The organism is Clostridium sp. AM27-31LB, from assembly GCF_003480745.1.
In the GTDB taxonomy this organism is placed as follows: domain Bacteria; phylum Bacillota; class Clostridia; order Lachnospirales; family Lachnospiraceae; genus Butyribacter; species Butyribacter intestini.
On the sequence record NZ_QUJS01000009.1, the window covers coordinates 629 to 58299 of the forward strand.

Consider the following 57671-nt stretch of genomic DNA (forward strand, 5'->3'; position numbering starts at 1 on the left):
ATTTATAATACAGCTTACATTAGCAAAAGCAAAAATAGAGTCAGGGATAACAAATGGACTTGCATTATCCTCTCTTTTTTTGTACTATTGTGTAGAATACACACTGACACCAAGAGTGTTTGGTGCAAATGATATTTTACCCCTTTACAACATTTAATGCGGATATTTACAATCTGCTCTGCTAGTACACTAGAGGAAATATCCAACCCGCTGCTTATTATGCTCTATGCAATAGCAATGTGGATTTACCTGATAATGTTAAATAAATATTTACTGGAGGATTTATATGCGACTTAGAAATGTCAAAGGTTCTCAGGAAAAAATTCTTGAAAACCCTTATACTATACAAACTGATGGAACAAACGGTGAAGATTACAAAGGTCTTTGGAACAAAAACATATTTAAAAACGATAATCCAATTCATATTGAAATAGGTATGGGTAAGGGACAGTTTATCATGGGACTTGCTGCTGAAAATCCTGATATAAATTATATTGGTATTGAAAAATATTCGAGCGTTCTTGTCCGTGCACTTGATAAGAGGGAATCACTAGAAACCGATAATCTTATGTTTTTACGCATGGATGCCGAGGATATTGCAGAATATTTTGCTCCGGGCGAAGTGTCCCGCATATATCTTAATTTTTCTGATCCGTGGCCGAAAGACCGCCATGCCAAACGGAGGCTTACATCTTCACAATTTCTTGCACGATACGATAAGATTTTGGCTAAAGACGGACATATCCAGTTTAAAACCGACAACCGCCCTCTTTTTGATTTTTCTCTTGAAGAAATAAATGATGCCGGCTGGACTATTGATATGTATGATTTTAATCTCCACAAAAATGGTCCTGCAAAGGATAATATTATGACCGAATACGAAGAAAAATTCTTCAATCAGGGTAAACCTATTTGCAAACTCATATGTCACAGATAAAAATCAAATACTAGTGTATCATTGATTTTCAGCTAAATAACGCAGGGTAAATTTTCATTCTGCAAGGCGGAGGAATGAGCCGTAGCGGGCTACGGCGATTGACAACAACACAGCAGATGGAAATTTATGCAAGTTATTTGGCGAAATGTCATTGATACAGTACACTAGGCATAAACTTAGCAAACTAATCTCTACTTCCGAGCAGTAAGCTGCCCGGAAGTAATACAATTTATTGAATCGACCCTTTATCTTCCACTTTTAATGCCTTTATCTCTTTACCACTGAGCCTGTATGATATAACTTTATTAAGCAAAAATGCAAATACTGCTACCATCGGAACTCCAATAAACATACCAACAACACCAAAATACGCTCCTCCGACAGTTATTCCGAATATTACCCATATCGGACTTAACCCTGTTGACTGGCCTAGAAGTCTTGGTCCTAATATAAGTCCGTCAAACTGCTGTAATATAAATATCATTATCACAAATATAAGTGCATCTTTAGGACTTGTGCAAAGATATATCAATACTCCCGGTACTGCCCCTATAAATGGTCCAAAATATGGTATCATGTTTGTTATTCCGACAATAACGCTTATAAGCACTGTGTATGGCAAATGAATTATATTCATTATGACACAACAAAGACAGCCTATTATGAGCGAGTCTATAGCTTTACTTATAAGAAATGCACTGAATATGTCATTACATTCTCCTAGTGTCTTACATATCGTATCACCTTTTGTTTCACTAAAGACCGAATAAACCAGTCTCTTTCCCTGATGTTTAAATGTTTCTCTCCCCACAATCATATAAACCGATATTATAAGTGCAAGTAATATATTTATCATGACTTTCACGATAGATACAGAAATAGAAAACACCATCGGTATTACATTTCCCACAATATTCGTTCCATATTTTATAAGATTTGGAACCATTTCATTAAGCTTTTCACTTACAAAATCCGTGTCAATTTCCGGATATTTCTCATGAAGATTTGCAAGCATATCTATAATATTATTATATACCACCGGTATGTTGTTTGTCAGCTCAGTAATACTTTCACCAATTTGAGGAATTACAAATACAAATGCTACTGTAACAAATCCTACCAGAAGTAAATATGATAACAATAATGATAACATTCTGACCGGTTTTGCAGTTTTCTTTCCTCTCACTGACTTTTCAAACAAACCATATATCTTTTCATATATAGGCGAAACAAAATATGCAATGATAACTGCTACAAAAAACGGTGACAACACTCCTAAAAAGTTCATGATAAATGCCTTTGTTGCACCCCAGTTTTGCATCATAATAAATATTATCGCTCCCCAGAATATAACAAACAATGCATATAGACAGACTTTAAGATACTTTTTATCAAAATTAAACCATCCGACTGTTTCCCTGACTTTTTTTCCAGTGAAAGTCAAAATCTTTTCTTCCTTAATAATATCTTTTTCTTCTATGATATTTTCACTATTTGCATCAACAGGTTTGCTCTGACCATCTGCATACCGTCCTTTTTTCATATCCTCACCATCTTTTTTCTGCCATGTTTTTTTGTTTTCCATAATATCCACCATTCCCGAATGTCTTTATTTATATTGTCATTGATTACAATAATCTATGATTACATATAATCTATGATTATATATAAATTATACCACTCTTTATTGTTTTTAAACTTTGTATTATAATAATAACAAATCATCACAATTTTAACAGTACCGATTTGCAATTTTAATCAAATTTTAAGAACGGTTCAGCTATAAAAGGATAATTTTCGATATAATAGACTTGTTTATTGTATTATTGCTTCTATTTTTATTGTAGAATTGTTACAAAATACAAGCAGTTTATTCGGATACTAATTTCATTGACAAATATAGTATAGTGCAAAATCACTGCTAATGCAGGATTTTAATCCACAAGCTTTGTGTCTGTGCACACCTGACACAGCTTAGTGTGATGTTAATGATATATTAATACAAAATAATTGATGTGTGCAGAAATGAGGTTTATTATGACAGATGCTCTTATTTTTTTGGCACCGGGATACGAAGAAGTAGAAATGCTTACAGTTGTTGATATGGTGCGCCGTGCCGGACTTGTGATAGATATGGTTTCTATCACTGACACACTCGAGGTTACAAGTTCACACAATGTTACTATCAAGGCAGACAAACTTTTTAAAGAAGCTGATTTTGACAGTGCTAAAATGATTATTCTTCCGGGCGGTATTCCGGGAACACCTAATCTTTTAGCTTATAAACCACTTACCGACAAAATCCTGGAGTTTAAAGAAAACGGTAAGCTGCTTTCCGCTGTTTGTGCCGCACCTACAGTTTATGGTCAGCTTGGCATTTTAAAAGACCATAAAGCTACCTGCTATCCGGGCCAGGAAGTTAATCTTAATTGTGCCGAATATCTCACCGAACCTGTTGTTATTGACGGACAGTTCACGACAAGCCGTGGCATGGGTACCTGCATTGAATTTGCAGGAGCTATTATCACACGCCTGAAAGATAAAGAAACTGCTGACGATGTAAAGGCAAAAATTATTTATAATATGTAAAAAGAGTATAAACAAAAAACGGAAGCGAATATTTAACAATATTCGTTTCCATAAAAGAGCAAAAACAGCGTTTTGCTCCTGGCATCACACTACTTTACAAACATTTTCCTATACAATAAAAAAGGACACGCACACTTTGGCACACCTCTGAAATCATATTTCCAGAACGGTGTTTTCATTGTGCAATGTCCTTTTTATTATATTCTTATAAAATCATGCTTCACTGCCCGTTTATAAGCACAGTCGCTCTATGCTCCGTCAACAGGAATTTTTGACTCAAGCCAACATCCTTACCCACCACTTATTGCCCTACACACTAAAAGCGTGGTGTAATAATCATCTGCCTTCAGGATTACTTAAATTTAACTGTCTTGTTCTGTTTTGCAAGTAATTTCTTGTTTGCTGCTGCAGCAGTTCCCTTTACTTTAACTGTCTTGCATCCCTTGAAAGAGTTCTTTGTTACTGAGCTGAGCTTAACACCGATTGTTAAAGTCTTAAGCTTTTTGCAATTTACAAATGTATCCTTTCCGATAGATTTTACTTTCTTTCCAAGCGTTACTGCCGTAACCTTTGATGCCCCTTTAAACGCACCTGCTTTGATGCTTGTAACAGCGTATGACTCTGTTCCGACTTTGATAGTGTCTGCAACTTTTAATGTTTTTGCTTTTTTGTCAAATCCTGTTACCTGAACTTTTCCTGTTGTTTTCTTGTCTGTTCCTTCTGTATATGTAGCTGCTGTTGTCACCTTATATGTAACACCGCTCTTTTTTATTGTCTTGCCTTTTGCAAGTCCTACTGTTTCTGCTTTGTAAGACTTATCAAAGTCAACACCCTTTACATCAAATGTGATTGAAAGGCTCTTTGAAGGTAATTTTGTAGAAAGATCTCCATTTACTTTGTCAGCTGGATTGTTGTATGTGCATACGCTCATCAGCATATAATAATCTTTCTGATCATATTTCTGCACTGCTTTATCCTGAGTTGCTACAACTTCACCGTCAACAGAATATTTTACATTTGTAAACTCTACACCTTTCATTGCTGCCGGAATGTCTGTTATAACATAAGCCATGTTTATACTTGTCTGCTTTGAAAAATCAAGATTATCTATAGTAACCGTATAAGTACCATCTTTGTCGATTTTTGCATTTGTCATACTTGCATCATGTTTACCCGTATTTGTTGCCATATACTGAGTGAGGCAGTCATAATCTTTACTTTTTATTCCCTGATCCTCATTCTCAACAAATTTTCTATATGCCCAATCCGGGTCTCCTGCTGACTCAAATCCAAGTATAGCATTGTATGTATGCTTTGCTTCTGTTGTTGTGTCTTCTGCTGAAGCTTTGTTTACACCTGCTGCTGAGCCAAGTGAAACTACCATAGCTGCAGAAAGAGCTGCCGCTAAAATACCTTTAATCTGTTTTCTCATAATAATTTCCTACCTTTCTATACTTATGCACTCTCGGTATCTTCTCAAAACGAGTCATTTCGGCTGGATTTCCGATATACTGTTTCCATTTTCTCGTCGTACACACCGTGTACGCACTGCGAAAATGTCATTGTATATCAATAATCCATCTCGAAATTCTTCGTTCAGAAGATTCCGAGAGTACATTACTTTTAGGCACTGTGCCTTTAGTTTCATTCATTATAACATTTATTTCTGTCAAAAAAACCACATTAAATTTAATTATTGTTGCACTAAAAATTCGATTGTTTGAATGACATAATTTTACTTCTGCTCCATCATTCTGCTCCACGCTCTCGCATCAAGCTTTTCCTCGTAAGCATCTGCTGCCGCATCATATTCTTCTTCGTCATCTATGTCTTCCATCTCAAAATCATCATTTCCGAGGTCTTTCAGTCTAAACACATAATATTCCGTGACATTTTCCACATCCCCTGGGATTGCGGCACAATATGTCTTTCCGTCAACTTCATAAATTTCATCTATATAAAAATCTCTGTCAACTCCATCTTCATCCGTAAGTGTCACCATCGTTTCCTCATAATCATAATTACTGTTTTTTGCCATAAAAATCCTCATTTCTGCACACATTTTTTGTATAACAAGTTTGTGCCAGGTGTACGCAGACACAAATCTTGTATGTGAAAAATTTTATTTTTCACACAATCTTCTTTAAAACTTAATAATTGTTTTCTTAATACCAAATACATATATATTATGTACCATTTTATTTTAACAAATATATATAATTTTAACAAACATACTATAAACTATTAAAGCGTATATTTGCAATCCGCTCTGTTGTCTGCTCATAATTGTTTTTTACATTATAACAGGTATATATTATGATGCAAAGGTTAAAATCGAACATTAACACATCAATATGTGAAAAACAGTAACAGTCCGGTCATAAAAATATAATCGTTAATATCTGAGCTTGCTCATTGTATTGCTGATTATATTTTTATGGTAAAATAGCCTTTCATTTATATATGAGGTAAACATAAGCTGCGTAGCAGCGACTGACAGTTTGCTGGCAGGTTTATGATTGTAATAAATGGAAGGCTGAACTGTTACGAAAAACATATTTACATAGCCTCCGATTACATATGCTCAGAACTAGGTTCGAATATTTTGAACTGTTACCTTTAATTTCTTTTATTGTTTTATTTTTCTTGAACTTTTTTTGAACCAGTGATATTATAATATTATGATATAAAGTTCAAAGTCAGACACCGGCTATAAGATAAAAAGTGTTTGCAGAAATGAGGTTTTTTATGAATAAAACAGAAAGCGTCGCGGCACGCCTTAAATATATTATGAATCAGCGTGGTTTAAAACAGGTTGATGTCCTCAACCTCGCCATACCATATTGTGAAAAATATAATGTCAAGCTTGCCAAAAATTATTTAAGCCAATATTGCAGCGGAAAAAATAAGCCCGGAAAAGATATATTAAATGTGTTAAGTCTTGCCCTTGATGTTAATCCGGCTTGGCTGCAGGGATTTGATGTTCCACAGGAGTTTTCAGGTGCAGAAAGCAGCATAAAAGAGGATATTTCAAAAAATCGCTACAATCGTACCGGAGATGATAACTTCGGCAAAAAAACAGATACCACTCAGGCATCTGCGACAGATTTTAAAAATAATAACTCAGCGGATATTTGTAAAAACAATAAAACATCAGATAATAATACAAATAACAACTCACGAAATAATTTTAACAGTGATAAACCGTCAGACAATTCTGAGAAAGGATATGCAAAAATGAAAACTTTAAAAAAATCTTCAAAACTTGATAATGTACTTTATGATGTAAGAGGTCCCGTTCTTGATGAGGCTAACCGAATGGAAGCCGAGGGTTCAAAAATCCTTAAACTTAATATCGGAAACCCTGCTCCTTTTGGATTTGAAGCCCCGGAAGAAGTTCTTATAGATATGCGTCACGAACTTGAATATTCACAGGGATATTCTGATTCAAAGGGTATTTATACGGCAAGAAAAGCAATCATGCAATATGCACAGCTTAAAAATATTCCTAATGTGACTATAAATGACATATATACCGGAAACGGTGTAAGCGAACTTATCAATCTCTGTATGCAGGCACTCCTCAACAACGGAGATGAAATTCTTATTCCGTCACCTGATTACCCCCTCTGGACAGCTACCGCAACACTTGCCGGTGGTAAAGCTGTTCACTATATATGTGATGAACAATCTGAATGGTATCCTGATATTGAAGATATGCGAAGCAAGATTACAGATAAGACAAAAGCTATCGTTATCATCAACCCTAACAATCCTACCGGTGCCCTCTACCCTAAGGAAATTCTTGAACAGATTGTTGAACTTGCAAGAGAACATCAGCTTATGATTTTCTCTGACGAAATCTATGACAGACTTGTCATGGACGGTGAAAAACACATTTCAATAGCATCACTTGCCCCTGACCTTTTCTGCATAACTTTCAGCGGTCTTTCAAAATCACATATGATTGCAGGCTTTAGAATAGGCTGGATGATATTAAGCGGTCGAAAAGATATTGCAAAAGACTATATCGAGGGATTGAATATGCTTTCTAATATGCGACTCTGCTCAAATGTTCCTGCACAGTCAATTGTTCAGACTGCACTTGGCGGATACCAGAGCGTTGAAACTTATATCCAGCCGGGCGGAAGAATTTTTGAACAGAGAGATTTTATCTACAAGGCTTTAAACGATATTCCGGGAGTATCTGCCGTAAAACCTAAAGCAGCATTTTATATTTTCCCTAAACTCGACATTAAAAAGTTCAATATTTTAAATGATGAGAAATTTGCTATTGATTTTCTCCGTGAAAAGAAAGTCCTTATCGTTCCCGGAAGCGGATTTAACTGGGAAAGTCCTGACCACTTCCGTGTTGTTTATCTTCCACAGCTTTCAGTTCTTGAAAAGTCTATGGAGGGACTCAAGGATTTTCTTTCTCATTACAGACAGTAAACCATACAAAATCAACATTAAAATAAAAATCGTAACCCACTCCGATACTGCTTATAACACGATTAATTGCTGCTGCAACATATCAGAAAAAGCTTATATCCCTAATAGCGTTTTACCCTGGCATCACGCTTCATTATGAGCATTTTCCTATACATCAAAAAAAGTCCCCGGCTTATTGCTATACGCAATAAGCCGGGGACTTCCTTGATATTTCATTAGATTTTAAACCTCTTAACATTTTCATTCAGTTTAACCGCTATCTCATCAAGCATATTTGCATTCTGTGATACATCTTCCATTATTGAACCTACCTCGCTTGCTGAAGCAGATGTTTCTTCTGCACTTGCTGCATTTTCTTCTGCTATTGCTGAAAGACTCTGCACAACGTCAACAACTCCGGCTCTTGCCTCATCAAGTTTTCTTGTCTTGTCTGTAATTTTTTCAACACTTTCTATAGACTCTGCAATTCCTTTTTCAACATTTTTAAACGCTTTCTCAGTCTGAGACACATTTTCACTCTGCTGATTCATTACCTCTTTTACTTCATCCATAGTCTGTACACTCTCTTGAGCATCATTTACAAGTTCACTGATAACTTCCGTAATCTGCGTTGTGGCATCTGCCGACTGCTCTGCAAGTTTTTGTATCTGATTTGCGACAACTGCAAATCCTCTGCCCTGCTCGCCTGCTCTTGCCGCCTCAATGCTTGCGTTAAGTGAGAGAAGTGTAGTTTCTTCTGCTATTTCCGAAATCATATCCGTCGCAACTTTAATCTTTGCAGCCGATTCATTTGTTTTCTGTGTCTGCTCCCCTATAATATGAATAGCTTCCATTGTCTTTTGATTGATTTTTTCAAGTTCAGCAAGAATACTCATTGCATTTTCGCTTGCCTTATGCATATCTGCCGCATTATCTCCAAGCTGCTCGACTTCAGTTGACGCCTGCTCTATCATTTTTCCCATAACAATAACATTTTCCGTAGCGGACTGGGTTTCCTGTGCCTGTGATGACGCTCCGTCTGCTATACCTGTGATAGCTGTCTCCACCTGTCCGGCAGCCGTTGATGACTCATTTGCACTATTCTTCAATGCCTCGGCAGCCTCACCTAAACTTTCACTATATGCACGGATTTCCGCCATAACTTTTACTATAATATTCTTCAATTCGGTAATCGACCTCAACATTACACCGACTTCATCTTTTCTGTTAAGCATCTTTTTATCCGAAGAAACATCTTCACTGAAATCGAGGTTTCCAAGTTTCTCAACAGTGTCCGTTGCACTTATAATCGGTGCAACTATCTTTCTCGTGACAAATATTGCAGCTATAAGGCACAAAACCATTGCAAAAATACTTCCTTTTACAGTCGATGTTACAATAGAAGTTGTCCCTGATAATGCCTGTTTTTTATTTGCATTTACAACAAGAATAAAGTCCTTGCTTTTACCTACATAAATTCCTGCATATTTTGTTTCACCATTAAAATTATATTGAACCACTTCCGGCTGCGGTCTGTTTTCTGACTTTAATTTTGAAATAACCCCTTTTACAACTGAATTTTCAACAGGTTTTCCTATTTTGTCGGCAGTAGGATGATACAGCATAGTTCCGTCACCATCTACAATATATGTATAACTGTCTTTTACACCTTTTATTTCTACATTTCCGACAATCCTTGAAAGATTTCCACCCGACATAACCGAATCATAAGATGACATTCTTATCTGATTGTCAATACCCTCACCTGCAACCATCGCTACATCTAGCATATAGTTTGATGTAAGTTCTGATATGTTTGATGATGATTTAGGTATAACCGTCCATAGATTAAGTACCACGGTAAGCACTACCGCTGCCGCTACAAGCAGCAATATCTTTGCTTTTAAAGAGTGCAAAAAGCCTATCCTTTCTATATCTGCCGTTTCACTTTTATTTTTCACATTCCTTTCAATATCCATATTTTTCCTCCATTTTCTCCGTTTTTATTTTATAAAATTCATGCCACCTATCGTATAAGCAATCTTATATAGACCAAAATGTTAATTATATAGTAATTTTATCCTAAAACATACTAAATTTTGACTAACACTTCTGCCTGCTATATAAGCTTGACACTTTCCTCAATATCACCCGACATCATTTGCAAACTCTGGCTCTGTGCAGAAATTTCTTCTGTTGTTGCTGCTATAGCCGCTACTTTCTCGTTTATACTTTCAATGTCATTTACGAGATTTTTAATAAGTTCAATACAAAGCTGCATCTTCGGCAATGTCTCATCTGCCTTATTATTATTTTGAATGATAAGTGTTTTAGTCTCATCTGCAAGTTTGCCAATCTGCCCCGCAACAACCGCAAATCCTCTGCCCGATTCGCCTGCCCTCGCCGCTTCTATCGAAGCATTTAACGATAACATATTTGTCTGACCGGCTATTCCCGTAATATTCTCAGATGTAGACTTAAACACATCGATAAATTCGGATATTACACCGAGTGAATCAGTAAGTTCGTTACATCTTTCAGATATTTCAGAAACCATCTTTGAAATATCTGTCGCTTCACCCGCAGATGTATCGTTTGCCTTTGATAATTCAGCAATCCCACTGCCTATACTTTCAAATTGCTTTACGATTTCTGCTATCATTTCATCCTTTTTTATCTGATTTTCTTTTTCCATTTCACGAAGCTTTGAAATCTCATCCCTCTCATTCTCTACGACACTCTTTATGTAATAAATACAATTTTCTTTTCGATTGATGCCATTGTAAATAGCCTTAACCATCTCTTTACAACTGTCATAACCGTAGCATCCGCAGTCAATACATTGCTGCTCACTCGTAATTTTATTCATATCTCTAAAGATTTCATTCTGCTGTGTTGCCGACGGTGTATTAATATCTATCTTTCTGTCTGTATAATTTCTGACAAAGTCATTGAGGTTAAGATTTTCAAACTGCCTGCATAATGCCTTGTATCTTTCCTGCGGGCTCGCATTTTCAGTCCATGACGATATTTTTTGAACTTTAAATCTAGTTTTTTTCGCCTCAGTCTTTGCAATTTTTCTCTGTCTTGACATTTCAGCATACACTTTCTGCCCGTCAACCCCTGACTGCGTACCCGTTCCAAACAGACATCCGTTTCCGCAGTTGAGTATATCTATCATTATCGGACTATCCGATGACGGTTTATACTCATCCAAAAATCTATATGCTTCATGTTCACCTTCAACCTGTCTGACAGACACATCCTCACCGAGGAACCATTTTACATTTTCCTTTAAGCCGCCAGGCATAGGATACATACTTCCAAGACCATATGCAAGTTCGTCATTGTATTCCCTCGCTGTTTTGTATGCATCACCTATATAATCCATAAAATTGTTAAATGTCACATTGTATGAAATGAGCTGCTCACAATTTTTATCGTTTATCTCTGATTTTTTAGCAATACAAGGTGATAAAAATGCTATCTTTTCCGTGATGTGTTCATATTTTTTCAGATACTTTGCCATGCACATGACCGGACTGTAAACAGGCATCATATATTCTATAAGTTCTTTTCTATACTTCTCTATATAATCTACAACTGCTGGACATGGACTTGAAATCATGCCTTTCTTTCCTGTTTTTTCAAAATATTTGAGATACCCCCATGTGCAAATGTCAGCACCAAAACTTACACTGTAAATGTGTGACACACCGAGTTCCTTTAGATAACCGAGTATCCTTTTATACTGTGTCGGATAATTGGCTATAAATGCAGGAGCAATAACAACGGTTATCTTTTGACCGTTTTTAACAGCATCAAAAAATTCTTTTGTATCATCCGTATATTCCCTTGCATTATGAGTACATACATCTATGCACTCTCCACAGTCTATGCAGGCATCTAAAACAACATTTACCTTATTATTCTCTACCGCACTGTTTGACGGAAAAACCGGGCAATTTCTAATACATTTGTTGCACCCTGTACATAATTCATTTGTATTTATAAAGCTCACACCTATCCACCTTCTTTGCTTAAATCTTATATATGTATTTTACCCTATTTTTTTTCTCATATCAATAAAATATGACAATTTTTACAGTAAATAATAACAGTTCAGCCAAAAAAAGATAAGTCAATAATACACGAGCTTGCTCGATGTATTATTGGCTTGTTTTTTTGGGCTGAACTGTTACCTTAATTTTATATTTTTAATTAAACAGAGTTTTTACCTATATGATATACGCATATTATAATATTTTACACATTTTTGTATATGCCAAGCATTTCACTTCATAAAACCCGACATCATACAGACACCTTTTGCCCCGGCAGCTATACAGCCGCTCATATTTTCCTCAGATATTCCACCTATGGCATAGACATCTATGTCAACGCTTTCGCATACTTCCTTAAGAAATCCAAGTCCTCTCGGTGCAAGCCCTTTCTTGCAGTCCGTGACAAATACATGACCTGCTGTTATGTAGGATGCTCCAAGTTCCTCAGCCATCTTTGCCTGTTCTACTGAATGTGTCGAGACACCTATCACTTCAAAACAGTTTTTCTCTCTTTCTGTCATTTTCTCAAGAATATGAAGCGGAAGATGTATCTTTTTCACTCCGAGTTCGATTGCTTCCTTATAAAAATAATGAAGCACACATGACACTCCTGCATTTTCGCATATCTCAAGGACTTTAACGGCAAGTTCCCTGTATGTAACGGGTGGAAGATCCTTTTCACGAAGTATGATAAAGGCAGGCTGCTTTTTTGCAGCCTCCTCTATCTTTTCAAGAAACGGAGTAAATGAGGACATTTCTTCCCTTTTTTTTGTGAAGTTCATCTTGTCTGTGGTTTCTGCATATGCTTTTGCAAATTTTGTATTTGTGTCTGATTCGCCTGCGGTTTCTGCATATGCTTTCACGAGCCTGCGGTTTGTCACACAAACAACGTTTGTGTTATAAACAATGTTTGTGTTATAAACAACGTTTGTGTTATAAACAATGTTCTTTCTATCCAACATACACATAATCATTGAGGACTGGCTGCAATCCCTCATCCTCCATATCTCCATACATCTCATCAAAACTTCTTGCATCAGAAATTTCAAACTGCTCATCGCCTGCATCTGCATCGTCCTCGCCTGCATATTTGCTCTCATGGTCGCCTATGCCGGTTGATACTCCCGCCGAAACCTTTGTTGCGGCAATTTTTACGATTCCGTCCCTAAAATGTTTCTGCTCTCTTGATGAAACCGTTATTCCGATATACGGCAGGAATATCCTGTATGCACAAAGCACCTGACAAAGCTCTTTTTCGTGCACATCAAGTGGATTTATTTTATCATTATTGATGATAGGGCGAAGTCTCGGACATGAAAGTGAATACTCAACATGAGGATATTTTCTCTGAAGATAGTAAACATGAAGTGCACTTGCAAGTGCATCCTTTCTAAAATCTGAAAGACCTAAAAGTGCTGAGAAACCTACACCTCTCATGCCTCCCATGATGGCACGCTCCTGTGCTTCAAACCTGTAAGGAAATACTCTTTTATGTCCCATAAGATGAAGTGTCTCGTATTTGTCTGAATTGTATGTCTCCTGGAAAACCGTTATATAATCGGCACCGCACTCGTGAAGATACTTGTACTCATCACTGTTTACCGGGTAAATCTCAAGACCTACATTTCTAAAATACTTTGCGGCAAGTTTACACGCTTCACCTATGTATTTAACATCACTTGCACTTCTGCTCTCACCCGTGAGCATAAGTATTTCCTCGATGCCTGAGTCGGCGATGACTTTCATCTCATGCTCTATCTCATCAGCATTGAGTTTCTTTCTGTTAATGTCATTGTAGCAGTTAAAACCACAGTAAACACAATAATTCTCACAATAATTAGCAATATAGAGCGGTGTAAACAAATACACCGTATTTCCAAAATGTTTACTCGTCTCAATCTTTGCCCTCTGTGTCATCTCTTCAAGAAACGGAGCGGCGGCAGGTGACAAAAGAGCCTTGAAATCCTCAACATTGCAAGTCTCACTGTTAAGTGCCCTACGCACATCAACAGCAGTATATTTATCATAATCATATGAATTCATCTGAGAGAGAACCTTATCCATAACATCAGAATTTATCTGCTCCATTCCCTCCATATACTCCATATGATTAGTACGGCAAGATGGGTCAGTCTCTAACTTGTGCTTATGCTCTAAAGCCTTTTCTGACAATTTATCAGAATCTACAAAAAATTGATTTTCAGCCATTTTTCTTCCTCTTTTCCTATATGATGTACTCTCATATTCAATCTAAATTGAAAAAACTATCTTAACTATATTTTACTATGCCGTAACATATAATATAAGCCAATTAAATCCGTAAAGCGGATTGCTCATGAATGCAGTCGTTTTGCGATCTGCGTTCAATATCTTACAAGATTTCATTCGATCAATCCCTCAAAAATCCCGTAAGCGGATCAGAGGCCTGTGCACCTCTCTCAAGCACTCGTCCAAGTCCCGCGAGATATGCACTTCTTCCTGCTTCGATAGCTGACTTAAATGCACCTGCCATTGCCGGAATATCACCAGCCGTCGCAATAGCCGTGTTTGCCATGATAGCGGCGGCTCCCATCTCCATAGCTTCACAAGCCTGTGAAGGTTTTCCGATACCTGCATCAACGATTACCGGAAGATCCGACTCGTCAATTATTATCTGGATAAATTCTTTTGTCGCAAGACCTTTGTTTGAACCTATTGGTGATGCAAGCGGCATGATAGCGGCGGCTCCCGCATTTGCAAGATCTCTCGCTGTATAAAGGTCAGGGTACATATAAGGAAGTACCGTAAATCCCTCTTTTGCAAGAATTTCCGTAGCCTTTACCGTCTCGGCATTGTCAGGAAGAAGATATTTGCTGTCTTTCATTATCTCAATCTTTACGAAATCACCGCAGCCGAGTTCTCTTGACATTCTTGCTATTCTGACTGCTTCTTTTGCATCCCTTGCACCTGATGTATTAGGAAGAAGTGTTACACCCTCCGGAATATAGTCGAGAATATTTTCACTTTTCTTTGTATTTGTTCTTCTTACCGCAAGTGTGATTATCTGTGCACCTGCATTTTCAACAGCCGCTTTGATAAGCTCCATTGAATATTTTCCTGAACCTAAAATAAATCTTGATGAAAATTCTTTTCCACCTAATGTAAATGTATCTTTTGACATACCACTGCCACCTCCAACAAAACTTACTATTTCTACAACATCATTATCTTTTAAAATATAATTTGAATAGTCACTTTTATCAATTATCTTTTCGTTACACTCAACCGCAATATGCGTAACCTTATAATCATTGTCATCAAGGTATTTCTGAATAGTCATACCTGCCGCATTTTCGTCTTTTCCATTAATATGTACCATATATCGCTCTCCTTTAAAATTAGTATTGTCTGAGGACAAGTTATCTTGCTTTACGCATCTGTGCACATCCGCGGAGCTTTTTTTATTATATATGACTTTGTCATATATAATAAAAAAAGCCACACAAAGAAATACACCCGCGGTGGTGTACCCCTTCATGTGACTTAAATATAATGCCATCCACACAAATGTGAATTGCAACTTAAATCTCACTCTGCCGTATATATTAACCCATTTCTAGTGTGAATGTCAAGTGTAGATTTGATTCTTATCTGACTTTTAGTAACAGTTCAACCCTAAAAATATAATCGGTAATATTTAGGCTTGCTCATTGTATTGCTGATTATATTTTTAATTTTCTTTATGGATAAGTGACACAAGCGTTTTTATAAGCTTCTTTATATCTATCGGCTTTGTCAAATGTGCATTCATGCCAGCCTGCATTGTTCTTTTCATGTCCTCATCAAATGCATCTGCTGTCATCGCTATTATAGGGATGCTTTTTGCTCTATCATGCGATGAATTTCTGATTATCTTTGTCGCCTGCATACCATCAATTTTAGGCATTCTGACATCCATAAGTATAGCATCATATCTGCCCTCAGCTGATTTTAAATACATATCTACTACTTCCTGACCGTCTTTTGCACGCTCTACATTCATTCCATGTGCTTTCAATATTTCCATTGCAACGGCAGCATTTATATCATTATCCTCTGCCAATAATACATTTTTATCCTTTAAAATACTTTCGTCCGGCTTTACTGCTGAATTTCTTTTTGCTTCATCAATACTATGAACTTCCCTGTCAAAGTCTATCGTAAATGTTGTGCCTTTCATGGGTTCACTCTCACATTCTATAGTTCCACCCATTATCTCAACAAGATTTTTTACAATCGTAAGTCCAAGTCCGGTTCCCTCAACTTTATTTGTAAATTCATTATATTCCTGTTCAAACGGCATAAACATCTTTTTCTGAAATTCTTTGCTCATCCCACAACCATAATCTCTTATTACACAATGAATATGAACAAGTTTTTCATCTATGTCCTCTACCTCCATTATCCAATCGACATAGGAACCGCTGTTTGAAAACTTCAACGCATTATTTATGATATTTACATATATCTGCTTTGTCCTAAGCGGATCTATCTTGATAAGAAAAGATCTGTACTTGCTGAAATCTGCCCTAAGTTCAACATTGTATTTTTTTGCATTTGCCTCTAACATTTTCTTTATTGAACCAACAAAATCCATGCTCTCGACATATTCTTCTTTTAATTCAATCTTATTCTGCTCAATCTTGTTCATATCCAGAATGTCGTTTATTATCTGCAGCAGAAAATTGCCGGAATCAATTATCTGGTCTATGCACTCATCTTTTTTCTTTATCTCCGTGCTCGACCGTCCTATAGCCGCCATGCCGAGTATAGCATTCATAGGTGTTCTTATCTCATGACTCATTCTCGATAAAAAGTCAGTTTTTGCACGGCTTGCTTTTATTGCCTCATCACTCTTTTGCTGTATCTGCTCAATAAATTTCTTTTTGCTGTTTATGTAGATTAATATTCCGATAACTGCAAATACAAGTATAAGTGAAACAAATGAAAGTACATCTATATAGGAGTACAGCTTATCATACCAAGAAAGGTCAGACCATTTATATGCTGTATTTTTATCTATAATATTTTTTCTTTCTTCTGATGTTATGTACTGTATTCCTTTGTTTAAAGCTGATTCTAATATGGAATTGTTGTTTATCGCAAGACCAAACGGCACTGATATATTATTAAATTCTCTTATATCAAGCTGCCTGTATCTAGGACTTTGAATGATATACTTTGCTTTGTATGTACTGGTCGCAAATGCATCCACCTCACCGTCATTTACCCCGTTACAGGCATCTTCTATCGTGTCATACTCAACAATATTGTATTGTGTTTTGTTTTTCAGACAATCTGATATATATTTATATTTTTTTACCACCGCAATTCTCGCATTGTCATTAAGCGTCCCATAACTGCTCTTTGTTATATAATTTATATCTGAGTCAAACAGACTTTTTGTTATAAAATACTTTTTATAATACATCAGGTCATCAACATAGACCGGCAGTACAATATCAGTTTTCGTACTATTGAACATATCATAGGGATCCTTCGTATTTATCGCAAAATACTTAAACCTTATTCCGAGCTTTTCGCCCAGCTTATCCATAAGATCTACTGCTATCCCTTTATATTTATGACTCTTTTTGTCATAATAACTTATAGGCTTATAGTCATCATATACTGCAACATTTAATATATTGTTTTTTCTGATATAATTTTCTTCGTGCTTTCCAAGAGGTGTGTTTATTCTGTCCGGATAATATTTTACATTAAGATCATTCTCAAATGTCGGCTCGGCAAGCTTAAGCTCCGTAAGTGCTTTATTGACATCTTTATAATATGGATTAGTGTTTTTCATAACAATATAATTATGAGATACACTGAATTTATTTAAAATCTTCATATCGTCAGTAAGATCCATAACATTGCTTATGACACCGTCCACTTTCTCATCGTCTAAAGCCTGTTTACATTCATTGTAATCATCATAATATACTAAATTTTTATATACATTTATGGATTTTAAGTATGACTTCATCCCAACATAATCAAGGAGCTGTTTTGTTATTGCAATCTTCATCCTGCCTATGCTGTTATAGTCATCATAATACAGGTCACCACGATTTTTCTTCGTCATTATGGCATGGTAAGTGGTCATTATATCTTCAGTAGTAAAACTCAGTTCACTTGAAGCCTTAACCGACTCCGATACCGGCATAATAATATCAATGCTGTCACTTTTAAGAAGCCCCGGCAATTCTTCCCACGATTTTACTTTTATATAACTATAGTCAAAATGAATACTTGAAAATCTGGATATTTCGTTCAGATAATCTACACCATATCCATATTCATCTCCATTTGAATCGTACTCAAAAAATCCGTCAAGCTGGCAAAAACCTACTTTAAGTTTTACTGTCGACAATTTGTCTGCTGACGCAGTATCAAAATCAAAAATGCAGACTGCTGACAGCAATAAGCATATTATAGATATATATTTTAATTTAGCCCACATATCCCGCATTTTTAATCAGACCTTTCCCATCAAACTTAAGCTGTAAGTATTTTATTATTTTTTTAATATTTCAATTATCTTTTTCTCAACAATTTCAGCCGTTTTTCTATGAGTCTTAACCGTAGGATGCCAGTTTATGCTGAGTCCGTCAGCTTCATCCTGAAACGGAAGTTCAAGATAATATACATTATCCGTATTATTCTTACTGTTAAAAAGTTCAACCGCTCTTTCTACTGAACCACACAGTCTTTTATCCATCGTACCGAGCATACATAAAATCGGTATTTCAGGATTTTTACTCCTTATCGTACCGAGGAATTTTGTATAACCGTTTACAAATTCTTCGTTTCGTGCTGCATCATTATCCGTGTAACTTGCATCATTTGTTCCAAGATACACCGTGATAATGTCCGGAATAAAATTACTGTTATCCCACTTTTCCCATTTGTCCTCAGGTGTGTGAAGATAATCCCTCTCGCAGCCTGCGTCCGTATATTCGTAAAGCATCGGCACAAGCCAGTCCGCATCTTTAACCTTTGGTGCATCTTCTCCTATGTATGCCGTAATCACACCTTTACCGTTCCATGCAACAACATTTACATCCGCATCAAGATGTGTTGCCGTAAGAAGTGAATATGCTCCCATCGGATTTTCTTTTGAAGTATCATGCTGTGTCTCTTCAACTCCACCCTCATTGCCATATCCGCAGGTAATCGAATCACCTACCATTTCTATCTTAAGCTTTTTAGCCGCAGGAGGTGTCAAAATCTCCTCACTGTCCGTCTCTATCCATTTGATGCCGCAAGCTGCATACTCTGCTTCTGAATATTTTATAAGAGTGACTGTTACCGTTTTTTCTTCATCTGACTCATAAAGTACATACTCAGCTTCGTCTTTGTCAAGACAAAATCTTTTATATGGCTCCTCATCGGCAGCCGCACCATACGATATTTCATTATCCTTTTCTTCCTTAACAAACACGGCAACCCATGCGTAATCTCTCTTTTCATGGGTTGAGGCATCCGATACCAATTCCACCTTTGCTGTCTTTCCCTTAAATCTGAACGATACACTTGAACCGGTATAACCGAGATAACGCACTCCGTCCCTGTATATGGTTCGTCCCGTTATCTTAGTATTGTTCTCATCTGCTGCAAATCTCATAAATTCTCCTCGATTCTATTATCCTCATTTTCAGGCGGATATTCATAATCCGCTCTGCTGCTTTCTTTTAATACTATTATCTGCTTCTGATATTTAATATCATTTATCTATCCTGCCGGAGTTGCTGTCGGTGCAGTCTCAACACTTTTATTTATATCAAGCCAGCAAGCCTGCCTTAAGGCTATTTCGCTGTTTGATACATCCTCTCCTTTTATATTTCCGTCAGGCTGTACGCATAATATCTCATTTGATTTTTCGCCTGCTTCTTTAAGCCAGTATGCCATATCTGCCTGTGGAATCACATTCTTATATTTTTCAAAATCATCCTTTGAAAGTTCAAAGAAGTATTCAGGAAATTCACTGTCGTCAGCCGATTTCACATAATTTTGAACCACGACAAGTCCAAGTTCGTTGTCAGAATATTTTTTCAACTGCTTTGTGTTGAGCCAGCGGCGGGCTTTTGACTCATACCAGTCGTTACTTTCCGTTTCCTCCATCGAAAATCTCTTTTTCTTTCCTGCTTTCTCTTTCATCATAAGCACTTTGCCGTCAGATGTTTTTTCAAGAATGACCCAGTTTGCAGTTCCAAATATAACCACATCACCGACATTCGCTGCCTGTATAAATTTCTTTTCAAGTTTTGCAGCTCTCTCCTGTGCGTCAAACTTTTTCTCAGCCTTTTTGAAATTTATCAAAGCCGATTTGTCATTTCCTTTTTTCTCCTTTTTCAATCCTATATAATAATAGCACTTTTTCATATTGCCATTTGCAACCAAAAAGCCATTTGCTTCTTTATAGTTGGCTATGGCAAGTTTGTATTTTTTTTGTGACTGGTGATATATCCCCTTGCACATCGGATACACCGGAGTTTGCCAAAGGAATACTATCAGTGCAGCAAAAACAGCCAGCACAATTCCTCTTCTTTTATATGCTGCCTTAGTTTCAAGTTTTAATATTCCTTTCTGACATTCTTCTATATGCCTGTCACATTCTTCGACCTTGTACTTGAACTTTTTACATCTTTCAAAATTCTCTATGGCATCTACAAAATCGCTTTTAGTCTTTGACTTTTTCTGTCTTTGGCACGATAAATCAAACACCTCAGCAGTTCCGTTCTTTACCGCTTTATCAGCAATCTCAAGACACTTTGCCCTTCTCTCATCGGAATCAAGATATCCTGGGATTTTTCCAAACTTAGCGGCAGCATTGTTCATAGAAATATAAACTCTTTCAAATCTCTCAACGCAGTCTGCAGCTTCCATCACTGAAACCGCTGAATTGTATATTTTTTCTTCTGCAGACAGAACTCTTACTTCTTTTCCTGCCGCTTTTTTTGCCGCATCCCTTGCAGCCTTTATAGCCGCCCTTTTTTCAGCTTTTAGAGTTGCTTTATCTTTTTTATTTTCAAAAGTATCAGCCATTTGCATTTTCCACCTTATTTTTTTTCCTATCAAAGATTTTTCCAACATAGTCCACGGTAGGTCCCATCATTATGACCATACATACAGTCATAATACCAACTTCCCCACCTGCCGCAAATCCTATACATGTTGCCACCAGGTCATAGATAATCCTTACAACCCTGAATGTATTTTTTCCCGTATATTTTTCTATCTTATCACTTATAAGAAATGATACTGCATCATAAGGAGCTGTACCGTGTCCACTCTGCATATATACTGCTGCCGCAACAACAAATATTATAAGTCCCGGTATCAGAAAGCCGACTCGCATACCAAGTGAAAGATGTGCCGGTACATGAAAAATATCCTTAAACACCCATGAGAAAAAATCTGCTGAATATCCGACAAGTATCATATTTCCCAGAGTTCCTGTTCCTATAAGTTTTCTCTCAAATATGACAACAAGTACCAGAAGTACCAAATTTGATATAAGCTGATAGTTTCCAAATGTCATGCCGAGTCTGGCTGAAATGCCATAATTCATAGCGGAATACGGGTCCGTCCCCATATCACTTAAAACAAGCATTGCCACGCACATTCCCATAAGGATAACAGCTATTATCATCATAAAAAAACTTTTTGTCCACTCTTTAGTAAATTTAAAATTCATAATTCTTTCCTATCCCATTTATTTTTACTCTCAGAAAACATAATATCACAGCAACCACTCATTGTCACGCTATTTCTTTGTGTTACCTCTTTTTATAGTAACAGTTCATCCTTGCTTTTTATATCTTATATTGGTCTGCCCAAATACATACTGTTTTGAACTCACCTGTTTTTGTGCCTTGCTATACTTAAAATCACGCTTTTCTCTCTCTGCTATAAGTGTCCTCTTTGCCCTCAACTCCTCTTTCTCCATTTGTACCTTTTCAAAATCTTTATTTTGTATCTCATAAACAAACCTTGAAACATCTGCATCTTTGTTAAATCTCTCTTTAACATAATATATATGAAGATGTTTTTTCGCCCTTGTCATAGCCACATAAAACATTCTTCTCTCTTCTTCCATGTCGGCATCAAGAACTGCTTTTGAGTGCGGTGTCACCCCCTCGTTTGCATCAGGTATAAATACACATTCATATTCAAGTCCCTTTACTCCATGCATTGTCATAAGAAGTACGGCATCCGACTGTTCCTGCCCGTTAGAAAGCATCCTGCTCTTGACTGCCTGTTCTTTAAGTTCTTCCGAGTATGACCTTATATACTCAAACCACTCTTCAAAGTTATCATAGCCTTTTGCCTCCTCCTGAAGCTCATCTAAAAAATCCATCATCTCATCAGCTCTGACACCTTTGTACTCCGCATAGTCTTTTATATAATCGTCATATCCTATCCCGTTTCTTATAAAATTTATCGCCGGATACGGTTTCAGATTTGATAGCATTTTAAGATCATACTGAAACTGCTCAAAACGCTCAATCATCCACTCCTTATCTTCATAATATTTTTTGAGTTCCTCTATATCGACAATACTTTCAGTAAATGCTGACCGGTGCACATATCTTTTTGGTCTGTTTATAATACGGAGGAAATCAGCCCTCTCCCTGCTTCCCTGTGCAATTTTTATATATGTAATAATATCTCTGGCTATCCAGTGATCATACATATTGGGTATTCGTTCTTTCATAACAAACGGTATATTAAATTCCATCAGTTTTGAGCTCATAGTCCTTGCCTGTGTATTTGTTCTAAAAAGCACCGCCATCTGACTGTACGGTATCCCGCTGTCTTTATATTCAAGTATCTTTGCCCTGATATTTTCACATTCTTCAGATATTTTGTTAAATTCTTTTATCTCTATTTCTTCCCCATACTCATTTTCAGCCGTAAGTTTTTTGGATAGTCTGTTTTCATTCTTTTCAATAAGTTTTGCGGCCCGTTCTACAATAGCACCGCTGCACCTGTAATTTATACCGAGTACATATCTTTTTGAATCTTTATAGTCCTTTAAAAACTGTTTCATTATGTCAGGCTTTGCACCTCTGAAACCATAAATTGACTGGTCATCATCACCTACGATAAAAAGATTGTTTTCAGGTGCGGCAAGCATTTTTACTATATCATATTGAACCTTATTTATGTCCTGAAACTCATCTATGAGAATATAAGGATACTGTTTATGCCACATCTGCCTTATGTCCTCTCTCGCCTTAAGAAGTTCATAACAATAGACCAGCATATCGTCAAAATCTATAAGTTTCCTGCCCTGTAAAGCTTTCTGATAGCCTGTAAATATTCTTCTGAAAGACTCTCCCGGACAGTTTGGCGAATAATAGTGTTGTAATTCTATCATCTCGCCCTTGACTCTGCTTATCTCCCCCTCAATATCATTTAAAAAGTCATTTTCATCCTGTATCTCTATATCTTCTTTATTTATAAGTTCTTTTAATATCTGTCTTTTAGTATCATCACGGATAATATTATCTGCAGTATAATGATACGCATATTTTAATATTGTAAAAAATATAGCATGAAATGTTCCAAAATATACTCTTTTAGAAGCATCACCCATCATGCTCTCATATCTTTTTTTCATCTGGACTGCCGCCGCTTTTGTGAATGTGATAACAAGTATGTTGGTATTTTTTACTCCTTTTTCCTCAACAAGATACCTGACTCGTTCTGTTATAACCCTCGTCTTTCCTGAGCCCGGTGTCCCTATAACAAGACATGGTCCCTTAAAATGTTCTATTGCTTTTTTCTGCTGTTCATTCAAATTCAAAACTGCTACTCCTAACTAACTAATTTAGGCAGGATTCCAAAACATACGAAACCCTGCCTTTTTATTTTGCTTTTCCATATCTTTTCCATAAACCTGTGTCAGACAGATATTCCTAATCCGCCTGATAATGTTAAACTCATCTGTGTCTAAAAATCCATAACCTGTGCAAACATATCCCTTAGATTTCCATATGCCCTGTAGTCTGCACGATCATCACCAACTTTTTCAATGTCATTTAAAAGAAGAAGCTTATCCCCCTGATAATACTTCACCATATAACGACAGAGTGTTGAGTTTATCCCTGCACCTAATACTAATAGTATATCCGCATTCTCAACTATGGTACTCGCCTTACTTATTTTTCCATTGTCAAGCATCTCTCCAACAAGTGTAAATCCCGGTCTGAGTGGGATACCGCACTTTTCACATACCGGTATGCCTTTTGCGTGCTTTATATAATGTGAATCATATAATCTTTTACACCTTGGACATACATTCTCATCTACAGAACCGTGAAGCTTTATGACATTGCTGCATCCTACTTTATCATATATAGAATAAACCGAACGCGTAACCACTGCACTGAGCTTACTGCACTGCTGCAATTTATATATACCATAATGGATGGGCGAAGGCTGCGGATCATCAATATTTAAAATAACCTCCTTATAATACTTGTAAAACAGAGGCGCACGTCTCGTGTAAAATGATGAAGATACTATCTCATCGTTTGGGTAACCATATTTTTGCTCAACATCATATGCGAGATGCTCAGCATTTACACCGTTAAGTCCCATATCATATGTAATGTTCATACCCGCAAGCACTACAATATTTCCGCCCTCGCGTATAATGTCTCTCATTTTTTCAAGAACCTGCTCCATAGAACCCTCATTTCTGCACACATTTTTGTGCATAGTGTGAAATACAAAATCTGTGTCAAGTGTGCACAGACACAAATCTTCGGTGCGAAAAACCTATCTTCACACTTTCTCCTTTAATGATACCTAAAATCACTCTCCAAGATATGTGCATATACACTTTACAGCGTTATCAATGCCTGAAAGATCACTTCTGACAACAAGGTCATAGTTGTTTAAATCTGTCCACTTTTCACCTACATGATAATTGTAATAATTGCCTCTTCTCTTATCATTTTTCAAGATGACATCTGCCGCCTTATTTTCCTCTATGTTATACTCACTCACGGCACGCTCAATTCTAAATGACATTGCTGCCTTTATGAAAAGATTTACTACATCCTCCCTCTCTTTTAATACATAATCAGCACATCTTCCCACTATAATGCACGGTCCCTCCTCCGCAACTTTTCTGATAACATCAGACTGTGCAAGGAAAATCCTGTCATCAAGCGACAAACCACTGAAACCAAAATCCTGGTTTCCATAGACATTTATACCCATAGCAAGTGAATAAAGCAAACTGTTTGTAGCCTTATCCTCAGCTCTTGCAAATGTTTCCTCAGCAAATCCGCTCTCCTTTGCCGCTCTCGTAATGATTTCATTATCATAAAAAGGAATATCGTAATGTTTAGCAAGCTTTTGTCCTATTTCGCGTCCGCCGCTTCCATACTGTCTGCTTATCGTAATAATCTTATTCATAGGTCATACCCCCCTGTTCTGATTTCCAATATAATTGGCTATTTTCCATAAATTATTATATATTCATTATACACTTTTTTTGCTATTTGCACAATGATTTTATTCTCTTTTTATGGCTGAACTGCTTGTGACCTAACATCTAAGCATCCATGAATTTTCAGGTTTTCTTTTTATTTCCTGTTTATTTTCATACATTGCCGCATCTGCTTTCTTGAAAACATCGTCATAACAACTATGTTTTTTACTGTCATAATGCACGATTCCCATAGCCACTGAAGCAAAATAATAATCAGGGTACATTTCATTTATCTGTTCAAACTGCTGTTCAAGATTTCTGCGGCAGTTGTTTAGCTGTTCCACGTCTGCATTTTCTATTATTGCAACAAACTCATCACCGCCTATCCTGAATACCGGGCTATGCTTAAATGCGCGGCATATACATCTGCATGAATCTATAATAAGTATGTTTCCTTTTTCATGACCATAATTGTCATTTACATATTTCAGACCGTTTATATCAAAAATCGCAACCGCAAAATCAACCTCACTGTTTTTTATAACATCATCAATAATCTCTATGTATTCTTTATATGCAGTAACATTTTTAACTCCCGTAAGCCCATCAACATAAGCTTTTTGATTTGCATAGTTTAATGCATCCTGAAGTTCTAATATCTGCTGTTTTTCGTTTGAGATGTCCTGAACAGCAAATATAACATGCTTTAGCTTTCCATTTTCATCCCTGTCAACTTCTATAAATCTTGCACGACACCAGCCTACCTTTTTCCCCTTATACTCGGTAGATATATATTCATTTTTTCCCATTCGCTCATCAAGAGTTGATAAGTCGGTAAATTCAAGCATCATGTTTATATGCTTTTGCACGGCACGCTCTGAATATATTTTTCTCAATGCAGTTGAGGCACACTTTATGTCTCCAACAGCTTGATTAGCCAATGTATAATCTTTTATTCTCTCATAACTGTCATCATCCATATGAATGTAATACATGAATATGTAAATATTTGCCAACGAACTGACGGTATTGTACTGGCGTTTTTCATGCTCAAGAGCTATCTTTAATTCTGCCTGGGAATATTCAAGCTCGATATTTTTCATAATGACTTCCTGTGCCACCTCATCAACACTAAGATTGCAATATGCACTTATAACACCTATACAGATACCTATCACAAGCATATTTGTCTGAGGCTCCATATTTTGAATAAATGCTCCTAGTATAACAGGCACAGTAAATGATATTAGCACAACATATCTTTTGCCTCTGCCGGACTTTTTTTCAAGATATGCATCTTTTAACAATGCTGCTGTCGAAATCGTAATATAAACCGCAGGTATTATAAAAAGAAATTCATAATATTTTCCTCTCAAAAATTTACCCGCATCATTTATACTGTAAAATCCATCAACAAAGCAGGCGATGATTATAATAATCATATTTATGACAGCCGGTATCGCACAATGCAGACAGCTCATCCGATTTGATATGATTGATGACTCCCGAAATATCCCTGAGTATATAAACCACAAAAATATCGTATAATTAAATGCTATAAAGGCACAAGCCCAAGTCAGACTTCTTAGTCCTCTGCACATATTGATTATTCCAGAATCTGCAAGATAACCTGCCGCAAATGCAACAACCATGCAAAAACTTGAAAATGTAATCCAGAAATATAATTTCATGAAAATATCTTTTTTCTTCCAGCCATATAATCTTGTAATAATCAGCAACAATGTTGCCGCACATATAATATCTGTTTTTGTATATGTAAACATTCCTTTTAATATTGCATGCACTCCATCAACCTCCCAAAAACACAAAGTATAATCTGATCTGAATAACGGTTTCACATATATTTTTTAACAGATACTTATCTATTCATGTACTATGCGGGCAGCAAATAATAAATATTATTCTGCACTATCAAGACTTGGAATCTGCACCTGTATATCACAGTCCATTCCATAGTCAACACCGTCTATCTTAAATCCAAAAATCTCATAAAATTCTTTCCAATATTCGTCTATATCTGCAACTTCCGTAAGATTTTCAGGAGTTATCTCGTTCCAGATTTTCTCAACTTCCTGCTGAACCTCAGATTCCATCTCATAATCATCCATACGGATAAGTCTCTTATCATCAACCGGAACACCTGAAGGATTGCAAAGTCTGTCATGCACAAGTCTATACATCTGCTGAATGCATTCTTCATGCACATTTTTTTCTTTCATTACTTTTAATAGTATTGATAAATATAATGGTACGATAGGAATAGCTGCACTCGACTGTGTTACAACAGCCTTGTTTACTGAAACATACGCACTTACTCCGTCAACCTGCTCGTCTATCTCATCGGCAGTCTTATATAAATCTGCTTTCGCCCTTCCGATAGAACCATCAAAATAGATAGGATGTGTAAGTACAGGTCCAATATATGAATATGCAACCGTCACTGCATTGTCTGAGAGCACATCCGCTTCTTTCATGGCATCTATCCATAAACGCCAGTCCTCACCGCCCATTACCTTAACGGTAGCGTTTATTTCGTCCTCTGTCGCAGGCTCGATAGTTACCTCTGAAATCTCATTTGTAGAAAGGTCTATCGTCTTGTTCGTGTATGCTCCGTCAGTTGTCTTTAACACTGAACGGTATGTCACTCCGTCAGGAGCTTTTCTTCTAGGTGCAGCCACACTGTAGATAACCATATCAACTTTGCCAAAATCTTTTTTTATAAGGTCTATTGTCTCTTTCTTTATATCATCTGAGAACGCATCACCGTTTATCGTCTTTGCATAATGACCGTCTTTTGTGGCAAACTCCTCAAATGCAACGGTATTGTACCATCCGGCTGTTCCCGTTCTTTTCTCTTTTCCTGCTTTGTCAAATATGACACCGATAGTATCTGCATCACATGAATATGTAAGTGCTATTCTGCTCGCAAGTCCATACCCCATTGAAGCACCGATGACAAGAACTTTCTTTGGTCCGTCAGTCTTTGGCATACTGTTTATATAATCAATCTGCTCCCTAACTGCAGCCTTACATCCCTCAGGGTGTGCAGTTGTGCACATAAATCCTCTTACTTTTGGTTCTACTATCATTTTCTTTTTCCTCCATAAAACAATGCATTTAGTTCTCTATAAAACTTTTAACTTATATTTTCTATTCAATATAATATCCTATAAAACCATATAAAATCAAAAAGATGCCGCCAATGCGACACCTTTTGATTTACCGAAAGCGGTTATATACCATTTCGGCGCCCCTGCCAAGGATTGTTTACGCTCGTTTTTTAATCCTTGTGCATTTCTACTTTACTATATTTAAAGTATTATGTCAATCAGCCATTATATCTGCATGACAACTTTTGCCATGCAGATATATGCTTATGAAAAATTAGTCGTCTAATTCAGTTGTTGTTGAGAATACAAGCTCTCCATCTTCAGACTTTACTGTGTCGTCTGCCGGAGTCTCCTGCTCTGCTGCTGAATTTTCAGCTTCTTTTTCTGCTGATTTGCCATTCTTTTCTTTTGCTTTTTCCTTAGCTTCTTTCTCTGCTGCTTCTATCTTAGCTCTTCTGCGCTCCTCAATCATCTTTTCTGCTGCCTCGTCACAGTCAAGCTTAACTTCACGGTAGCACTTCATACCTGTACCTGCCGGTATAAGTTTACCGAGGATAACATTTTCCTTAAGACCAACGAGTGGGTCAATCTTGCCCTTGATAGCTGCATCAGTAAGAACTTTTGTTGTCTCCTGGAATGATGCTGCTGAAAGGAATGAGTTCGTTGCAAGTGAAGCCTTTGTGATACCGAGCATACACTGCTGTCCTGTAGGAGCTTCTTTTCCTTCCTCTGTAAGTCTCTCGACTTCATCTTCAAATTCAAGTGCATCAACCATTACACCAGGTAAGAATTCTGAATCTCCTGCTGTCTCGATGCGGATTTTCTTAAGCATCTGACGAACAATGACTTCGATATGCTTATCGTTTATCTCAACACCCTGTAAACGGTAAACTCTCTGAACTTCACGGATCATGTAATCCTGAACGGCACGAACACCCTTGATTGCAAGAATGTCATGTGGATTTACACTACCTTCTGTAAGCTCGTCACCTGCTTCGAGGACTTCGCCCTCTGTTACTTTTATACGCGAACCATAAGGGATAAGATATGCTCTCTCATCTTTAAGTTCGTCATTTGTTATAACAACTTCACGCTTCTTCTTTGTATCACGGATAGAAACTCTACCACCAATCTCTGCGATAATTGCAAGTCCTTTTGGCTTACGAGCCTCAAAAAGCTCCTCGACACGAGGAAGACCCTGTGTAATATCATCTCCGGCAACACCACCACTATGGAATGTACGCATAGTAAGCTGTGTACCAGGCTCACCGATAGACTGTGCTGCTATGATACCAACTGCTTCACCGACCTGAACCGGCTCACCTGTTGCAAGGTTGGCACCGTAACACTTAGCACAAACACCGACATGGGATTTACATGTAAGTATTGTACGAATCTTAACCTTTGCTTTTGCTCTGTTTTCAGCAATCTCTTTACGCTGGCATACAAGTGCGGCACGCTTTGGCGTAATCATGTGGTTTGCTTTTACGATAAGCTCTCCATCATCACTGTATATATCTTCGCAGGCAAAACGTCCTGTAATTCTCTCCTGAAGTTCCTCGATTACATCCTTTCCGTCAGTAACCGCTGAAATCTCCATACCTGAAATCTCTTTTCTGTTTGCACAGCAGTCAATCTCACGAATGATAAGATCCTGTGATACATCGACAAGACGACGCGTAAGGTATCCTGAATCGGCTGTACGGAGAGCTGTATCTGACATACCCTTTCTGGCACCATGTGCAGAAATGAAGTATTCCAATACATCAAGTCCCTCACGGAAGTTTGACTTGATAGGAAGCTCGATAGTACGTCCTGATGTATCTGCCATAAGTCCACGCATACCGGCAAGCTGTTTAATCTGTTTGTCAGAACCACGGGCTCCGGAATCCGCCATCATGAAGATGTTGTTGTATGCATCAAGTCCTGTAAGAAGTGCAGTTGTGATTTCATCATCCGCCTGCTGCCAAACCTTGATAACACCCTTGTATCTCTCCTCTTCTGTAAGGAATCCACGGCGATACTTTCTTGCTATCTGCTCTACAGTCTTTTCAGCTTCTGCAAGAATTGTCTTTTTCTCTGCCGGCACTGTCATGTCGGAAATAGAAACCGTCATGGCTGCACGGGTTGAATATTTATAACCGATTGCCTTAATGGCATCCATTGTCTCTGCTGTACCTGTTGCACCATGTGCATTGATACATTTTTCAAGAATCTGCTTAAGCTGTTTCTTTCCTACATGGAAATCAACCTCAAGTTTAAGGAAATTGTCAGGGTTTGTTCTGTCTACAAATCCCATATCCTGTGGAAGAATTTCATTGAAGATAAATCTTCCGAGTGTTGAGCAAATAATCCTTGACTCTGTCTCGCCATCGGCATTGATGCCTGTTCTGCGGACATTTATTCTCTCATGGAGGCATATCTCATGGTTTTCATACGCCGTGATAGCTTCCTCCATTGATTTGTAAAATCTATAATATCTCTCCGGATGCTTATCTGCATCAGGGTCATCAATATAGTCAGGCTTTGTTCTTGAAAGCTCCGGACGCTCCTGTGTGAGATAGTAAATACCAAGTACCATATCCTGTGAAGGAACAGCAACCACTCCACCGTCTGACGGCTTCAGCAGGTTGTTTGGTGATAACAAAAGGAAACGGCACTCTGCCTGTGCTTCAACGGAAAGCGGAAGATGGACAGCCATCTGGTCACCATCGAAATCGGCATTGAACGCTGTACATACAAGTGGATGAAGCTTGATAGCCTTACCTTCTACAAGGATAGGCTCGAATGCCTGAATACCAAGTCTATGAAGCGTAGGGGCACGGTTAAGCATAACCGGATGCTCGCGGATAACTTCTTCAAGTACATCCCAAACCTCTGTCTGAAGTTTTTCTACCATCTTCTTAGCCTGTTTGATGTTGTGTGCTGTCTCATTGGCAACAAGTTCTTTCATAACGAACGGTTTGAAAAGCTCGATAGCCATTTCTTTTGGAAGACCACACTGGTAAATCTTAAGTTCAGGTCCTACTACGATAACTGAACGTCCTGAATAGTCAACACGCTTACCGAGAAGGTTCTGACGGAAACGACCCTGCTTACCTTTAAGCATATCTGAAAGTGATTTGAGAGGTCTGTTTCCCGGACCTGTAACAGGACGGCCACGACGACCGTTGTCAATAAGAGCATCTACTGCTTCCTGAAGCATTCTCTTTTCGTTTCTGACGATAATGTCAGGTGCTCCAAGTTCAAGAAGTCTCTTAAGACGGTTGTTTCTATTTATAATACGACGATATAAGTCGTTCATATCTGATGTTGCAAAACGTCCACCGTCAAGCTGCACCATAGGACGAAGATCAGGAGGGATTACAGGGATAACTGTAAGTATCATCCATTCAGGCTTATTTCCTGACTCCCTAAATGACTCTATAACTTCGAGTCTTTTAATAATTCGTGCACGCTTCTGACCTGATGCATTTTCAAGTTCAGTTTTGAGTGTCACGGATTCTTCCTCAAGATCGATGTTCATAAGAAGTTCCATGATAGACTCAGCACCCATTCCTGCACGGAATGAATTGCCATATTTTGCCTTTGCTTCCTGATACTCAGCTTCAGATAAAATCTGTTTCTGCTGGATTCCTATATCAGGTGTTGTCTCTAATACGATGTAAGAAGCAAAGTATAATACTCTCTCAAGGTTCTTAGGCGATACATCAAGGATAAGTCCCATACGGCTTGGAATACCCTTGAAATACCAGATATGTGATACCGGTGCTGCAAGTTCAATGTGTCCCATACGCTCACGACGAACGCTTGACTTTGTAACTTCTACACCACACTTATCACAAACGACACCCTTATAACGGATCTTCTTGTACTTACCACAATGACACTCCCAGTCCTTGCTTGGTCCGAAGATCTTTTCACAGAAAAGACCATCTTTTTCCGGTTTTAAGGTTCTATAATTTATTGTCTCAGGCTTCTTAACCTCGCCCCTAGACCATTCTCTGATCTTTTCCGGCGAAGCAAGACCAATCTTAATAGCATCATAAGTGATGTGCTTTTCTGCTTTATTAGTCTCTGACATAGTAACCTCCTTAGTCATCAAATACTGATTCTGTATCAATCATAGTTGCACCAAATGCATCTTCAAGCTCATCAGGTGTTCCCTCGATATAGCCTGCTGATGCATATGACTCACCGTTGTCAAATGCGTCATATGTCTCATCATCATCAGTAAGTGATTTGATTGAATCGTTTTCAGATTCGTCAACATCCTCACCAAGTTTTACTTCATTGCCATTCTCATCAAGAACAGTAACATCAAGTGCAAGTGCCTGTAATTCTTTAAGAAGAACCTTAAATGACTCAGGAATACCAGGCTCTGAAATATTGTCACCCTTGATAATAGCTTCGTAAGTCTTAACACGACCGATAACATCATCGGATTTAACGGTAAGAATTTCCTGAAGTGTGTGTGCAGCACCATATGCCTCAAGTGCCCAAACCTCCATCTCACCGAAACGCTGTCCACCGAACTGAGCCTTACCACCGAGTGGCTGCTGTGTTACTAATGAGTAAGGACCTGTTGAACGTGCATGGATCTTATCATCAACAAGATGATGGAGTTTGAGGTAGTGCATGAAACCGATTGTAACAGCACCGTCAAAATACTCACCCGTACGACCATCACGAAGACGAACTTTTCCGTCTCTGTTAATTGGAACGCCTTTCCACTGAGCACGATAAGCTTCATTTTCAACAAGATATTCCATAACATCAGGTGCAAGAATATCTTTATATTTATCTTCAAAAGGAACAACTTCCTTTAAGCGTGCGATTTCCTGCTCGTCACCATCTTCCTCTGCCTTTGCAAGCTGCTCGGCGAGTTCTTCCTGATTGAGCGGTGTATTTGCATAATCATTTGCAAGTTCAAGAGTATCCATAATATCTTTCTCGTTCGCGCCGTCAAATACAGGGGTTGATACATTAAAGCCAAGAACTTTCGCTGCAAGACTTAAATGAATTTCAAGGACCTGACCGATATTCATTCGAGAAGGCACACCCAACGGGTTAAGCACGATGTCAAGCGGACGACCGTTTGGAAGGAATGGCATATCTTCAACAGGGAGAACTCTTGAAACGACACCCTTGTTACCATGACGACCGGCCATCTTATCTCCGACCTGAATCTTACGCTTCTGTGCAATATATATACGAACTGACTGATTTACTCCCGGTGGAAGCTCATCGCCGTTTTCTCTTGTAAATACTTTGGCATCAACGATAATACCAAACTCTCCATGAGGAACTTTAAGAGATGTATCTCTTACCTCACGTGCTTTTTCTCCGAAGATTGCACGAAGAAGTCTTTCCTCGGCTGTAAGCTCTGTCTCTCCCTTAGGAGTAACTTTACCTACAAGGATATCTCCGGCACGAACCTCAGCACCGATACGGATGATTCCACGCTCATCAAGATTCTTAAGGGCATCATCACCTACGCCCGGTACATCACGTGTGATTTCCTCAGCACCAAGTTTTGTATCTCTTGCCTCTGCCTCATACTCATTTATATGAACTGATGTATAAACATCTTCTTTTACAAGTCTTTCACTAAGAAGAACGGCGTCCTCGTAGTTGTAACCTTCCCATGTCATGAAACCGATAAGCGGGTTCTTACCAAGTGCAATCTCACCGCCGCAGGTAGAAGGTCCGTCTGCGATAACCTGTCCTTTCTTAATTTCATCGCCTTTTCTTACGATAGGCTTCTGATTCATACTTGTTCCCTGGTTGCTTCGCTGGAACTTAGAAAGCTTATATCTGTGAACATTTCCTGTTGCAGGCTTAATGATAATCTCATTTGATGCTGAACGCTCGACAATACCGTCTTCCTCTGCAACTACACAGTTTCCTGAATCGACTGCGGCTTTCATCTCCATACCCGTACCAACAGCAGGTGCCTCAGTAATAAGAAGCGGAACTGCCTGACGCTGCATATTTGAACCCATCAATGCTCTGTTGGCATCATCGTTCTGGAGGAACGGAATCATTGCCGTAGCTACTGAGAATACCATCTTAGGCGATACATCCATGAGGTCTATCTTGCTCTTTGCAAACTCTGATGTCTCTTCACGGAAACGACCTGAAACATTGTTTCTCACGAAATGTCCGTCAGTATCAAGCTCCTCGTTAGCCTGTGCAACGATATATTTATCTTCTTCGTCTGCTGAGAGATATACAACCTCGTCAGTAACGACAGGATTTGCCGGGTCAGTTTTATCAAGTTTACGATAAGGTGCCTCGATAAATCCATACTCATTTATTCTCGCATAAGATGCAAGCGAGTTGATAAGACCGATGTTTGGTCCTTCAGGTGTTTCTACAGGACACATACGGCCATAATGTGTATAATGAACATCTCGAACCTCGAATCCGGCTCTGTCTCGTGAAAGACCACCAGGTCCTAATGCCGATAATCTTCTCTTGTGAGTAAGCTCACTAAGAGGATTGTTCTGATCCATGAACTGTGACAACTGTGAACTTCCGAAGAACTCCTTAACTGCCGCAGTTACAGGTTTGATATTTATAAGTGACTGTGCAGTGATGCTGTTGATGTCCTGTGTAGACATTCTCTCACGCACAACTCTCTCCATTCTTGAAAGTCCAATACGATACTGGTTCTGTAAAAGCTCTCCGACCGCACGGATACGACGATTTCCTAAGTGGTCAATATCATCATCCGTTCCAACACCATATTCAAGATGCATATTGTAGTTGATAGATGCAAAAATATCTTCCTTCGTGATATGCTTAGGAACAAGTTCAGAAATATTATATCTGATAAGTTCCTTAATCTCTTCAATATCGTCATTCTCGTCAAGAATCTGCTTTAAGAGAGGATAATAAACACTCTCATGTACCTCAACCTCAGCCGGGTCAACATCAGGCAGATATGCCTTAAGGTCAACCATAAGGTTAGAAAGTACCTTTGTAACTTTTTCTTCTTTTTCAACCATTACATAAGGAACTGCTGCGTTCTGAAGCTCAGTTGCAAGTTCTTCAGTAATAGTTGTTCCTGCTTCATATACTTCACCAGTTGCAGGGCTCACAGCATCCTCTGCAAGCTTGCAGCCTGTAATACGGTTTTTGAAATGAAGTTTCTTATTAAACTTATATCTTCCGACCTTTGCAAGATCATATCTCTTAGGATCAAAGAACATACCGTTTAATAAATTTTCAGCACTGTCTACTGACAATGGCTCGCCCGGACGAAGTTTCTTGTATAATTCAAGAAGACCGTCCTGATAATTCTCGGTAGTATCTTTCTCAATACTTGCAAGAATCTTTGGCTCATCACCGAAAAGGTCCTTAATCTGTTCATTGCTTCCAAGACCCATAGCTCTAAGGAATACAGTAATAGGAACCTTTCTGTTTCTATCTACACGAACATAAAATACATCATTGGAGTCAGTCTCGTATTCCAGCCATGCACCACGATTTGGAATTACAGTTGATGAATAAAGTTCCTTACCGAATTTATCATGTCCGATTGCATAATAAATACCAGGTGAACGAACTAACTGGCTAACTATAACTCGTTCAGCACCATTGATTACAAAGGTACCTGTCGCAGTCATCAAAGGAAGATCTCCCATAAAGATCTCATGCTCTTTAATTTCTTCTGTTTCCTTATTGTGTAACCTTACTTTCACCTTTAAAGGTGCTGCGTATGTTGCATCCCTTTCCTTACACTGATCGATATCATACTTTGTCTCATCCCTGCATAAAACAAAATCTACAAATTCGAGACTGAGATGACCACCAAAATCAGAGATAGGCGAAATATCTCGGAAAACTTCTTTTAGTCCTTCGTCCAAGAACCACTGATAAGAATTAGTCTGCAGCTCAATGAGATTTGGCATCTCCAGCACTTCCTGCTGTTTGGCATAACTCATTCTAACACCGTTACCTACTTTTACTGGGCGTATCCTGTTTTTCTCCATCGATGTTCACTCCTTAATTTTTTAGAGTATTTTGCAGTCTGACTATTTTTTCATTAAGGACTTTTCTTTTTTAACGAACTGTGATATAATAATTAAGAAAAGCATAAAAGTATAGTCAGCCACAATAGTGCATTTTTCATGTTAGCATTAAAAGGCTGACTTGTCAAGAATTATTTTGAATTTTTGTTAAAATATGTATTTTATCAGATGTATTGTCATTTGACAACACTTTTTTTATCTCTTTTTATGGCAGATATACATCATTTATATATCTTCGATGCAATATTCTTAAGCTTCACGGGTCCAAATTCACGGCTGTCACTGCTTTTTACTCTGTTATCTCCCATAACAAAGTATTCATCTTTGCCCAATTTAACCGGTTTTGAAGCGACTCCTGCATATCCCATCTTGTCTTTACGATAGTTTTCCTTTAATATATCTCCGTTTATATAGATGTCCTCGCCTTTCACCTGAATGGTTTCGCCCGGCAGCCCTATTATCCTCTTGATATAATACTCATCTTTTTTTCCCTCCGCCGCAGCTTTCGCCACATCGTCCTCTCCATTATCCTTTTTTACCATCTCTGATAACTGTGTCGCAAGTCTCTGTGTAAACTCAACAATATCTTCCTTATGTTTGTGTCCATACGGATATATCGTGACAACATCAAAACGCTTTGGCTTCTGAAATTTATAAATTATCTTGTTTGCAATAACATTCTCTCCATCATAAAAATTATCATCCATGGAATGACCGTCTACCACCGTACGCTCAGCAGCATATGTATTTACAACATATGAACCTGTGATAGATATTGCAATAAGGAATATAAATGATATAACAATCTTCATTGTTGTTTTTAAAAGTTTCTTCATTGTTCGTCCCACCTTTTTTATTTGTTGTGATGATGATATAATAACATTCATCAAATATAAAGTAAAGGGATATCAGATGGCAGGCAGTCTCGTTATAAGACTGCCTGTTGATTATTTATATAGTTTTCTGTGTTTCGTCAGCCCGACAAACCGGAATTTACCGTTTGCAATATTTGTCCCATTCTTCCATAAGAAAGTCAAAGATATCATTCAATCTCTCGATTATATTTTCATTTACTGGAATTGTTTTATCAAGAAATTGCATACCTCTTTCCCCCATGAAATCCACACAATAAATCAAGCAGTAGAATATAAACGCTTTGTACTCTATCGTGTTTGGACGAATCTCGTCTAATAGATAATCAATATATTTAGTATCCAAATCCATATTGAGTAATGAAACCCTTGTCAATGCAACAAAGGTAAGCATATCACCAAATCCCATCCAATCAATATCTATTATCCCAGATACATTACCCTCATAAATCAATAAGTTTTTTGTACTGATATCATCCAAATACGGTGCTATCGGAACCTTATCCAAATATTCCTGTATTTCTTGTTGTAATTTCTTTATGATATATATTTTGTTAAAGTCAAAATAGTTCTTTCTTTTTATTCTCTTTTCAGCACGATTCAGCATTTTGTCAACAAAGCAGTTCCATGTCCATTCCATATCCGCATGGATATCAAGCCTTGAAACCTTTCGCTGTATCTTAACTACTTCCTTGGCAATTTGCTTTTTCTCGCTATCATTCAATTTACAATAGACATTACCAATATCATCTCCACGGATATAAGAGAGAATCAGATAGGAATAGTCTTTGTATTTTCCCTCTGACAAGACAATCGGTATCGGTATTTCACATACAGACAACCTATTAAGCCAATAAACAGTATCTTTATAGGCATTTTCATCTTTACTGCATCTGAGAACAAACTTTTCGTTTGCAGTGGAGACAATAAAAACATAGTTCGCAATACCAACACTGCAGCGTTCTATTTGAACAACACTTCTTTTTGTGTTGTTTTCAAATATTGCGATCGCATCTTTGTAATCCATTGAGCATTTTTTCTCCCCTCTATAGACTGACGAAAAAATTCCGATTTGTTAAACTCCATGTATTTATTATACCTTGTATAAGCAAATTCTCGTATCCATTTTATGTCATATTTTTGCAATATTCTTTTGGCAGAATATTATTATCACCATTTTTATCAACCATAACATTTCACATTCTCCAAATCTCATACCCCTGTATTCTTGCCGAGTCATACACCGGATGCAATTTTTCCTCCAAAACCTTAATAAACGCTTCTCTGTCATTTTCGGCAATGTATAATTCTTCCATCGACCACGGCATCACAAGATTATCTCTCTGACATTTCTTAAATTTGTCCATTATCTTTTCGCTGCTTTTTGCACTTTCATACATCATATATTGATTTTTTGCAAACAGTTCAAAATATTTCCACTGTGGCAGATTATTACTCTTGCTTGAATTAAGCGATCTATCCATAGGAAGTAAATTCCACAGTTCATCATTTGCCACAAACGACCACGGCACAAAATGATCTATATCAAAATCATTTAATCCAAGCAATTTTTCAGAATATATATCATATACGGGTTTTGTCTCGATTATAGTATTCCACAAATTCCTTACATATCTTAATTTTCTCTGTTTATTATTTTCAGGAACAAGTTTATAGATTATCCCCGGTACACCAGGATTTCTCCCTTGCAAATACCGTACTTTTTTCACTTCTATCCAGCCTGAAATCGTGACAAAATTGTCCATGAAAAAATCCTGCCATTCCTCATTGATAACGACACGCTTTTTCAAGCCTGCTCCATTCGTTATCTGATATGGAATACATTCTTTCTTATTTAACTGCTCAATATAAGCTATCAATCTCTTTTTTTGATCCCATATCCTGTCATTTCCTTTAACTTCGTGCATAAACGGAGACAGCATACGATAAGGCACATTCTTCGTCAACTGGTCTTTTTCCCCATGCAGCTCCCTGTCATTTTCTTTAACAGCCAATATAATCGTATCTCTGTCTGCATCATTTGGAATATTTGTCAACTGCGACAATTTGATAACCGCTCTTTCCAAACTATTCATTATTTTTCCCGAAGCATTTTTAGGACCGAGATGCAGATGATATTCAACAACAGAATACCACGCATCTGCTATCATCTGATTTATAAGGTCATCAAAGACAATTTCTGTCTTTCCAAGCGAAAATAATTTTAACAATGCATCAAGCCAATAGAATTTATAACATTCTGTCGTATCGTCAAGCATATGTATGAAGCTGTCTATATTCAAGTCATTTTTATATTTTAAATGCTGTATATCCAAATTTTACCACCTCAAATATTAAAATTGGACAATATTTATCTATATGCTATTATAGCATCATACTTATATGATTACAATTTATACCTATTATCTATTTTTCTTTTTAAAACAATCTAACCGTAAAAAATATATGGCAATATCCAAGTCTGCTCACTATTTTATTATATATTTTTATGTCAGAATATCCTTTTTATCTCTCTTCCTGATTTTTCAACCAAACAGCATCCATCGCTTCCACTCTGTTCTTATCCTCTCCGCACCAACACATTCAGCCACTTTTCCTCTCCTCTGCCTACTCTCACATCCGATGTTATCCACTGTTCTTCAAGAGCTGCTCCATCTGTTTTTTTTATCAATTCTTTGAATGTTTCTTCGGTCATATCGGTAAAATATCTGCCGTTACGCTCCCCCGAAAAATTTCCATACTTAAATGACGCATATATAATCCCGTTCGGTTTCAATGCTGTCGTCATTTTATTCATAACATTTTCAAGTTCATCCTTTGTCAGATGAAGTATCGACGAGCACGCCCATATACCGTCATATTTTTCTTTTACATTAAGTTCAGTAAACATCATATTTTTGACGGAAATCCCCGTGTATTCACTCGCCCGCCTGCACATCTCTTTTGAACCGTCAACCGCATCCACCTTATAGCCGTTATCGAGAAAATATTTTGTGTCTCTGCCTGAACCGCATCCAAAATCAAGAATAAACGCCCCTTTATCCAGTTTCTCAATAAATTTTTTCTGAGTTTCCTCAAAATCCACCTGTAATGTACTTGCGACAAATTTATCCGCATTTAAGTTGTAATAATCAAGTGTATTATGCACATTATTTTTTTCTTTTACACAATCAAAATGGAAACTTTCGAGAATTTCATTTGAAGCTGTCCTATCAATTATCTGCTTTACCAGAGTTTCAAGTTTAGATTTTTTAGTATAATCCGCCGGAACAAAATATTTTATCCTGCTTTCTTCGAGCATATTAAAAACTTTTGTCTTGTCTTTCGTTTTTGAATCATAGACACCTATTGAATGTCCGCCGTTTATATTTACGAGCTTCATGCATGGAATATCCGTCTCGCTGTCGCCGATATAGACCATATTGCGGAACGGAACTCTGTATTCATTTGGCTTAAAGTAATCATTCACCCTTGAATCGTTTACATCAAGTATTCCCTTTTCTATCCTGAACAAAAACTGCGTTTTATTGGTGTAATTTACCACCTGTGCAGGCCACACGGCGACCCCGCTCTCATCAAAATAAAACGAACTCGCATAAATCTTTTTAAATTTGTCTGCAACTTCCGTGCCTTCTATCATCTCTTTTAATCCCGATGAAATAATATAGTGTTCAACCTTTACGCCCTTTTTTTCACCGTAATCATTTATCCTGTCAAACCATGTTGCCACACCCGGATAAAGTTTAACTTTTGCCCCGTCATTATGTAAAGTTTCTTTTGTAAAAAGAACTTTCCCCCTCGATTTCTCTGCCATCAGATACATATAAGCAAGATTTCTGTCCATCTCATTTTTTTCTGAAAGTTCGTTTGACTCTCTCCAAAAATCGTCAACCTCATAATCAATCGACTGGATATAGCCCTGTGCCTGCATATCATCAGGCGACAGTGTCTTGTCAAAATCATAGCATATCGCCAAAACCGGATTATCTGTTTCATTTTCTTTTATCATAAGCAACTCTCCTCCATCCTTCGCCCAAAACAATATTACTGGTTTTATTATATGATGCAAGGGTCAAAATACCTTTTGACCCCAATATCATTATATAATAATGCCTTTCACTTTACAACCACGCCCCTTACACACGCTAAATACAACTCTCATGTACCATAAAGTCTGCTGCCAATCTGAACACCTGCTCCGCCGTAAGTTCCATATTTTTTACGGCATTTTCCGTTCGCATTGCTTTTTCCAATGTTGTCGCTCCACGCACTATCGGGAAAAATGCATCTATTCCGTTTGCATTGCACAAAACCGCATCGTCAGATACACTCCCCGCAAACGCTATCACTTTTTTATTGTATTTCTTTGCCAGCCCTGCCACACCTATCGGTGCTTTCCCCATCACGGTCTGGCTGTCGAGCCGTCCCTCTCCCGTCACTACAATATCAGCCATTTTTATCTTTTCTTCCATATCGGTTGCCTGCATAATAAGTTCAACTCCCGGTTTAAGTTCCGCATTTAGATATGAAAGAAATGCAAAACCAAGACCGCCAGCCGCACCTGCTCCCGCAATATCTTCACATGATACACCAAGTTTTTCCGCTGTTTTTTCTGCAAAATGTTTCATTGCCCTATCAATAACAGGCTTCATCTCATCGGTCACACCTTTTTGCGTACCAAATATATAGGTCGCACCGTTTTCACCGCACAGCGGATTATCAACATCACACGCAACCTGAAATTTAACTTTTGAAATCAGAGGATTCACTTTATCATCAACAATCTTTTCTACTTTTCCAAGTGATGATGCACCAAGTCCCACATCTTTCCCGTTTTTATCAAGAAATTCATATCCAAGTGCCTTAAGCATACCAATACCGCCATCATTTGTCGCACTACCGCCTATTCCGATAATGATATTTTCTGCACCTCTTTTAATCGCATCAAAAATCATTTCACCGACACCAAAAGTCGTGGCGGCTAACGGATTTTTTTCATGCACAAGTGTAATTCCTGCTGCCGAAGCCATCTCCATAACTGCCTTTTTGCTCCCGTCAAGCCATCCATAATAGCAATCTGTTTTTTCACCAAGAGGACCGGTCACCGTAAGGCTTATCTTTTCGCCATCCATCCCATCGGTCAGTGCGTCTGTTGTCCCCTCTCCACCATCAGCAAGAGGACATACCAACACATCCGCATCAGGAACAGCCTTTAAAATCCCTTTTTTCGCTGCTTCGCCTGCCTGCATTGAAGTCATACTTCCCTTAAAAGAATCTATTGAAATCAGTATGTTCATTTTTTTCCTATCTAAATCATTATCTGCAAAATCAATTTTATAATTTACTCAGCTGTTTTCTTTCAACAATATTATTATAACACCACTTTACAACTTTATAAATTATACCCATGCTTCATAAATGCTTATTTTATAGCATTTATCACGGATATTGATTTTATTTACTCTACCTGAATCTAATACTCTTTTTCTTAAACCTCCTCCCAGCATCATCTCGCATAAAACTAAACTTTTAATTACCCTCTATAATCACACCATCTTCAATTTTTATTACTCTGCTGCATTGCTCTGCAACCGTTAAATCATGAGTAACTATAATAATTGTTTTTCCTTGTTTATTCAAATCAATAAATACTTTCATAATTTCTCTGGTTGTCTCCGTATCCAAAGCTCCTGTCGGCTCATCAGCCAAAATCAGCAAAGGTTCGTTTACGATTGCTCTGGCAATCGCTACACGCTGCTTTTGTCCACCCGAAAGACTATTAACAGGTTTGTCAGCAAAATTCTTCATCTGTACCATTTCAAGCATTTTTATAGCAATTTCCTTTCTCTCTTTTTTCCCTTTTTTCTTACCTCTTGCCGCAAAGTCCAGTGGAATCATCACATTATCCAATGCAGTAAATTCTTCTACCAGTGCAAAGTCCTGCATCACCATACCGATTTTCTCGTTGCGAATAGCCGCCATCTTTCCCTCTGAAAGCTTACCTATTACCATATCATCAATACAGTATTCTCCCGAATCGTAGCCATCAATACAGGCAAGAATATGTAATAAGGTAGATTTTCCGGCTCCGGATGTTCCAACAATCGCAACCATCTCCCCACTTTCTACTGTTAATGATATACCATGAAGTGCCTCAAAAGCATTGTTTTTGCCCTTATTATATGTTTTTATTATTTTATCTAATTTAAGCATTTTATTCCTCATTTCTGAGCGATTTTGTTACAAAGATACGATGAGAAATCCGCACATGCGATTTCTCATCTGCAATCATGGCTATTTGTTTTCGCTCAGAAGCAAATAACCATGTGAAAAATAAACACATCAGTGTTATTTTTCACACTATTCTACCTCACTTAAAATGTCTTTTGCTGATTTCTTTCCAATCAACAAAAAAGACAGCACGATACTAAATACAATAAAAAACACTATCATCACTAAACAACCTAATAACTGCCAGCCTCCCATAGCAAAAACAGTTCTGTCCAGTGCACCCAACTTTTTACAAATACCAATGCAAAATATCGTAAACACAAATATTCCCATCTGCATCATAATTACACTTAATACATGAATAGACACACATTTTCTCCATGTCAACCCCAACATATAATAGATAGAATAATTATGCATATTTTGTCGTATCATAATTACCGTACTGCTAATAATAGACATCATTGTAAGAATAATCATAGCAATTAGAATAGGAATTAATATATTCATCTGATTCATAATATATTCCATACTATTTTCTCTCATTTCTACCGATGTATGACGAAATACATACCTGCCATTAACCGCAAGATATTTTGAATTATACTCTTTTTCCTTCTTTGAAATCCCCTTATCATATTGTATAAAACATGGCCCTGATATGATATACGGCCATATGCATTTTTCACCCTTTATCAAATTCTTTTGTTCAGTTGCAGCATTAATTCGATTGTTATGTTCTATATCCCTCTTTGATACAAATACGACTGCCCTTTCCTCCTCGTCCCTATTAAACGGATAATAATAATCCCTAAAATCAGAATATTCTCCATAATGTTTTGTACGCATAATTGTGCTCGCTCCATCTGCAAGAATTCCTACAACCTTAGCCTTAACCTGTTTTGACAGCTTGTACTTCCTCGAATCTTTTATTACATCAGATGTTGTAAGCGTTATAATATCTCCTACTTTATGACTATTCTCTTTCTGTGCCAGCACAATCTCAATCATATCAGTATCTGCATCCTCTATCCTAAGCCAGCGTCCTGTTTCCATCTCAGGAGTATATGCAGAGAGTAATTCATCATCATATCCAACGACAGGTGACCATGTGCCAAGCTCATTCTTTTTATTATCAATATCAAATGTCATCTGTATAGAATATGAACTAACCATATGCGCTTTCTTTAAATATTTTTCCACATCAGATGACTCCGTAAAAGGAAGATATCTCTGCCCATTTCTCCCCAACAAATCAGTCATATGCATATTCAGACCATCTCCACGAAAAAAACTTTCCAAAGGCTTGTATTTTTCATATCTGGAAAAAATTGCTGAAATAATGCTGACAATCATAATTAAAACAATCATAGTCTGAATAAAAAACAGTATAGTCATAAGCTTATTTTTCTTTTGCTCATAAAGTGCATATTTTAGTTTCATCGAACTCCTCCCTTTACATTCAACTTCATGTCTGTTTTCAAAGCATATATAATCATTAAAGTCAATACCAGCAAGGAAATCAAAAAATATACAGCAAACAATACAAAATAAATATAACTGCTGTAGCTACTGCTCATATATTCATAATACCCCGAAATTTTTTTCAATATTACATTTTCAAATAGCAAAACGCCAATAAAGTAAGCCGTAATAGTCAAAGCTGTACATTCTCCCAAGTACAATAATACAACTCTGCAAAAACTCAACCCACAAATCCTGTAAACCATGAGTGCCTGCTTTCTGCTGGAAAGAATATAACGATACAAAACAGCAAAATTTATTGCAGAAACAAGTGTAATAAAAATAGTAACCATTATAATTGTGTTATACAGATATACCGCATCATCATCTGGAAGATTTGCCGCTGCTACAACAGCTTTATCACCAAAAATTTTCTCAGTTTTTTCCACCACAATATCGTACTGCTCTTGTCTAATCGGTTTCTTAAAATTAAATACTATTTCTCCGGTAAAAGGCGTCGTATCCTCCAAAGATGTAATTGGTATAACCGGTCTGTCAATATCAATGATTCCATAAGCAATAATTTTATAATCTTTTCCTTGAATATGTAGTATTTTCTTGTCCACAGCCATACGCTTACTGACAGGAGAGGACATTGTATTCCAATGTAAATAATCCCAACAAATAGCAACTTTTTCCCCTTTCCGATATTCTTCCTCCGTAAAATATCTTCCACTTTCCAACATAGCGTTATCTTCTACTTCTTTTTCAAATTCATCACTTTTAATAATCAATCCATCCTTTATAGAGAAGTTCATATGAAAGGGTAATTTGTCTACTATCGCTGTCGCTTCAATGTATTTCAATTTATCCGTATAAGAATTACTAAATTCCGCCACATATTTCTTTAATAAATCCACCGTTACATAACTTTTTGCTGAATCAGCCGGCATAAAATAGCTTTCATCATCATTTAATTCATTATCTGATGTTTCATCAAAATCCCCTTGTAAAGTCAATACAATCTTTCTCTCATCTGACAAATCATACTGTTTTTTTAACTGATAGTTTTGATATAATCCATAAGAAAAATGAATCATAATACACGAACAGATTATAGAAAAAAAAGATAAAATAAATATCAATTTCTTTTTTATGAAAAAGCTTTTTATATTAAACCAAATATATTTCATTCAGCACCTCCTATTCAAATAAGGAGTGTCATTTATTTTATAAAAATGTCACTCCTTATAATTTTAAATCTGATATATTTTACTACTAATATACTGTTAAATTCAAAGTTTCAAGTACAGTCGATGTTGATGATTTATTCTTTCTTATTGTTGCAGATGCTGAAAATTTACCTGCATTTTCTTTAGATTGTCTAATCCACTTTCCAGACGCAACACTACCTGCATTATTTCCTAAAACATATGATTTAATTGAAATATATCTAGTCGTGCCAGAAGTATTCTTAACACTCACCACCCCTTTGTCTTTAGACGAATAGTCAATCACTCCAGACATATAAGCATATTTTCCCGTTGTAGAATTTGGATTTGCAGCAGATGCTACTGCACAAATCACACCACACGCTGTTGTCATTGCGATTGCAAAACTGCATACTACCTTTATCATCTTTTTCATAACATTTTTCCTCCATTCACACTATCACTTTGTAAATAATTTTTTAACTCTCCACAAATTAACGATATCGCTATTGTAAATTGCGAAAAAATAATACTTTCCAAAAACAGAATATTATGAAACACTAAACTTAAAATTACTATTAAACATTCAAGTGCCAACACTACACTAGCTTTTTTACGATAATGAATGTGTTCAATTTCATCCAGTCGTTTATTAATAGTATCAATAGGTGCCAACAACAAAATCACAATGCTACTCATTATAAATAATAATAGCAGACAAAATACACTTAATGATACATATTTCACAGTCAAGAGTACAAGTATTATTGATGCAACAGTTAAAGCATAACACCTCATTGGTGTTGAAGCATGATACCCACCTGCATATGAGCGTAAAAATACAAATGAAATTATATATACAACTGAAACCAGCAATTCACCAAATAAAAATCCAATAGTCAATGCTGTTAACATATTAAATATGTTAATTCCAAGTTGTCCTACACCATACATATAGATTTCGTTAAGCTCTCCTGTTTCCATATCATCATATAACAACCAGTTTGCCACTGCTTTTGTCAGCTTTTTTCCCATCAAAACTTCCTCAGCTTTTTTACTGCCTCTGGTAATTTTGGCTGATAAAAGAAGAAAGCACATACACTATTTGCTTGTTTTGTAGCAGTATGTAGCACTGCTGTCCGAATTGTTCTTTTTATAAAATTATTTTTCATATTTAAATCACATCTCTTATATTTATTTTCTCTTGACTTATTCATTCTACCATATATTCATCTTTTGTACGGCCATTTGTATGAATCTATATAAACTTTTGTTGAAATTTAAAGTTTACGCACTATCAAAGAAGTAGCAAAGCGGATTGCGAATATCCACTTGACCTCTGTGCTTTCCAATGACATTTTTACAAAAATTCAATTTTCTTACCTACATATGCAGAACAATATCCACTACAAATAAATTATCTTCTGTTGAAAATTCCAACAAACCGTTATACTTTTCAACAATTTCCCTTACATTTTGCAAGCCCAAGCCATGCATTGTCTTGTCTTTTTTACTTGTAAAAAAACTCTTTCCTCGTCGTTGTAAGCAACCATTATAAGCGTTTTTCACACAAAGCCAGACACTTCCCTTTTCATATGAAAAATCAATTTGAACAAATCTATCTATTGCTTTTTCCATCCTGCCTGTTCCGTCCATTGCATTATCTAAAAGATTTCCCACAATAACTACTAAATCATCCTCATTAATTGGCAGGTTAGATGGAAGCACTATATCAATTTCTACCGAAATCCCCAATTCTGTCATTTTTGTTAATTTATAATTAACAATGCTGTCCAATGCAATATTTCCCGTATTACAGTATGGAGTAGCAAATTCTATTTTCTCAACAAATTCCTCTGTATATCTTGATACAGACTCATATTGTTTTTTATTAACCATCTGCTGTATAGCTATCATTCGATTTTTCATATCATGACGATATTTGTTTAATTCTGCATATTTTTCTGTTAGCATTTCAGATTGTTTGTGATAATATTCTTTTTCCTTTTTAGCAATTGCTGTTTCCATATGTTCCTTAATTACTATGGTCAAAGAATCATATAAATACATCAGCATAAAAACAGATGATATAAGACAGACCAGTGAAATCCCCGCTATTCGTTCATCCAATTTCTCCTGAGAAAAAATCATGCACTCCAAACATATCATAGACACAGTAATCACTATAATAAATGTTACAAAAGATTTCGGTACTTTGAGCTTTTCATTTATATTATTAAATTTTCTGATAATTAATGAAATGCTCCAAAAAATCATTTCTATTATCAAATTCCAGAATACCGATATATGCTCAGTATTTCCAAAAGCATCAAAACCACTTATTCCAACAATCACAGCTACAACTGCCTCAGAGGAAAATGAACACATATAAATAAACGCAGAAACAATCAATCTTTTTGACATAATTGTCACATAACAAAGCGAAACAAAAAAAATACTCCCGTATGAAATTCCGGCACTAATAACTGGAGATACGGAAGCAAAACGCAGGGCAAGAGAAATAAAAAGGCGTGCTGCATAGGCAATATACGCTAATCTGTCATTAACATATGCATCCTCGAAAAATATCATCATATAACGAAATATAATATATACTTCCAAAGAATCAACAATTCCTCCCATAGCATAGTTAAATATATTTTCCATCACTTTTCCTCTTTTCGTATTTTCATACACATTTTCCTGATTGCAGACCGCCTAGACTGACTGATCGGTAATACGGTATCATCTATCATAACAACTTTTTCATAAAATATTTTTTTAATTTGTCGATAATTTACAATAATAGATTTGTGAATAAACAAATAGCAATGTCCTTTTACCATTTTATATACATCATCCATTGAACCATAAAAATCATCTTCCCTATCCTTCATTTGAATGTGTATCTTTCGATTATGGCTTTCAAAATATAATATATCTGACAACGGAACTTTAAAATAGTCCGTTTTCTTTTTGTAACCAAAAAACTTATTATTCTGTTCAGTAATAATCAGGTACTTATTAACTAATTTTTCAATTTTTGAACGCTCAATCGGTTTTACAAGAAAATTCATCGGATGAAATTCAAAAAGTTCCATAGCATATTCTGTCTTTGCGGATATATATACAATCTGAACTGTTTCATTTCCCAGTTCATCTCTCAAAAATCTTCCAACATCTATCCCAGATTTTCCGTCCATTTCTATATCTAAAAAGATTAAATCATATTTCCTGCGTTCAAATTCTTTACACAGACTTTCTCCTGTATAAAATGACTCTACTTCACAACTCATACCTTTATCCCTAAAAATATCAATCAACATCATCTCCAATAAAGCGCATATCTCCACCTCATCATCACATACTACTATTTTAATATCCATAACTATGATCCTTTCAACTGACATTATCGTATCAACAATACTTCGCGACTGGCTTGATTTTTTTAATCAAATTTACCATTTTCTAAGTAACCCATAATATTATAACACAACATAAAACAAAACTGATTGATATTCTACTATGTTTTTTGATTATATTGAAAGAGCAAAACATAAATATATTTATGCTATACAGAATACATTGCTGCCTCAAGAAAATCCATCATTGTATTTTCAATCACACTATACTAAAATATAAGATATATCAACTAAGGGGGTACAAATATATGGCTGATAACAATGCTACAAGCATGAAAGATTTTGAAAAGGAACTTGAAAGTTCTTTTAAAGTAATAAAAGAGGGTGATATTTTAAATGTTACCGTTATAGGAATTTCTGAAACAGAACTCACCGTCGATTTGAATTATTATACAGAGGGTATCATTCCTCTCGAAGAATGTAGTGATGACCCTGCTTTTTCCATCAAAAACGACTGCAATATCGGCGATACTATCCGTGCAATGGTTATTGACGCTGAGGGTGACAACGGAGCCGTCATCTTATCAAAAAAAGCTGCCCACAATCTTCTTGTATGGGATGAACTCAAAAATGATATGGCAAACCGCACTGTTTTTTCCGTCAAGATTACCGAAGCAAATCCAGGTGGTGTGACAGGTTTTGTCAAAGGAGTAAGAGCATTTATTCCTGCTTCAAAAATCGGTCTTGACTATGTTGAGGACACTGAAAGCTATGTCGGCATGACTTTAAATGCGATTATCATTACCGCTGACGCAAACGAAAAAAGACTTGTCCTCTCAGCAAAAGAAATCGCAAGAGAAAACGCTGTGCTTGAACATTCGCAGAAAGTTTCAAAACTCGCAGTTGGCGAAACCGTTTCCGGAAAGATTGTGCGCATGGAATCATATGGAGTCTTTATTGAAATAGGTGAAGACCTTATAGGACTTTGTCATATATCACAGATTACAAATAAATTTATCAAATCTCCAAAAGAAGTTGTCAAACCCGGGGACACGGTATCTGCAAAAATCATTGCACTTGACGGTGACAGAATATCACTCAGCATGAAAGCACTTGAGGATGATGTTCCTGACGCTAAAGAAGATACTTATGAAATACCTGACGAGTTCCGTGCAGATAAGGAAGATGATACTGACGAGAGTCCTTTTGCGAAGCTGCTCAAAGGAATAAAATTGTAATATACATCTGTGTCAATCGAGGATGTATAACAAATAATGCCACTGGCACGCTCTCTCTACATCGTCGCTCGCAGCAGTACATATGTCAATAAAAAACATTGACCCGTCAGCAAAATACGCTGATTAAGAAAAGATACCGTTACCTTATGCACCATGTCCATCCGGACAGTGGTGCTTTTGTTATTGCTGACGGAAAGTATATATGGAATCACAATGCAGATTTTCCACTCTTTCTAAAAAGTATGTTTGATGTAAACAAGCAGCTTCTTGACGGTTTGGAAGAAGCAAAACAGCTTTTTCATGCATCAACCCTATCCGGTCACCTATTTTTATGTTTGCTATCCGCCTTATTCCCGTCCCTCAGGAATATCTTTTATAATGTCATTCCAGATTTTTATAAGAAATGTAAGTGACACAATAAATGACATAACCTCTGCAATTGGAAATGACCACCATACCATATGAAGTCCGCCAAATTTTGCAAGAAGATACGCAGCCGGCACAAGAACTACAAGCTGACGCATGATTGATACAACCATACTAAATACTGCTTTTCCAAGTGCCTGAAATACGGTTCCGGCAATAATACAGAACCATGCAATCAGATAATGTACACCTATCGTTCTAAGTGCAGGCACACCTATTTTAAGCATATCATTAGAGGCATTAAACAATCCAAGCAATGCCTGTGGAATACTCTCAAAAAGAACAAATCCAATAAATGTAAGACAAAAAGCCGTCACAAGACTTACTTTTATCGTCTTTACCATACGCTTACGCTGTCTCGCACCATAATTGTAGGCAATAATAGGTGTGATTCCGTTGTTCAGACCAAATACAGGCATAAAGAAAAAGCTTTGTAGCTTAAAATAAACACCAAAAACAGCCGTAGCTGTTGATGAAAACTCAATAAGAATACGGTTCATGCAGTATGTCATAACAGAGCCGATAGACTGCATTATAATAGAAGGTATTCCAACTGCATAAATCGTTCCGATAATCTTAAAATCAGGCTTAAATCCCTTAAATTGAAATCTAACTTCATGATTAAATTTGTGATTACAAGTTCCTGCAACAAGCCCTGCAACACACTGGCCGATAACAGTGGCAACAGCAGCTCCCGTCACTCCCATTTTAGGAGCACCAAACATACCGAAGATTAAAATCGGATCTAATATAATATTTGTAACCGCACCGCTGAGTTGGGAAGTCATACTAAAAATCGTGCGTCCTGTCGATGTGAGAAGTCTCTCAAAAAACACCTGCGTGAAAATACCAAACGAAAAAATCATGACCGTGCTAAGATAATCAACTCCCATGGTCATAATCTCAGCATCGGCACTTCCCACCTGACTTCTGTAAAAAGGCTTCACTACGGTAAATCCAAGTATTAGAAAAATAATATAACTTACCGCATATATAAATGCTGCATTTGTCGCCGTTTTATTAGCTTTCTTAAAATCTTTCTCCCCGAGAGACTTAGACAAAAGTGCATTCATACCTACACCGGTTCCCGTAGCTACCGCAATAAGAAGCGTTTGCAAAGGGAATGCAAGTGAAACCGCCGTCAAAGCATTCTCCGATAATTTTGCGACAAATATACTGTCAACAATATTGTATAATGCCTGCACCATCATCGAAACCATCATCGGCAGTGACATATTGAAAACCAGTTTTCCTATTGGCATAATCCCCATCTTATTTTCCTGAATAGGGGCTGAAGATTGTTTATTACTCATTTTTTACTCCTTTCGTGTAACAAAAACATTTTACCAGTCAGGCAGATATTTGCAATCCACTCTGCTTCTTAATAGTTTTAGATATTTTTTTCTTTTGAATCTGTACTTTTTGCTTTGTCGTACAGTTGTTTATATTACCACGAAAGACATAGTAAGGGCAAGTCGTTAGGAAATGCTCGTTTTGTGAAAACATCATTTCTCTAACCACTGTTTTATAGTTTCTTCATCCATATCTACAGCACTTGCTATTAAAGAAATATCCATTCCCATATCATTTAATTTTTCTACCGTTTTTTTCTTCTCAGCCATAGCTTTTTTTACAGCCTCCTCTGTAGCTTTTTGAGCTGCTTTTTGTGCTGCCTCTTTTGCTGCTTCTTTCGCTTTTCTCTCGGCATATTCTTCTACACTTTTACACATCTTCTCGTCCTCCTCACCATGTTTTAATTCTTTCATTCTTCTTGATATATTTGGAAATTTATCATCCTCGAAATCTGTTTTTAGGAAACATTGCATGAGGTCACTTATCAGACTATCGTCTGCCACTTCAGTATTGACATATACTGACATAAGACCATCATTTACCGAATTGCCTGTTTCCCTTATAACATTTTCTACATGATACACTGTTTTTCCTGCTCCAAACATATCGAACTCGGATATATAAATTACTATTACATCCTGAACATCCTCAAATTCATCACCCGGTTCAGATTTATTAATTGTTATCGTTGATGCATTATAACGCACGCGTTTTACATGATTGCAATTATCTGATCTCTGTATTTCTATATTATATACTTTATCTTCAACACCTTCAATATATGCATCTAAGCGAACTGATCTCTTTGCAAGATTTCTTAATGACTTTTGTGCAACTAATGTTTCCGGCTTAACTTTCAGCCGTGAATTTTCAAGTATTACCTGTAATAACTCTTCGCACGCCGCTGCATCTTCCATAAACTTCTCAAATAATACATCGTCAATCAAACGAAGATTTCTTATTATCTGTATCACTTCTTCATCAGTTTTTCTATTCTTTTTAGATTTTCCTTTATTTTGTATTTTATTAGACACTTGTTCCACCTTCTTTCAGTATTTGCTTCAGAAATATATGTTCATAACTGAACTTTATCATCTGATAAACAGATGAAAATGCTTGTTTTTCTTAAGTGAAATAATGATAACATACGATTTATCTTTTTAATATGTGAATATTGTCAGAAATATTTTATATGATTTGGTTCACTATAAACAATTTTGTAATATTAGATTTTTTATTTTCTTATGCAATATGCATTATTTTATATAGATTTCTTTGTTAATAACATACAAAAAAATCACCACTTAACTGCTTTAAATGGCGATTTTATCATTGTTTGCGTTACTTTTTTAATAATCCCCTTCAACAGGTTTTCTCCATTTCTACCGAAAAAGGTCGGAATTAAGCAAAATGGCTATTATTGTGTCAATGCCCTTTAACGGGCTTCTTCCATTTATACAAAATCTGCTGAAGGAATGAACAATCTTCTTGAAGAGTCAATGCCCTTTATCGGGCTTCTTCCATTTCTACTATTACAAATACAACCCAATGACTCAAAGGGTGATGAGTCAATGCCCTTTATCGGGCTTCTTCCATTTCTACACAAAGTATCACGGTTGAAAGCACCAGAAATCAGACTGAGTCAATGCCCTTTATCGGGCTTCTTCCATTTCTACAGATGTAGATAAAATCGTAACTACTATATTAGAGAAGAGTCAATGCCCTTTATCGGGCTTCTTCCATTTCTACTACTATGAATACATTTATTACAATAGGAAATAAAGATGAGTCAATGCCCTTTATCGGGCTTCTTCCATTTCTACACGGATGCAAAATAAAAGGAGGAAAACAATTATATGAGTCAATGCCCTTTATCGGGCTTCTTCCATTTCTACGCTCCCCTCTGGGAACGCCCTAAAATGAAGCATTTGCGGACTCGATTTTGCAAGTAATTGTCTGACAATATCAAAATCTGCTTATTTTTTGCTGTTTTTGTGTCTCTTTACACTTTGTTCATATTTTGTAACAGTTCAGCATAAAAAGATAATTGACAATACAACGAGCTTGTTCATTGTATTGTTGATTATCTTTTTATGGTAGAATAGCCTTTCATTTCTGAAATGAGGGCAAAGCCCTCGCGAGCACGCTCAGATGGAACAAATTTATTTGTTCCATCCTCACTTTGCTTTCGCGTAAATAAACAAAAGCTGCATGGCAGCGACTGACAGTTTACTGGCAGGTTTATGAATGTAAGAAATAAAAGGCTGAACTGTTACTATTTTTTTGTCATTTTTAGACCTTAGTTGTAAAAATGGATTTATAACTTTATTTTAACATATCATGTTATAAATGTATATAAAAACTTTCAATTTCCAATTTTTCCAAGTAACAGTTCAGCCATAAAAAATAATTGACAATACTTGAGCTTGCTCATTGTATTGTTGATTATCTTTTTATGGTAGAATAGCCTTTCATTTCTGAAATGGGGGCAAACCCCTCGCGAGCACGCTCAGATGGAACAAATTTATTTGTTCCATCCTCACTTTGCTTTCGCGTAAATAAACACAAGCTGCATAGCAGCGACTGACAGCTTGCTGGCAGGTTTACGAATGTAATAAATGAGAGGCTGAACTGTTACTTTTCCAACTTTCACACCTAGCAAACATATGTAGATGCTTAATGTTTCAAGCAAACTAATTAACCAAATCGGTGCCTTAACATTAAAAAACATTATTTCTCTAACCACTGTTTTATAGTTTCTTCATCCATATCTACAGCACTTGCTATTAAAGAAATATCCATTCCCATATCATTTAATTTTTCTACCGTTTTTTTCTTGTCAGCCATAGCTTTTTTTACAGCCTCCTCTGTAGCTTTTTTTGCTGCTTTTTGTGCTGCCTCTTTAGCTGCCTCTTTCGCTTTTCTCTCGGCATATTCCTCTACACTTTTACACATCTTCTCGTCCTCCTCACCATGTTTTATTTCTTTCGTTCTTCTTGATATATTTGAAAATTTATCATCCTCGAAATCTGTTTTTAGAAAACATTGCATGAGTTCACTTATCAGACTATCTTCTGCCACTTCCGTATTGACATATACTGACATTTATTATCATTGTTTGCATTACTTTTCTAATCCAATATCACATATCTGCCAAACCCCATGCTTGTATTCTTTCCTATATGCACAAGCTGTCCTGCGATAAGATATTCAAGCGACTCATCGCTTATGTTTCCAAGGACACATTCCCCTTTAATTCCGTGCAATGCAATATGGCTTTTATGTGTATTTGAATATCTGTCAATCTTAGTATGGTACACTTCCTGCTCTTCTATATATGGAAATTCACTTTCAAGATATATTTTTCCTACATCATTTCCCTCCATACAATTTAACAGATATACTCTCCTAATTGCAGCTTCTGTCAATGCCTGTCCGTCAAATTTGTTTAGCCATTGTCCTCTGAATTTCTGTGATAATGGTGTGCAAAATTTCAGTATTTTTCTGTCTGAGCTGTTTAATTTTTTTAATTGATATTCGATATAGTTTGACAGTGTATTTATTATTATTTTGTTATTGTTAATAGCACCATCCTCAAGTATCGGCTGTCTTTTTTCGTTAAATATGCCTGCTATCTCAAATCTGCTTTTTTCTTTTCCTATTCCCTTCATCCCCAGCATATATAATGCCTGCAATATCTGTGAAAAATATATTATAACATTTCCAAATAAGATAATATTTACTTTTAGTTTGTCTCCTCTGCTGAATGTTGTCTGCTTATTTTCACACTCTATTATATATCCCAGACTTTCACCGTTTGTTACATACTCCGGTTTTATTTTTAATGGATGATAAAATATTCTTGGTACAGTACAATCTTCTTTGAATTTACAAACATTACAATTTCTATCCGACAGGCAATATTGTTCAAGAAGCATTTCTCCCATACCGCCTCTTATCGCCGAAACTTTATTTTTCGGCATTTTTGTGGCTTCTGTGAATTCAAATACTAAATTTATTTTACTGTATCTTATATCGAACTTTTCACTGTTTTTCATCCTACAAACTCTCCACAAATCTCATAAATGCTTTCTGTCCCTCTTCCGTGCGTTTATAAACTCCTGCACATTCAAGCACCTTAACAAATACTTTGCTTATCTCATCATGGATTATATCCATTATATTTTCCGGAGTTATCGTATAATTTTCTATCCACTCATCTACCCAATCAGCGTGTTTTTCAAGTATCTCATCCGCATGAATATCTTTGTGATTTAAGATTGCATCTGCAAGGTCGCTCATTTCCTTTTTAAGTCTTGCCGGAAGCACCGCAAGTCCCATTACCTCGATAAGTCCAATGTTTTCTTTCTTAATATGATGAAGGTCTGCTGACGGATGGTAAACTCCCCACGGTGCTTCTTTAGTTGTGATGTTGTTGCGGAGCACAAGGTCAAGTTCGTACTTTCCATCACGCATACGGGCAATAGGAGTTATTGTATTGTGTGGTTCTCCGTCTGTCTCGCTGAATATAAATGCGTCTTCATCTGTATATGCTCTCCAGCTTGTAAGAATATGGTCTGCCGCATTTACTATACTGTCTGCATTTTCCCCCTGTAAACGAATTACGGACATAGGCCATTTTACAATTCCTGCTTTTACATCTTCATATCCAGAAATTACAAATGTTTTCTCATAATCAGCTTTTGCCATTGCAAATGTATATCCGCCGCCCTGAAAATGGTCATGACTTAAAATAGAGCCTCCAACTATAGGCAGGTCTGCGTTTGAGCCAGCCATATAATGCGGAAACTGTCTTACAAAATCAAGA

General features: G+C 36.8%; 40 protein-coding genes, 1 pseudogene and 1 CRISPR repeat array (1 of these 42 cut by a window edge). Of the genes and pseudogenes, 4 read left to right on the top strand and 37 right to left on the bottom strand.

Annotated elements, in window-relative coordinates; all coding sequences use genetic code 11:
• The first annotated feature begins 286 nt into the window (after nt 1–286).
• The gene (gene trmB / locus DW721_RS12355) at nt 287–937 is read left to right on the top strand and encodes a tRNA (guanosine(46)-N7)-methyltransferase TrmB (protein WP_118745943.1); all 651 of its coding nucleotides are present in this window, start codon (nt 287–289) and stop codon (nt 935–937) included.
• A 229-nt stretch (nt 938–1166) separates the two neighbouring features.
• Here the strand turns inward: trmB and DW721_RS12360 are convergent, their stop codons facing one another.
• Complete coding sequence (locus tag DW721_RS12360) at nt 1167–2522, bottom strand: AI-2E family transporter (protein WP_182436313.1); 1356 nt, start codon at nt 2520–2522, stop codon at nt 1167–1169.
• Nucleotides 2523–2974: 452 nt separating this feature from the next.
• Between DW721_RS12360 and DW721_RS12365 the strand changes: the two genes are divergently transcribed.
• Nucleotides 2975–3526, top strand: a complete 552-nt coding sequence (locus DW721_RS12365) for a DJ-1 family glyoxalase III (RefSeq protein ID WP_055945393.1) — start codon at nt 2975–2977, stop codon at nt 3524–3526.
• 352 nt (nt 3527–3878) lie between these two features.
• Here DW721_RS12365 and DW721_RS12370 read toward each other — a convergent pair whose 3' ends face one another.
• Nucleotides 3879–4958: a leucine-rich repeat protein gene (locus DW721_RS12370; RefSeq protein ID WP_118745945.1), complete on the bottom strand. Its 1080-nt coding sequence runs from the start codon at nt 4956–4958 to the stop codon at nt 3879–3881.
• Nucleotides 4959–5261: 303 nt separating this feature from the next.
• Entirely contained in the window at nt 5262–5564 is a 303-nt protein-coding gene (locus DW721_RS12375; RefSeq protein ID WP_022015306.1) for a DUF1292 domain-containing protein, read from the bottom strand.
• A 1199-nt stretch (nt 5565–6763) separates the two neighbouring features.
• Here DW721_RS12375 and DW721_RS12380 point away from each other — a divergent pair.
• Nucleotides 6764–7978: an aminotransferase class I/II-fold pyridoxal phosphate-dependent enzyme gene (locus DW721_RS12380; RefSeq protein WP_182436325.1), complete on the top strand. Its 1215-nt coding sequence runs from the start codon at nt 6764–6766 to the stop codon at nt 7976–7978.
• A gap of 215 nt (nt 7979–8193) precedes the next feature.
• Here the strand turns inward: DW721_RS12380 and DW721_RS12385 are convergent, their stop codons facing one another.
• The 29 genes and pseudogenes from DW721_RS12385 to DW721_RS12525 form a co-directional block, all read right to left on the bottom strand.
• A complete protein-coding gene (locus DW721_RS12385; protein ID WP_118745946.1) occupies nt 8194–9936 on the bottom strand; it encodes a methyl-accepting chemotaxis protein in 1743 nt (580 codons plus the stop codon).
• A gap of 140 nt (nt 9937–10076) precedes the next feature.
• Complete coding sequence (locus DW721_RS16635) at nt 10077–11978, bottom strand: [Fe-Fe] hydrogenase large subunit C-terminal domain-containing protein (protein ID WP_118745947.1); 1902 nt, start codon at nt 11976–11978, stop codon at nt 10077–10079.
• Between the two features lie 273 nt (nt 11979–12251).
• On the bottom strand, nt 12252–12884 hold the full coding sequence (locus DW721_RS12395) for a thiamine phosphate synthase (protein ID WP_243036013.1): 633 nt from the start codon (nt 12882–12884) through the stop codon (nt 12252–12254).
• A gap of 88 nt (nt 12885–12972) precedes the next feature.
• Nucleotides 12973–14229 carry a 2-iminoacetate synthase ThiH gene (thiH, locus tag DW721_RS12400; RefSeq protein WP_118745948.1) on the bottom strand — a complete coding sequence of 419 codons (1257 nt, stop codon included), beginning with the start codon at nt 14227–14229 and terminating at the stop codon, nt 12973–12975.
• Nucleotides 14230–14410: 181 nt separating this feature from the next.
• A complete protein-coding gene (locus DW721_RS12405; protein ID WP_347560386.1) occupies nt 14411–15181 on the bottom strand; it encodes a thiazole synthase in 771 nt (256 codons plus the stop codon).
• A gap of 18 nt (nt 15182–15199) precedes the next feature.
• Nucleotides 15200–15559 (bottom strand): annotated as a pseudogene (thiS, locus tag DW721_RS16695) (sulfur carrier protein ThiS); the annotation flags it as partial.
• A gap of 171 nt (nt 15560–15730) precedes the next feature.
• Nucleotides 15731–18415, bottom strand: a complete 2685-nt coding sequence (locus DW721_RS12410; protein ID WP_182436314.1) for a transporter substrate-binding domain-containing protein — start codon at nt 18413–18415, stop codon at nt 15731–15733.
• Between the two features lie 144 nt (nt 18416–18559).
• The gene (locus DW721_RS12415; protein WP_055945404.1) at nt 18560–19669 is read right to left on the bottom strand and encodes an SGNH/GDSL hydrolase family protein; all 1110 of its coding nucleotides are present in this window, start codon (nt 19667–19669) and stop codon (nt 18560–18562) included.
• Between the two features lie 107 nt (nt 19670–19776).
• The gene (locus tag DW721_RS12420) at nt 19777–21090 is read right to left on the bottom strand and encodes a hypothetical protein (RefSeq protein WP_118745950.1); all 1314 of its coding nucleotides are present in this window, start codon (nt 21088–21090) and stop codon (nt 19777–19779) included.
• Nucleotides 21083–21742 carry a hypothetical protein gene (locus tag DW721_RS12425; protein ID WP_118745951.1) on the bottom strand — a complete coding sequence of 220 codons (660 nt, stop codon included), beginning with the start codon at nt 21740–21742 and terminating at the stop codon, nt 21083–21085. The genes DW721_RS12420 and DW721_RS12425 overlap by 8 nt, the downstream gene beginning before the upstream one ends.
• Before the next feature lie 105 nt (nt 21743–21847).
• Nucleotides 21848–23857, bottom strand: a complete 2010-nt coding sequence (locus tag DW721_RS12430; RefSeq protein ID WP_118745952.1) for an ATP-dependent helicase — start codon at nt 23855–23857, stop codon at nt 21848–21850.
• A 146-nt stretch (nt 23858–24003) separates the two neighbouring features.
• Complete coding sequence (locus DW721_RS12435; protein ID WP_022015318.1) at nt 24004–24741, bottom strand: Sir2 family NAD-dependent protein deacetylase; 738 nt, start codon at nt 24739–24741, stop codon at nt 24004–24006.
• 129 nt (nt 24742–24870) lie between these two features.
• Nucleotides 24871–25479 carry a cytidylate kinase-like family protein gene (locus DW721_RS12440; protein WP_022015319.1) on the bottom strand — a complete coding sequence of 203 codons (609 nt, stop codon included), beginning with the start codon at nt 25477–25479 and terminating at the stop codon, nt 24871–24873.
• 132 nt (nt 25480–25611) lie between these two features.
• Nucleotides 25612–27300, bottom strand: coding sequence for a diguanylate cyclase (locus tag DW721_RS12445; RefSeq protein WP_118745953.1), 1689 nt, complete (start codon nt 27298–27300; stop codon nt 25612–25614).
• Nucleotides 27301–27414: 114 nt separating this feature from the next.
• Nucleotides 27415–28605: an enoyl-ACP reductase FabV gene (gene fabV, locus DW721_RS12450; protein ID WP_022015321.1), complete on the bottom strand. Its 1191-nt coding sequence runs from the start codon at nt 28603–28605 to the stop codon at nt 27415–27417.
• Nucleotides 28606–28900: 295 nt separating this feature from the next.
• A complete protein-coding gene (rpoC, locus tag DW721_RS12455; RefSeq protein ID WP_055945418.1) occupies nt 28901–32710 on the bottom strand; it encodes a DNA-directed RNA polymerase subunit beta' in 3810 nt (1269 codons plus the stop codon).
• 10 nt (nt 32711–32720) lie between these two features.
• On the bottom strand, nt 32721–36626 hold the full coding sequence (locus tag DW721_RS12460; protein ID WP_118745954.1) for a DNA-directed RNA polymerase subunit beta: 3906 nt from the start codon (nt 36624–36626) through the stop codon (nt 32721–32723).
• A 260-nt stretch (nt 36627–36886) separates the two neighbouring features.
• A complete protein-coding gene (gene lepB / locus DW721_RS12465; protein WP_182436315.1) occupies nt 36887–37501 on the bottom strand; it encodes a signal peptidase I in 615 nt (204 codons plus the stop codon).
• 157 nt (nt 37502–37658) lie between these two features.
• The gene (locus DW721_RS12470) at nt 37659–38564 is read right to left on the bottom strand and encodes a phosphotransferase (protein ID WP_118691357.1); all 906 of its coding nucleotides are present in this window, start codon (nt 38562–38564) and stop codon (nt 37659–37661) included.
• A 169-nt stretch (nt 38565–38733) separates the two neighbouring features.
• Entirely contained in the window at nt 38734–39873 is a 1140-nt protein-coding gene (locus DW721_RS12475; protein WP_118745956.1) for an HNH endonuclease domain-containing protein, read from the bottom strand.
• Between the two features lie 245 nt (nt 39874–40118).
• On the bottom strand, nt 40119–41567 hold the full coding sequence (locus DW721_RS16700) for a methyltransferase domain-containing protein (protein ID WP_182436316.1): 1449 nt from the start codon (nt 41565–41567) through the stop codon (nt 40119–40121).
• Between the two features lie 136 nt (nt 41568–41703).
• Nucleotides 41704–42855 (bottom strand): glycerate kinase, encoded by a 1152-nt coding sequence (locus DW721_RS12485; protein WP_118745957.1) that lies wholly within the window; start codon nt 42853–42855, stop codon nt 41704–41706.
• Between the two features lie 232 nt (nt 42856–43087).
• A complete protein-coding gene (locus tag DW721_RS12490) occupies nt 43088–43771 on the bottom strand; it encodes an ABC transporter ATP-binding protein (RefSeq protein WP_118745958.1) in 684 nt (227 codons plus the stop codon).
• Between the two features lie 147 nt (nt 43772–43918).
• Nucleotides 43919–45232 (bottom strand): ABC transporter permease, encoded by a 1314-nt coding sequence (locus DW721_RS12495; RefSeq protein ID WP_118745959.1) that lies wholly within the window; start codon nt 45230–45232, stop codon nt 43919–43921.
• Entirely contained in the window at nt 45229–46446 is a 1218-nt protein-coding gene (locus DW721_RS12500; protein WP_055945433.1) for an FtsX-like permease family protein, read from the bottom strand. Before DW721_RS12500 ends, DW721_RS12495 begins: the two co-directional genes overlap by 4 nt.
• Nucleotides 46447–46531: 85 nt before the next feature.
• Nucleotides 46532–46900: a hypothetical protein gene (locus DW721_RS12505; protein WP_118745960.1), complete on the bottom strand. Its 369-nt coding sequence runs from the start codon at nt 46898–46900 to the stop codon at nt 46532–46534.
• Nucleotides 46897–47499, bottom strand: a complete 603-nt coding sequence (locus DW721_RS12510; RefSeq protein WP_182436317.1) for an accessory gene regulator B family protein — start codon at nt 47497–47499, stop codon at nt 46897–46899. Before DW721_RS12510 ends, DW721_RS12505 begins: the two co-directional genes overlap by 4 nt.
• Before the next feature lie 348 nt (nt 47500–47847).
• Nucleotides 47848–49131, bottom strand: a complete 1284-nt coding sequence (locus tag DW721_RS12520; RefSeq protein ID WP_118745962.1) for a sensor histidine kinase — start codon at nt 49129–49131, stop codon at nt 47848–47850.
• Nucleotides 49131–49850, bottom strand: a complete 720-nt coding sequence (locus DW721_RS12525) for a LytTR family DNA-binding domain-containing protein (protein WP_182436318.1) — start codon at nt 49848–49850, stop codon at nt 49131–49133. Before DW721_RS12525 ends, DW721_RS12520 begins: the two co-directional genes overlap by 1 nt.
• A 284-nt stretch (nt 49851–50134) precedes the next feature.
• On the opposite strand from DW721_RS12525, the gene DW721_RS12530 reads away from it, so the two are divergent.
• Nucleotides 50135–51064, top strand: a complete 930-nt coding sequence (locus DW721_RS12530) for a S1 RNA-binding domain-containing protein (protein WP_182436319.1) — start codon at nt 50135–50137, stop codon at nt 51062–51064.
• 347 nt (nt 51065–51411) lie between these two features.
• Here the strand turns inward: DW721_RS12530 and DW721_RS12535 are convergent, their stop codons facing one another.
• The 5 genes from DW721_RS12535 to galT all read right to left on the bottom strand — a co-directional run.
• Nucleotides 51412–52803 (bottom strand): MATE family efflux transporter, encoded by a 1392-nt coding sequence (locus DW721_RS12535; protein ID WP_118745965.1) that lies wholly within the window; start codon nt 52801–52803, stop codon nt 51412–51414.
• Between the two features lie 192 nt (nt 52804–52995).
• Nucleotides 52996–53877, bottom strand: a complete 882-nt coding sequence (locus DW721_RS12540; protein WP_118745966.1) for an Rpn family recombination-promoting nuclease/putative transposase — start codon at nt 53875–53877, stop codon at nt 52996–52998.
• 315 nt (nt 53878–54192) lie between these two features.
• Nucleotides 54193–54738: a CRISPR direct-repeat array (repeat unit 37 nt; unit sequence GAGTCAATGCCCTTTATCGGGCTTCTTCCATTTCTAC).
• An 835-nt stretch (nt 54739–55573) separates the two neighbouring features.
• Complete coding sequence (locus tag DW721_RS12550; protein ID WP_118745968.1) at nt 55574–55948, bottom strand: hypothetical protein; 375 nt, start codon at nt 55946–55948, stop codon at nt 55574–55576.
• A gap of 26 nt (nt 55949–55974) precedes the next feature.
• Nucleotides 55975–56901: a CRISPR system precrRNA processing endoribonuclease RAMP protein Cas6 gene (gene cas6 / locus DW721_RS12555; protein ID WP_118745969.1), complete on the bottom strand. Its 927-nt coding sequence runs from the start codon at nt 56899–56901 to the stop codon at nt 55975–55977.
• A gap of 1 nt (nt 56902) precedes the next feature.
• A protein-coding gene (gene galT / locus DW721_RS12560) for a UDP-glucose--hexose-1-phosphate uridylyltransferase (RefSeq protein WP_118745970.1) crosses the window boundary here: on the bottom strand, nt 56903–57671 show its end. The gene runs 785 nt beyond the window's last position; only the last 769 of its 1554 coding nucleotides appear in the window; the start codon falls outside the window, past its right edge — the gene reads right to left on this strand; it ends in the stop codon at nt 56903–56905.

Bases quoted from the DNA above. Each gene is read 5' to 3' on its own strand.
- trmB (WP_118745943.1), top strand. From the start codon at position 287: ATGCGACTTAGAAATGTCAAAGGTTCTCAGGAAAAAATTCTTGAAAAC.
- DW721_RS12360 (WP_182436313.1), bottom strand. From the start codon at position 2,522: ATGGAAAACAAAAAAACATGGCAGAAAAAAGATGGTGAGGATATGAAA.
- DW721_RS12365 (WP_055945393.1), top strand. From the start codon at position 2,975: ATGACAGATGCTCTTATTTTTTTGGCACCGGGATACGAAGAAGTAGAA.
- DW721_RS12370 (WP_118745945.1), bottom strand. From the start codon at position 4,958: ATGAGAAAACAGATTAAAGGTATTTTAGCGGCAGCTCTTTCTGCAGCT.
- DW721_RS12375 (WP_022015306.1), bottom strand. From the start codon at position 5,564: ATGGCAAAAAACAGTAATTATGATTATGAGGAAACGATGGTGACACTT.
- DW721_RS12380 (WP_182436325.1), top strand. From the start codon at position 6,764: ATGAAAACTTTAAAAAAATCTTCAAAACTTGATAATGTACTTTATGAT.
- DW721_RS12385 (WP_118745946.1), bottom strand. From the start codon at position 9,936: ATGGATATTGAAAGGAATGTGAAAAATAAAAGTGAAACGGCAGATATA.
- thiH (WP_118745948.1), bottom strand. From the start codon at position 14,229: ATGGCTGAAAATCAATTTTTTGTAGATTCTGATAAATTGTCAGAAAAG.
- DW721_RS12405 (WP_347560386.1), bottom strand. From the start codon at position 15,181: ATGTCAAAAGATACATTTACATTAGGTGGAAAAGAATTTTCATCAAGA.
- DW721_RS12415 (WP_055945404.1), bottom strand. From the start codon at position 19,669: ATGAGATTTGCAGCAGATGAGAACAATACTAAGATAACGGGACGAACC.
- DW721_RS12420 (WP_118745950.1), bottom strand. From the start codon at position 21,090: ATGGCTGATACTTTTGAAAATAAAAAAGATAAAGCAACTCTAAAAGCT.
- DW721_RS12425 (WP_118745951.1), bottom strand. From the start codon at position 21,742: ATGAATTTTAAATTTACTAAAGAGTGGACAAAAAGTTTTTTTATGATG.
- DW721_RS12435 (WP_022015318.1), bottom strand. From the start codon at position 24,741: ATGGAGCAGGTTCTTGAAAAAATGAGAGACATTATACGCGAGGGCGGA.
- DW721_RS12440 (WP_022015319.1), bottom strand. From the start codon at position 25,479: ATGAATAAGATTATTACGATAAGCAGACAGTATGGAAGCGGCGGACGC.
- fabV (WP_022015321.1), bottom strand. From the start codon at position 28,605: ATGATAGTAGAACCAAAAGTAAGAGGATTTATGTGCACAACTGCACAC.
- rpoC (WP_055945418.1), bottom strand. From the start codon at position 32,710: ATGTCAGAGACTAATAAAGCAGAAAAGCACATCACTTATGATGCTATT.
- DW721_RS12460 (WP_118745954.1), bottom strand. From the start codon at position 36,626: ATGGAGAAAAACAGGATACGCCCAGTAAAAGTAGGTAACGGTGTTAGA.
- lepB (WP_182436315.1), bottom strand. From the start codon at position 37,501: ATGAAGAAACTTTTAAAAACAACAATGAAGATTGTTATATCATTTATA.
- DW721_RS12470 (WP_118691357.1), bottom strand. From the start codon at position 38,564: ATGGATTACAAAGATGCGATCGCAATATTTGAAAACAACACAAAAAGA.
- DW721_RS16700 (WP_182436316.1), bottom strand. From the start codon at position 41,567: ATGATAAAAGAAAATGAAACAGATAATCCGGTTTTGGCGATATGCTAT.
- DW721_RS12485 (WP_118745957.1), bottom strand. From the start codon at position 42,855: ATGAACATACTGATTTCAATAGATTCTTTTAAGGGAAGTATGACTTCA.
- DW721_RS12490 (WP_118745958.1), bottom strand. From the start codon at position 43,771: ATGCTTAAATTAGATAAAATAATAAAAACATATAATAAGGGCAAAAAC.
- DW721_RS12495 (WP_118745959.1), bottom strand. From the start codon at position 45,232: ATGAAACTAAAATATGCACTTTATGAGCAAAAGAAAAATAAGCTTATG.
- DW721_RS12500 (WP_055945433.1), bottom strand. From the start codon at position 46,446: ATGAAATATATTTGGTTTAATATAAAAAGCTTTTTCATAAAAAAGAAA.
- DW721_RS12505 (WP_118745960.1), bottom strand. From the start codon at position 46,900: ATGAAAAAGATGATAAAGGTAGTATGCAGTTTTGCAATCGCAATGACA.
- DW721_RS12510 (WP_182436317.1), bottom strand. From the start codon at position 47,499: ATGGGAAAAAAGCTGACAAAAGCAGTGGCAAACTGGTTGTTATATGAT.
- DW721_RS12520 (WP_118745962.1), bottom strand. From the start codon at position 49,131: ATGGAAAATATATTTAACTATGCTATGGGAGGAATTGTTGATTCTTTG.
- DW721_RS12525 (WP_182436318.1), bottom strand. From the start codon at position 49,850: ATGGATATTAAAATAGTAGTATGTGATGATGAGGTGGAGATATGCGCT.
- DW721_RS12530 (WP_182436319.1), top strand. From the start codon at position 50,135: ATGGCTGATAACAATGCTACAAGCATGAAAGATTTTGAAAAGGAACTT.
- DW721_RS12535 (WP_118745965.1), bottom strand. From the start codon at position 52,803: ATGAGTAATAAACAATCTTCAGCCCCTATTCAGGAAAATAAGATGGGG.
- DW721_RS12550 (WP_118745968.1), bottom strand. From the start codon at position 55,948: ATGTCAGTATATGTCAATACGGAAGTGGCAGAAGATAGTCTGATAAGT.
- cas6 (WP_118745969.1), bottom strand. From the start codon at position 56,901: ATGAAAAACAGTGAAAAGTTCGATATAAGATACAGTAAAATAAATTTA.